50 protein-coding genes and 1 tRNA gene (2 of these 51 only partly in view) are annotated in these 57,671 nt (G+C 57.3%); 17 read left to right on the top strand and 34 right to left on the bottom strand.

Annotated features, from left to right (window positions below; genetic code table 11):
• From ACJ8PL_RS10645 to ACJ8PL_RS10620, 6 genes are all read right to left on the bottom strand, one after another.
• Positions 1 to 759, bottom strand: partial view of a hypothetical protein gene (locus ACJ8PL_RS10645; RefSeq protein ID WP_442531160.1) — the 5' portion only. The gene continues 189 nt to the left of window position 1, outside the view; 759 of the gene's 948 nt are visible here — the first part of the coding sequence; its start codon is at positions 757 to 759; its stop codon lies beyond the left edge, outside the window.
• Between the two features lie 12 nt (positions 760 to 771).
• A complete protein-coding gene (locus tag ACJ8PL_RS10640) occupies positions 772 to 2,967 on the bottom strand; it encodes a DEAD/DEAH box helicase (RefSeq protein WP_080528201.1) in 2,196 nt (731 codons plus the stop codon).
• Positions 2,964 to 4,409 carry a HamA C-terminal domain-containing protein gene (locus ACJ8PL_RS10635; protein ID WP_442531159.1) on the bottom strand — a complete coding sequence of 482 codons (1,446 nt, stop codon included), beginning with the start codon at positions 4,407 to 4,409 and terminating at the stop codon, positions 2,964 to 2,966. The genes ACJ8PL_RS10640 and ACJ8PL_RS10635 overlap by 4 nt, the downstream gene beginning before the upstream one ends.
• On the bottom strand, positions 4,406 to 5,542 hold the full coding sequence (locus ACJ8PL_RS10630; RefSeq protein ID WP_349402415.1) for an MBL fold metallo-hydrolase: 1,137 nt from the start codon (positions 5,540 to 5,542) through the stop codon (positions 4,406 to 4,408). The genes ACJ8PL_RS10635 and ACJ8PL_RS10630 overlap by 4 nt, the downstream gene beginning before the upstream one ends.
• Positions 5,543 to 5,982: 440 nt before the next feature.
• Positions 5,983 to 6,423 carry a DMT family transporter gene (locus ACJ8PL_RS10625; RefSeq protein ID WP_274872057.1) on the bottom strand — a complete coding sequence of 147 codons (441 nt, stop codon included), beginning with the start codon at positions 6,421 to 6,423 and terminating at the stop codon, positions 5,983 to 5,985.
• Between the two features lie 17 nt (positions 6,424 to 6,440).
• The gene (locus ACJ8PL_RS10620) at positions 6,441 to 6,959 is read right to left on the bottom strand and encodes a GNAT family N-acetyltransferase (RefSeq protein WP_151254650.1); all 519 of its coding nucleotides are present in this window, start codon (positions 6,957 to 6,959) and stop codon (positions 6,441 to 6,443) included.
• 38 nt (positions 6,960 to 6,997) lie between these two features.
• Between ACJ8PL_RS10620 and ACJ8PL_RS10615 the strand changes: the two genes are divergently transcribed.
• Complete coding sequence (locus ACJ8PL_RS10615; protein WP_115436245.1) at positions 6,998 to 7,567, top strand: helix-turn-helix domain-containing protein; 570 nt, start codon at positions 6,998 to 7,000, stop codon at positions 7,565 to 7,567.
• Between the two features lie 13 nt (positions 7,568 to 7,580).
• Here the strand turns inward: ACJ8PL_RS10615 and ACJ8PL_RS10610 are convergent, their stop codons facing one another.
• The 3 genes from ACJ8PL_RS10610 to ACJ8PL_RS10600 all read right to left on the bottom strand — a co-directional run bounded on the left by ACJ8PL_RS10610 (position 7,581) and on the right by ACJ8PL_RS10600 (position 9,558).
• The gene (locus ACJ8PL_RS10610; protein ID WP_016927116.1) at positions 7,581 to 7,874 is read right to left on the bottom strand and encodes a DUF2623 family protein; all 294 of its coding nucleotides are present in this window, start codon (positions 7,872 to 7,874) and stop codon (positions 7,581 to 7,583) included.
• 130 nt (positions 7,875 to 8,004) lie between these two features.
• Positions 8,005 to 8,592, bottom strand: coding sequence for a nitroreductase family protein (locus tag ACJ8PL_RS10605; protein WP_015378412.1), 588 nt, complete (start codon positions 8,590 to 8,592; stop codon positions 8,005 to 8,007).
• A gap of 69 nt (positions 8,593 to 8,661) precedes the next feature.
• On the bottom strand, positions 8,662 to 9,558 hold the full coding sequence (locus ACJ8PL_RS10600; protein ID WP_110147157.1) for a LysR substrate-binding domain-containing protein: 897 nt from the start codon (positions 9,556 to 9,558) through the stop codon (positions 8,662 to 8,664).
• Between the two features lie 115 nt (positions 9,559 to 9,673).
• On the opposite strand from ACJ8PL_RS10600, the gene ACJ8PL_RS10595 reads away from it, so the two are divergent.
• Positions 9,674 to 10,309 carry a flavodoxin family protein gene (locus tag ACJ8PL_RS10595; protein WP_033639921.1) on the top strand — a complete coding sequence of 212 codons (636 nt, stop codon included), beginning with the start codon at positions 9,674 to 9,676 and terminating at the stop codon, positions 10,307 to 10,309.
• A 14-nt stretch (positions 10,310 to 10,323) separates the two neighbouring features.
• On the opposite strand, the gene ACJ8PL_RS10590 is transcribed toward ACJ8PL_RS10595, so the two are convergent.
• From ACJ8PL_RS10590 to ssuD, 8 genes are all read right to left on the bottom strand, one after another.
• Positions 10,324 to 11,541, bottom strand: a complete 1,218-nt coding sequence (locus tag ACJ8PL_RS10590) for an acyl-CoA dehydrogenase family protein (RefSeq protein WP_033639920.1) — start codon at positions 11,539 to 11,541, stop codon at positions 10,324 to 10,326.
• A 17-nt stretch (positions 11,542 to 11,558) separates the two neighbouring features.
• The gene (locus ACJ8PL_RS10585; RefSeq protein ID WP_016927112.1) at positions 11,559 to 12,992 is read right to left on the bottom strand and encodes an MFS transporter; all 1,434 of its coding nucleotides are present in this window, start codon (positions 12,990 to 12,992) and stop codon (positions 11,559 to 11,561) included.
• Between the two features lie 183 nt (positions 12,993 to 13,175).
• Positions 13,176 to 14,051, bottom strand: coding sequence for a MetQ/NlpA family ABC transporter substrate-binding protein (locus tag ACJ8PL_RS10580; RefSeq protein WP_016927111.1), 876 nt, complete (start codon positions 14,049 to 14,051; stop codon positions 13,176 to 13,178).
• 2 nt (positions 14,052 to 14,053) lie between these two features.
• The gene (locus tag ACJ8PL_RS10575; RefSeq protein ID WP_016927110.1) at positions 14,054 to 14,758 is read right to left on the bottom strand and encodes a methionine ABC transporter permease; all 705 of its coding nucleotides are present in this window, start codon (positions 14,756 to 14,758) and stop codon (positions 14,054 to 14,056) included.
• On the bottom strand, positions 14,755 to 15,774 hold the full coding sequence (locus ACJ8PL_RS10570; RefSeq protein ID WP_110147160.1) for a methionine ABC transporter ATP-binding protein: 1,020 nt from the start codon (positions 15,772 to 15,774) through the stop codon (positions 14,755 to 14,757). The genes ACJ8PL_RS10575 and ACJ8PL_RS10570 overlap by 4 nt, the downstream gene beginning before the upstream one ends.
• Positions 15,775 to 15,781: 7 nt before the next feature.
• Entirely contained in the window at positions 15,782 to 17,188 is a 1,407-nt protein-coding gene (locus ACJ8PL_RS10565) for an LLM class flavin-dependent oxidoreductase (protein WP_049300268.1), read from the bottom strand.
• A gap of 84 nt (positions 17,189 to 17,272) precedes the next feature.
• Positions 17,273 to 18,652, bottom strand: a complete 1,380-nt coding sequence (locus tag ACJ8PL_RS10560) for an FAD/NAD(P)-binding protein (protein WP_305178204.1) — start codon at positions 18,650 to 18,652, stop codon at positions 17,273 to 17,275.
• A complete protein-coding gene (gene ssuD / locus ACJ8PL_RS10555; RefSeq protein WP_197829818.1) occupies positions 18,652 to 19,824 on the bottom strand; it encodes an FMNH2-dependent alkanesulfonate monooxygenase in 1,173 nt (390 codons plus the stop codon). Before ssuD ends, ACJ8PL_RS10560 begins: the two co-directional genes overlap by 1 nt.
• A gap of 277 nt (positions 19,825 to 20,101) precedes the next feature.
• Between ssuD and ACJ8PL_RS10550 the strand changes: the two genes are divergently transcribed.
• Positions 20,102 to 22,018, top strand: coding sequence for a sigma-54-dependent Fis family transcriptional regulator (locus ACJ8PL_RS10550; protein WP_305178199.1), 1,917 nt, complete (start codon positions 20,102 to 20,104; stop codon positions 22,016 to 22,018).
• A 718-nt stretch (positions 22,019 to 22,736) separates the two neighbouring features.
• On the opposite strand, the gene ACJ8PL_RS10545 is transcribed toward ACJ8PL_RS10550, so the two are convergent.
• Positions 22,737 to 23,477, bottom strand: a complete 741-nt coding sequence (locus ACJ8PL_RS10545; RefSeq protein WP_233504947.1) for a helix-turn-helix domain-containing protein — start codon at positions 23,475 to 23,477, stop codon at positions 22,737 to 22,739.
• Positions 23,478 to 24,250: 773 nt separating this feature from the next.
• Here ACJ8PL_RS10545 and ACJ8PL_RS10540 point away from each other — a divergent pair.
• The 4 genes from ACJ8PL_RS10540 (at position 24,251) to ACJ8PL_RS10525 (ending at position 30,436) form a co-directional block, all read left to right on the top strand.
• On the top strand, positions 24,251 to 25,138 hold the full coding sequence (locus tag ACJ8PL_RS10540; protein ID WP_079449911.1) for a helix-turn-helix domain-containing protein: 888 nt from the start codon (positions 24,251 to 24,253) through the stop codon (positions 25,136 to 25,138).
• A gap of 495 nt (positions 25,139 to 25,633) precedes the next feature.
• Positions 25,634 to 25,807, top strand: coding sequence for a hypothetical protein (locus ACJ8PL_RS10535; RefSeq protein ID WP_153297017.1), 174 nt, complete (start codon positions 25,634 to 25,636; stop codon positions 25,805 to 25,807).
• 430 nt (positions 25,808 to 26,237) lie between these two features.
• Entirely contained in the window at positions 26,238 to 28,604 is a 2,367-nt protein-coding gene (locus tag ACJ8PL_RS10530) for a membrane-bound PQQ-dependent dehydrogenase, glucose/quinate/shikimate family (RefSeq protein ID WP_442531155.1), read from the top strand.
• A gap of 191 nt (positions 28,605 to 28,795) precedes the next feature.
• On the top strand, positions 28,796 to 30,436 hold the full coding sequence (locus ACJ8PL_RS10525) for a Na+/H+ antiporter (protein WP_016927100.1): 1,641 nt from the start codon (positions 28,796 to 28,798) through the stop codon (positions 30,434 to 30,436).
• Positions 30,437 to 30,472: 36 nt separating this feature from the next.
• On the opposite strand, the gene ACJ8PL_RS10520 is transcribed toward ACJ8PL_RS10525, so the two are convergent.
• Positions 30,473 to 31,228: a glycosyltransferase family 2 protein gene (locus tag ACJ8PL_RS10520; protein WP_016927099.1), complete on the bottom strand. Its 756-nt coding sequence runs from the start codon at positions 31,226 to 31,228 to the stop codon at positions 30,473 to 30,475.
• Between the two features lie 320 nt (positions 31,229 to 31,548).
• Here ACJ8PL_RS10520 and ACJ8PL_RS10515 point away from each other — a divergent pair, with 320 nt between their 5' ends.
• Positions 31,549 to 31,791, top strand: coding sequence for a hypothetical protein (locus tag ACJ8PL_RS10515; RefSeq protein WP_016927098.1), 243 nt, complete (start codon positions 31,549 to 31,551; stop codon positions 31,789 to 31,791).
• Between the two features lie 10 nt (positions 31,792 to 31,801).
• On the opposite strand, the gene ACJ8PL_RS10510 is transcribed toward ACJ8PL_RS10515, so the two are convergent.
• The gene (locus ACJ8PL_RS10510; protein ID WP_306376866.1) at positions 31,802 to 32,434 is read right to left on the bottom strand and encodes an alanyl-tRNA editing protein; all 633 of its coding nucleotides are present in this window, start codon (positions 32,432 to 32,434) and stop codon (positions 31,802 to 31,804) included.
• An 85-nt stretch (positions 32,435 to 32,519) separates the two neighbouring features.
• Here ACJ8PL_RS10510 and ACJ8PL_RS10505 point away from each other — a divergent pair, with 85 nt between their 5' ends.
• Positions 32,520 to 33,455, top strand: a complete 936-nt coding sequence (locus ACJ8PL_RS10505) for a LysR family transcriptional regulator (RefSeq protein ID WP_305178185.1) — start codon at positions 32,520 to 32,522, stop codon at positions 33,453 to 33,455.
• Here ACJ8PL_RS10505 and alkB read toward each other — a convergent pair.
• Positions 33,438 to 34,085 (bottom strand): DNA oxidative demethylase AlkB, encoded by a 648-nt coding sequence (gene alkB / locus ACJ8PL_RS10500; protein WP_016927095.1) that lies wholly within the window; start codon positions 34,083 to 34,085, stop codon positions 33,438 to 33,440. The two genes, ACJ8PL_RS10505 and alkB, sit on opposite strands and share 18 nt — an antisense overlap.
• A 139-nt stretch (positions 34,086 to 34,224) precedes the next feature.
• Here alkB and rarD point away from each other — a divergent pair, with 139 nt between their 5' ends.
• A complete protein-coding gene (rarD, locus tag ACJ8PL_RS10495) occupies positions 34,225 to 35,103 on the top strand; it encodes an EamA family transporter RarD (protein WP_305178179.1) in 879 nt (292 codons plus the stop codon).
• Between the two features lies 1 nt (position 35,104).
• On the opposite strand, the gene dhbA is transcribed toward rarD, so the two are convergent.
• From dhbA to citC, 11 genes are all read right to left on the bottom strand, one after another.
• On the bottom strand, positions 35,105 to 35,863 hold the full coding sequence (gene dhbA / locus ACJ8PL_RS10490; protein WP_025303452.1) for a 2,3-dihydro-2,3-dihydroxybenzoate dehydrogenase: 759 nt from the start codon (positions 35,861 to 35,863) through the stop codon (positions 35,105 to 35,107).
• A 102-nt stretch (positions 35,864 to 35,965) separates the two neighbouring features.
• Positions 35,966 to 37,156, bottom strand: coding sequence for an isochorismate synthase (locus tag ACJ8PL_RS10485; protein WP_442531154.1), 1,191 nt, complete (start codon positions 37,154 to 37,156; stop codon positions 35,966 to 35,968).
• A gap of 188 nt (positions 37,157 to 37,344) precedes the next feature.
• The gene (locus ACJ8PL_RS10480; protein WP_016927091.1) at positions 37,345 to 38,037 is read right to left on the bottom strand and encodes a 4'-phosphopantetheinyl transferase family protein; all 693 of its coding nucleotides are present in this window, start codon (positions 38,035 to 38,037) and stop codon (positions 37,345 to 37,347) included.
• 161 nt (positions 38,038 to 38,198) lie between these two features.
• Positions 38,199 to 39,428: a bifunctional glucose-1-phosphatase/inositol phosphatase gene (gene agp / locus ACJ8PL_RS10475; RefSeq protein ID WP_016927090.1), complete on the bottom strand. Its 1,230-nt coding sequence runs from the start codon at positions 39,426 to 39,428 to the stop codon at positions 38,199 to 38,201.
• A 146-nt stretch (positions 39,429 to 39,574) separates the two neighbouring features.
• Complete coding sequence (locus ACJ8PL_RS10470; protein ID WP_015378437.1) at positions 39,575 to 41,038, bottom strand: anion permease; 1,464 nt, start codon at positions 41,036 to 41,038, stop codon at positions 39,575 to 39,577.
• 25 nt (positions 41,039 to 41,063) lie between these two features.
• Positions 41,064 to 41,948: a triphosphoribosyl-dephospho-CoA synthase CitG gene (citG, locus tag ACJ8PL_RS10465; RefSeq protein ID WP_016927088.1), complete on the bottom strand. Its 885-nt coding sequence runs from the start codon at positions 41,946 to 41,948 to the stop codon at positions 41,064 to 41,066.
• Positions 41,929 to 42,477, bottom strand: a complete 549-nt coding sequence (gene citX, locus ACJ8PL_RS10460) for a citrate lyase holo-[acyl-carrier protein] synthase (protein WP_033639902.1) — start codon at positions 42,475 to 42,477, stop codon at positions 41,929 to 41,931. Before citX ends, citG begins: the two co-directional genes overlap by 20 nt.
• Positions 42,478 to 42,480: 3 nt before the next feature.
• A complete protein-coding gene (citF, locus tag ACJ8PL_RS10455) occupies positions 42,481 to 43,986 on the bottom strand; it encodes a citrate lyase subunit alpha (RefSeq protein ID WP_028130661.1) in 1,506 nt (501 codons plus the stop codon).
• Entirely contained in the window at positions 43,986 to 44,906 is a 921-nt protein-coding gene (gene citE, locus ACJ8PL_RS10450; RefSeq protein WP_016927085.1) for a citrate (pro-3S)-lyase subunit beta, read from the bottom strand. Before citE ends, citF begins: the two co-directional genes overlap by 1 nt.
• Entirely contained in the window at positions 44,890 to 45,198 is a 309-nt protein-coding gene (citD, locus tag ACJ8PL_RS10445; RefSeq protein ID WP_046687418.1) for a citrate lyase acyl carrier protein, read from the bottom strand. Before citD ends, citE begins: the two co-directional genes overlap by 17 nt.
• Positions 45,198 to 46,268 (bottom strand): [citrate (pro-3S)-lyase] ligase, encoded by a 1,071-nt coding sequence (gene citC / locus ACJ8PL_RS10440; RefSeq protein WP_028127715.1) that lies wholly within the window; start codon positions 46,266 to 46,268, stop codon positions 45,198 to 45,200. Before citC ends, citD begins: the two co-directional genes overlap by 1 nt.
• Before the next feature lie 313 nt (positions 46,269 to 46,581).
• Between citC and dpiA the strand changes: the two genes are divergently transcribed.
• The 4 genes from dpiA to ACJ8PL_RS10420 all read left to right on the top strand — a co-directional run bounded on the left by dpiA (position 46,582) and on the right by ACJ8PL_RS10420 (position 52,080).
• Positions 46,582 to 47,268, top strand: coding sequence for a two-component response regulator DpiA (gene dpiA / locus ACJ8PL_RS10435; RefSeq protein WP_004940807.1), 687 nt, complete (start codon positions 46,582 to 46,584; stop codon positions 47,266 to 47,268).
• 102 nt (positions 47,269 to 47,370) lie between these two features.
• Positions 47,371 to 50,460, top strand: a complete 3,090-nt coding sequence (locus ACJ8PL_RS10430) for a beta-galactosidase (RefSeq protein ID WP_079451571.1) — start codon at positions 47,371 to 47,373, stop codon at positions 50,458 to 50,460.
• Between the two features lie 114 nt (positions 50,461 to 50,574).
• Positions 50,575 to 50,650 (top strand) — tRNA-Asn (locus ACJ8PL_RS10425).
• Between the two features lie 161 nt (positions 50,651 to 50,811).
• Positions 50,812 to 52,080: a tyrosine-type recombinase/integrase gene (locus ACJ8PL_RS10420; protein ID WP_047739401.1), complete on the top strand. Its 1,269-nt coding sequence runs from the start codon at positions 50,812 to 50,814 to the stop codon at positions 52,078 to 52,080.
• 149 nt (positions 52,081 to 52,229) lie between these two features.
• Here the strand turns inward: ACJ8PL_RS10420 and ACJ8PL_RS10415 are convergent, their stop codons facing one another.
• Positions 52,230 to 52,976, bottom strand: a complete 747-nt coding sequence (locus ACJ8PL_RS10415; RefSeq protein ID WP_197769051.1) for a sulfite exporter TauE/SafE family protein — start codon at positions 52,974 to 52,976, stop codon at positions 52,230 to 52,232.
• Positions 52,963 to 53,859, bottom strand: a complete 897-nt coding sequence (locus ACJ8PL_RS10410) for an oxidoreductase (RefSeq protein WP_047739400.1) — start codon at positions 53,857 to 53,859, stop codon at positions 52,963 to 52,965. Before ACJ8PL_RS10410 ends, ACJ8PL_RS10415 begins: the two co-directional genes overlap by 14 nt.
• A 75-nt stretch (positions 53,860 to 53,934) precedes the next feature.
• On the opposite strand from ACJ8PL_RS10410, the gene ACJ8PL_RS10405 reads away from it, so the two are divergent.
• From ACJ8PL_RS10405 to ACJ8PL_RS10395, 3 genes are all read left to right on the top strand, one after another.
• Entirely contained in the window at positions 53,935 to 54,819 is an 885-nt protein-coding gene (locus tag ACJ8PL_RS10405; RefSeq protein WP_047740691.1) for a MurR/RpiR family transcriptional regulator, read from the top strand.
• On the top strand, positions 54,819 to 55,676 hold the full coding sequence (locus tag ACJ8PL_RS10400) for a DMT family transporter (RefSeq protein ID WP_047740689.1): 858 nt from the start codon (positions 54,819 to 54,821) through the stop codon (positions 55,674 to 55,676). Before ACJ8PL_RS10405 ends, ACJ8PL_RS10400 begins: the two co-directional genes overlap by 1 nt.
• A gap of 467 nt (positions 55,677 to 56,143) precedes the next feature.
• On the top strand, positions 56,144 to 57,671 hold the 5' portion of the coding sequence (locus tag ACJ8PL_RS10395; protein WP_047740687.1) for a winged helix-turn-helix domain-containing protein. The gene runs 1,247 nt beyond the window's last position; the window shows 1,528 of its 2,775 coding nt (coding positions 1–1,528); its start codon is at positions 56,144 to 56,146; its stop codon lies off the right edge, out of view.

Here is a 57,671-nt window from a genome sequence, read left to right as displayed (position 1 = left end):
GTCACGCTCAAGCACCTTCCCTTTAAATCTGGTCAGGCATGACAAGAAACTGATTGTTAAATTACTCAAATGGGTATCCCTATACTCCTTGGCCTTATTAGTTCTAAAATTTAAAATATTTTTGGACATAAACAATTCACTTTCTAAAAGTTTATTTTTTTCACAATCAACATAATACTTAATAGTCCCACTTAAATATGAAACCAATCCACCAAACGCTTGTTCATTATTACTAGCAAAACTATTCAACGTAAAAGAGTTTCCATTACGCAGAGATTCAATTTCATTTTTAACATTATGTTCAGTAAGATCTTTGATCTGTAGCCTGAAAGGCACCGGAATGAAATCAAATTCTTCGACTAATTCGAACCACAATTTTTCAAGTTGAATTTCATTTTGTGGGATGATTCCGGTGTTAGATATTACCATAGCTCTTATTGAATTTAGAATGCAATCATACCAAGCATATACACATAATTTGCACACGTCACTGGGGAAAGTAATATTTTCAACTATTGTGTTTAATCCTACTAAGGAATGCTGTGCCATGAATAAGTATTCAAAAACTCTATTTTCATTAGAAATAGATAAAGACTTAGATTTTTCCTGTAACTCAGGAATAAACTTACTCTCAAAAGGATAATAAACATTGCAATTTTGAGCAAGACAGTTTATCCAGTTAACTGTCCCTAAAAATGCAAAGTCCGGATTAAATGCATAATCCTCATCTATTAGTCGAGTTTGAAGCCATTTTTTCATTAATATATCCTCTTATAAAAAAACAATATTTCTTTCTAAAATTTTCAATTCTAATTCACTTAATTTAAAATCATCAGATAAACTGCAGGATTTTATTTTGTCAATCGCCTCATCGAAACTATCAGAATCTTTAACTTTCCAAATTTTATTAGCTTTAAGAGATATAGATATTGGTATACCATACTCTTCCAACGTCATAAGTGAAGGCGTGACATTTAAGCTTTCAACACGTAGTATAAAGGCTTTATAATTTCCTGCTTTATATCCAAACTTAGTAAAAACATATTCTTGAATATTATTAATAGCATTAATGATCACAGGATAGTAATGTCCAAGTATTTTACGTCTAAAATCAAAGTTTCTTAACACTGCATCATCTATTGTGAAACTATCATCATCTTCACTAAAGTATTCGTAATCCTGATCAATAATATCTTTTAACGTTTCATTTTTTAATATGGATACAATTTTTCTAGATAACTGGACATCACTTTTTACAGCGCCAGAAGCAAAGCTTTTTATATTAAAGTATTTCTCAGCAATTTTGTTTATATGATTCAATTGACCACTGTTCGGCATGTTATTCCAACACATTAACTTATGCCATGACTGAAAATTCTCCATTAAATCATTTGCGAATTCTAATTGTGCCTCTGGAGGTACCCCTGAATTTTTAGTAATTACATCAATACTCAAAATATCCTGATCAAAATATTTATTAAGCCGCCCCTTTATTTTTTCAGAGTAAGGTTCATCATAGTGAAGAAGCAACGAGTCGGGTACATTATCAGAATGTGAAATAATTGGTATATCAATTTGATTCAAACCATCTGTTGGTTTTTCACCGAAGAAAAATACATTTCCTACAAAATGTTCGAACATCCGGCCGCTTCTTCCAGCTATGTTATTATAAGTAAAAGAGTCAAGCTGAACTCGTTTAGTTATGCAATCGTCATAAATTATGATATTTTTAGCATTAGTATTTACACCTTCAATTAAAGTTGAAGTGCAAACTAGTACATTAATACGTTTTTCATTAAAAAGATCAACAAAAAGACTCGCAATGGAACGAGGTAGTTTAGCATGATGAGCACAAATGCCATGTTGTATTATCTTAGACTGAGACCAATCTGGATGAAAAGTCTCTTTAAGCCAGTTGGATAGAGAATTGAGATCATGCTCTTTTTTTAGGGGAATAATTTCACTCAAAAAATTAGCCAAAACACTGGCTCTTTTAGGAGATTTACAATAAATAATCGTTTGCTCTCCTGAAATATTATTCATTACCTTCTTTAAATATTCATTTCTCGTAATATCTCGCTCAGTATCATTTCCTGGAGGTATAGTAAAGGTATACTCATTCGTTGCTACAGTAATAAAATCAGACTCATCAATGTATCTACATCCTAACTTAGATAATGTCAATGGATTAATGTTTTTAATATTAGGACCAAGCATATAAAAGAAACTACACAATGATAGTAATTTTTTAAATGCAATATTTAGGCGTTCACTTCTGTAATCGTCCATACCTTGCGGCATCAATTTGTAAAACTCATCTACTACAAAAAAATCTATTACAGGAAACCCTTCCTTTTCAATTACCCGTTCTTGAGTATAGAGAAAAATATTATTCTTTCCATGAGCTTGATTAACTTGGGTTATAATTTTATATTTCACTACAAACTCATCGCTATCGACTGTGTACTTATGAAATTTCTTTTTAAGTTCATCAATAAGTGAAAGAGTGGGTACTACAATAACTATATTTGAAAGCGTTCTAGTTGCAATTAATGCCTCAACTAAAAGGGTTTTCCCAAAGCTTGTTGGTGCACTTAATATAACACTTTTTCGTTTCATCAATAACTGATATACATCAAACTGCTTGATATGGAATAATTTACTTCCCCCTCCCGCATTAGTTAAAGGCGATGTTACTATGCTTTCCGTTATTTTATCTTTGAAGTTGTCATCGAATTTTTTATATGGGAAAAGCCCTCTAGCCTCAAGCAAATAATCTAAAACATGGCCATATCCGTTAAACTCTTCCCGATTTTCAAGACACCTTATAATTAAATCTTGAACACTCCTTTCACTACTATGAGTGTTATGTAGCTCAACTAAATTTAGAAGAAAACTCTGTGGTTCAATAGAACCAGAATTTAATTGCCCCCTTAAAAAAACTTCTAATCCTTTTTCACTAGTCATGATAATTCCTTAATAAAACTTTCTAATATCTGTTGAAATGAATCCAAAGGGAATGAGAAGAGCCTTATATCGACTTTATCAATAAATGAATGCTTATATTTTTCAGTAAAACCACTTTGAAGCTCTAAAATTTCCTTTTTAAAAGCATCAGTGAAACTTTCTTCATCTTTATAGTCTTTGACGATACTAGCCTCATAGCAAATAAAAACAGGCACTATAATTTTATCGACACGTTTGTCTAATGATAATGAGTTGTCACCAAGTTTTTTTAATTTCTCAAATAACGGCCATTCTTTACTGACATCATTAATTATTAATTTAAACCTCTCTGAAATATTGTCAGCGGTTATTAGTTTTGATATCGTGTCATTAACATTAGATATGGCGTCCGCTATGTTTTTCTCATACCCAGAAACACCAAGCCATAACTCTAACCTACCACTATTTATCACTGCATGAGAGCAGCTAGGTATAAGTTCATTACCAACTGTAAATATCTTATTTATTACAGGTATGGTCTTGAAACTTTTTCGTATAGCTATATGTAATAAAAGATCCAAAAACTCCTTTTCACTAACTTTAACAAAATGTTTTTCAGCAACTTTAACCGCGGCTCGCGTTCTATTCTCGTAATCTATTAATTTACTTGGTGATATAACATAATCAACAAGCCATTCAGATAATTCTTTCGAGAACTCACTCAAATTCCATCGATTAAAGGAAAACTGCACACTTAATCCTTTTGTAATTGGCGAGTTTGTGTTTATCTCACAGACAAGGTTAAACGGCTCTTTAGGACATTTAGGTGCTAAATAATCAACTTCTTCTTCCGAGATAAGAAAATAATTCTTACCTATATCCAATGATATTATCGGTATTATTTTCTCAAGTGATACACAATAAAGTGTGTTATTTTTTTGCTGAAATAAAACAATACCTATTATGGTGCCTTTATATAAAAGTGGTGCACCAGATACACCAGAATAATTTGTGATGGTATTTTTTTTACATTGCGTAATTTCATAGCAGTAGATTGAAGTATCAATAGCCCTTAGATCAGTAACAATATCAGAGAAAAACAGAGAGGGGATATTTCCTTTCTCAGCAGCATAGCCGTTAACATAAACTTCAGCACCAATTGGAATTGTATAACCACCGAGACTTGGAGTTAACGATAAGCAATTCCATGGGCATGTAAAAATTGCAATATCTAGTTCAGGTCTATTTTTTTTTAGCTCAACCACTTTTCCATTTGATTTTCCATAGTCATCAGGCGTCAAAAATATTCTAAAAACACACCCTGGAGATTCTTTTATAAAATGACTAGCAGTTATGATATTTTCATTATCTAAATTAAATGACGTAGCTCGAGAAATAAGAAACCCTTCAGAATCAAACTGAGCGATTATATAGTAACTAGCATTTTTATTTTGAAAACTCATATTTGTATAACTCCGGAAAAATTAAATGAAACCGTTTTTCCCGGCATAGAACATAACAAGTCATAATCCAGATAATCATGCCGATGATTGAAGTGAAAGAAAACCTCCTGCTCTGTCGAATAATACACAATTCTTGCTAAAGCTTCCATGTCAGGATGCTTATGTAACTTTCCATCAGTGCATATTATATAATTCTTTGTTTTTACTCTTTTTATCAATTCTTTATTTATGTTTTTTTTACTACCATGATGAGAAATTTTTATTGCATCAACAGACAAGCAAGAAATAGCTTTATTATTCAACCAGTCGATCACTGTTTCACAGTTAGTATCACCAAGCATCATAATTTTTTTTCCTGAAAAATCAGCAAGCAGACAGATACTTGATCGATTTGCCAGCGAGTCATCAGTATGATAAGGAGAGTTTGCTAGTGCATCCAGATTTTTTCTGACACTATATGAAATATCCCCCGCGAAATCCTCATCACTATATATATTTGACACATACTTTTCAAAAGAATGAGCGTGTATTTTATTTAATATGCGATTAGAAATGCGTTGTCTTTGTAATTCATTATCCCAATCGTTCTTCATTTTATCAAGAACGGAAATACTAGGACCTATTACATCAATTTCCATCCCAGATAATGATAAGCCTGGTGTGGTTTCTCGACAAAACTTGCCATTAGTGCAACCACGGTTTAATGGGTAACCGAATTCTTTGAGAAGATAGGACAACCCTGTACCTTCACTATAGCCAATATTTTTTCCCTGAACACTAGTATCAAAGTAAGCGTTTAACCGCAAAAATTCATTCTGATTTGAAACGTCATTGATAATTTTATCTTTTAAGATTTGTTCCACACCGTTATAGAATACATCTCCTATTTCAATAAGATTAGGTGCTGCATGATTCTCATTTTCTTGTATAAGTTTGATTATACCGCTAATATGATCGTTATCTATATGCGTAATAAATAAACCATCAATTTTTGGTAAGGTTAAAATTTCATTCTTCCATTCTTTGTAAGAAGAAGCTGTTCCACCATCGAAAAGAAAAAAACTCGTTTCTGATGAGATCAATATACAGTCACCATTACCAGATGGTAATAACCGGATCTTAAGAGGATGCATTAGAGTCCCTTCAAAATTTTTACATACTAAAAATTTAATCCAAAGTCACCTTCAAGTCATCCTAAAATTTCATTTTCAATCTCAAGCCAAAATGAATAAAAAAGCATATAAATTCAACACGTTAGGGATTAAGTCATTAAAATAAATCAAAAAAAGGCTATTTAGTAGACTGCAAAAGTTGATTGACATCACATTTCTTACTCACATCCACTAAGATAAGACATCGTTCGTCGCTTAGTTCTGGCTTAAACCTAGCTACTCTCTTGCACTGACGTTATCACAACAATTGGTGGTCATTCTGGTGGTCTTGACAGACCTTGGATTAAGGTTTAGCTTACATATTAGCCACTTATTGGCTTAGGCGATCCCAGTCAGAGGAGCCATATTTAGAGAAGCCCGCTCAGGGAGACCCGAGCGGGCTTTTTGCCTTTCAGTTGCCGTCAAAAGCTGCGTTTCGCCACCAGATAGGCGCCCGCCACCAGCAGCAGAGCGCCGAACAGCGCCGGCAGATTCTCGCGCAGCGCCGCCGGGCCGGCGCGGTAGACGTCCGCCAACAGCCCCATGCACAGCTGGCTGGCGACCAGGATCGAGATGGTCGCCGCCGCCCCCAACTTCTGGTAACCCAGAATGCCGGCGAACACGAACAGCGATCCCAGCAGCCCCGGCAACAGCATCCACCACCTGGCGGCGCCGGTCACTTCCGCCACCGCGCCGAGGCCGTTTTTGGCCAGCAGCAACCCCACCAGCAACAACAAACCGACGCTGGAGTTGATCACCAGCGTAATGAGGATGGTCGAAACGCTTTCGGTAATGCGCACCATCAGCAGATTCTGCACCACCAGCCCCACCCCGGCCGCGATCAGCAGTAACAGCATATTCATCGCCCTGTCTCCCGGGATCAGCGCGCGGGCGGCGTCGCCCGTTCGTCGAGCGTCAGCTGCAGGAACGTCAGATCCAGCCATTGGCCGAATTTGGCGCCCACCTGTTCCATGCGCCCCACCTCGCGGAACCCCAGCGCCAGATGCAGCTCAATCGAGGCCTGATTGCCGGATTCGATGCCGGCCACCATCACGTGCTTGCCGATTTCCCGCGCCCGTGCGATCAGCGCCAGCAGCAACGTCTTGCCAATCCCTGCGCCGCGATGCGCCTGATGAACATACACCGAATGTTCCACGGTATGGCGATAGCCATCCCAGGCGCGCCAGTCGCCGAACGACGCATAGCCGATCGCCTCGTCCGCGGCGTTCACCGCCACCAGCACCGGGTAGCCCGCCGCCTGGCGTTCGCCGATCCACGCCGCACGGTTGGCCGTATCCACGGTTTGTTCATTCCAGATGGCGGTGCTGTTCAACACCGCGTCGTTATAGATAGCGGCAATCGCCGCGCTATCGTTGAGCGTCGCATTTCGTATAATCATGGTTTACCCCGGCCAATTGTCCACTATAATACTACGATATGAATATTAAATTAGACAATCTAAATCAGCTGATCGGCGCGCGCATTCGCATTGAACGCGAGGCGCGCCACTGGTCGCTGTCCGATCTGGCCGAACGGGCGGGCGTCTCACGGGCGATGGTGCATAAGATCGAGCGCGGCGAGAGCAGCCCGACGGCGATGCTGTTGGGCAGACTGGCGGGGGCGTTCGGCCTCAGCATGTCCAAACTGATCGCCCGGGCGGAAACGCAAGAAGGCCGGCTGCTGCGCCGGGAAGATCAACCGGTGTGGGTCGATCCTGAGAGCGGCTACGTGCGGCGCCACGTGTCGCCGCGCACCGATCTGCCGCTCGATCTGGTGCGCATCGAACTGCCGGCCGGCGCGGCGATCCCGATGCCGGCGTCGGTGTACGCCTTCAAGCGTCAGCTGATCTGGGTTTTATCCGGCGAGCTGGTCTTTCTTGAGGGCGACGCGCGCCATGAAATGGCCGAGGGCGACTGCCTGGAGCTCGGCCCACCGGCGGACTGCCGCTTTGAAAACCAAAGCGATGAGGCATGCGTGTATTTGGTGGCGGTGCTGAGCGCCGCCTGACGGCTCGCCGGCGCTACCCCTGCGTCGGCTGGTTATAGCCGGCGTGGAAAAACTTCTCCGCCAACCGGCTGTCGCCGCCGGAGAAGAACTCGCTCATCGGCTCGCTGCCGAGGCCATAGGCGCGGCTGAGCTGCCCGGCCTCGAACGCCGCCCGGTTCTCGTCGCCGCAGCGCTGCGCCAAATGGTGGGCATAGCCGAGCACGAAACCGCGCTTGTAGTCGGAGCAAAAACGCGACAGCTCCGCCTCCGGCTTCAGGTTCTCCGCCTTTAACCCCGCCAACAGCCCTTTGCCAAAATGATCTCCCACGGGTTCCTCCTCACCACGCAATCGCTATATAACAAAATATATATCGAATGAGCGAACGAGAACATACTCCCTAAGTTTTACTCGCCGCATAAAAAAGGCCCGCCAAGCGGGCCTGCGAGAAAGCGGGCAATCACAGCGTGAAATTCAGCCCTTCGCTAACGGTCTTGCCGAGCGGCAGACGGCCCGACGGCGCTTCTTTCTCCTGCAGGAAATCCGGCAGGCGGGCTTTGTCGCCCGGTTTGCCGATCGCCACCATAGCGTGCACCGCATAGTCGTCCGGCAGCTGCAACGCCGCTTTGATCTTGTCGTGGTGAATGCCGCTCATGCAGTGGGTCAGCCAGCCTTTCAGATGCGCCTGATGCGCCAGGTTGGCCCAGGCCGCGCCGGTGTCGAACGCATGGGTCGGGTTGTCCACCAGCCGCTCGCCGTTCAGGCTGGTGGTTTTGGAGACGATCACCACCAGCGCCGAGGCGTGTTGCGCCCAGCCGCGGTTGAAGTCGATCAGGAACTCCAGGTAGTTCTCCCAGCTGTCGGAGCCGTGCTTGCTGTAGGCAAAGCGCCACGGCTGAATGTTGTAGGCCGAAGGCGACCAGCGCGCTGCTTCAAAGAAGCTCAGCAGCGTTTGATCGTCGATGGCGTCGTTGGTCATCGCGCGCGGCGACCAGCGCTCGATAAATTGCGCGTCAATCGGGTAATCGGAGATTCTTGGCTGGCTCATGATAGGTTCTCGCAGTGAAGTAAAAACAAAAGTTCGCTGATATTCCCACAGCTTAGGACGGTAAAACTTTTATTTCGTGCCATTGTCCTGCGGCAATTCCTGCCGCAGCCAGGCCAGAAACGCCCTGACCGGCGGGTGCCGCTCGCGCCCCGGCGCGCACAGCACGCTGTATGCGGCGCCCGGTACGCGCACCTCCGGCCGGTACGCCACCAGCAGACCGTTGTCCACCATCTCGGACACCATCACCGAGCTGGCGAGCACCCATCCCTGCCCGGCCACCGCCGCCTGCAGGGCGTAATGCTCCTCGTGATAGCTGCGCATCGCCGCATGGCGCTGCCACCAGTCCACGCCGGCGGCCCGGCACCAGTCATGCCAGCCGCTGTCGTACAGCGCCGAATCCCCCCACTTGACGGTGATCAGCACCGGGTTTTCCGGTTCGGCGGCGGCCAGCCCCGGCGCGGCGTAGACGCCAAAGCTTTCCTCCAGCCGCGCCGCCTGATGCAGCGCGGGATAATGCGCGCGGCTGTAGCGCACCGCCACATCCACGCTGGCGTCCTGCTGCAGGTCGATCACCTCGGCGCAGGCCTCCAGGCGCACCAGATAGTGCGGATGCGCCTGGTAGAAACGTCCCAGGCGCGGCACCAGCCACAGCGCCGCGAACGAGTGCGTGACCGAGACGCACAGCGAGCCGCTGCTGGGCTGCGGCCGCAGGCCCTCAAGCGTGGCGGCGACGTCCAGCAGCGCGCCATGCACTCCGGTAAACAGCGTTTCGCCCTTCGCCGTCAGCCGCACGCCGCGCGGCACCCGCTCGAACAGCGCAAAACCCAGCTGCTGTTCCAGCGCCTTGATCTGGTGCGAAATCGCCGTCGGCGTCACCGCCAGCTCGGCCGCCGCCAGCTTGAAGCTGCGCAGGCGAGCGGCGGATTCAAAGGTGCGTAACGCGTTGACGGGCAGCGTGGCGAACATGGCGAAGCCTCTTGAGATGAGTTGAGTTCATCCTGGCAGAAAAACCGTCATTTGTCGCCTGCGGACGCTTGCCTCTAAATTAAGGCTGAGTTCACTTCACACCAAGGAACATGACATGAATACAACTCATCAATCCAAACGCCTGGTGGTGCTGGTCGGCAGCCCGCGCCGCGACGGCAACAGCGCCACGCTGGCGCAGGCGATCATGGCGGGCGCCGCCGAAGCCGGCACTTCCGCCAGCCTGCATTTTCTCGACGATTACCTGAGCGGTTTCCTGAGCGATGAACGCCATACGCCGCCGCCGACCGATCGCTACGCCGAGCTGTTCCTGGAGCACTTCCTGCCGGCCGACGGCGCGGTATTTTGCACGCCGATTTACTGGTACGGCATGTCGGCACAAACCAAGGCCTTTTTCGATCGCTCGTTCAGCTTTTATTCCAACGCCTACCCTCAGGCGGAACAGGTGCACCAACGCATGAGCGGCAAACGCATCGGGCTGGCGGTGGCGTCGGAAGAAACTTATCCCGGCGCGGCGCTGGGCATCGTGCATCAGATCCAGGAGTTCAGCCGCTACACCCATTCCGCCTTCGTCGGGCTGGTGCACGGCGCCGGCAACCAGCGCGGCGAGATCGCCCGCGATCCGCGCAACCCGCTGCGGGCCGCCCGCGAGTTGGGGCGCGAGTTCTTCACCCGCCCCTACTCGGATTATCAGATGGACAGCCCGCGCAGCACGCAGGTTTGGACGGAATAGCCTCGGCCTCGGCCTCAACCGCCACTGCCGATTTGCCAGATAAAGGTCGGCGTATGGCGGTTAATTTCCCAGTCACCGATATTGCGCGCCTTGTAGATCACCGGATTATGTGAAGAGAGCGTGCGCGCATTGCGCCAGTGGCGATCCAACGCCTTGCCGGTACGGGTATCTGAAGCGCCGAGCGCATTGAACAATTCACCGGCGGCGCGCTGCACCCACTCCCCGGCGATGACCTGCGCCCTGGCGGCGTCCAGCTCCGCCGTCACGTTAAGCGCCTGCAGCAGCGCTTCATCGCCGGATCGATGCGCCTCGTAAGCCTGCTGCAGCGAGGAAGTCGCTTTTAGCACCGTCGCCTCAACCGCATAGGCCCAGGCGCTGATTTGCCCCACCACCTGCTGGATCTGCACGTCGTCCTTCACCCAACCGGCGTTGCCGTGGCTATAGATCCTTTTACGTTGCCTCACGCCCTCGCCGACGTCTCGCAGCACCGCGCGGCCGATCCCCGCCAGCGTCGCCAGCAACACATGCTGATAGAACGCAGTTTGGTAGCGGAAGCGCTCGGCAAAGTCATAGACGTGCGCCTGCTCGACCCGCGCATCAATAAAACGCGTGGTGCCGCTGCCGGTAGTGCGTTGGCCAAATCCGTCCCAGTCGTCGTCGCGCTCTACGCCCGGCTGGGCGACGTTCACCAAAGCGATCACCGGGCCGCCGCTGTCGCTGCGCTCGGCATACACGTCGATCCAATCGGCAAACAGACTGCCGGTGCTGTAAAATTTCTCGCCGTTGAGCGACCAGCCGTCGGCCTGCGGTGTTACCCGGGTATTGACCTGCCCCAGCTTCACGCCGCCGATCTCGGTCCAACCGCTGCCGACCAGCTCGCCGTCGAGAAAGCGTTCGAACCAGCGATCGCGCTCCGGGCCGTCCGGCGCGTTCAGCCGATCTTCCACGAAGGCGAAATGCGCCCGCAGCGCCTGCGGCAGGTTAGAGTCCGCCTCCGCCAGTTCGGCCAGCAGTTCGAACAGCTGCGGCAACGAAGCGCCGTCGCCGCCCTTTTCACGCGGGAGGCGCACCCTGCCGAACCCCGCCTCTTTCAGCCAACGGATCGGTTCATGCGGCAGCGTGCGCGACAGCTCGCGCTCCACCGCCCCGGCGGCGATTTCGGCGAAGATCGGCCGAAAACGCGCGGCCAGCTGTGCGTAGTCTGCTCCGGTGGATAACAGGTGTTGCGTCATGTCAGTGTCCTCTGTGGTTAAGCGCGATCGGCCAGATCGTCGATATCGCGCGCCGTCGGTTCAAAGCGAATGATCAGCAGGAAGACGATGGGGATCGCCGCCGCCAGTGAAACAATCCAAAACATGTCGGTGCCGAAGCGCGCCTGCAAAATCGGCAGAATAAACAGCGCCAGCGCGCTGCCGATACCGGACAGCGAACGGCCGAAACCGACGCCGGTGGCGCGGATCGCCGTCGGGTAAGAGAGCGCCGGGTAAATCATCATCTGCGCGCCGGGGCCGAATCCTTCGGCGAACAGCCATAGGCCCAACATCAGGATCGCCAGCCCAACGCCGAACGCCGCCTGCGGATGTCCGATCAACGCCAGGGCAATCAGCGCGATAAACTGCAGCGCGAATCCGGCGATCGCCACGTGGCGCGACGGATACTTCCATGCCAGACGCATGCCGAGCAGGCCACCGGTAAAAGCGAACAGCACGTTCAGCCCGAGCGAAGCGGAGATAGTTTCAAACACCCCGGCGCCGAGAAACTGCGCCAGAATCGACGGCAGAAAGAAGGCGATGGCGGTGTATTCAAAGGAAATGCAAACGTTCATCACGCTGGCGACCAGAGTGCGCTCGCGGTACGGCTTGCGGAACAGCACGCGGAAGCTGACCTTCGGCGGCGCCGCCGGTTGGGCGGCGTCAGGTTCCGCCTCATGGGCGGCAATGCCGTATGACTCGCGCAGGATGCGCGCCGCCTCTTTCAGATCGCCCTGGTTAGCGGCCCACAGCGGCGACTCGTTCATAAACTTGCTGCGCACCATGATGATCAGCAACGCCGGCACGGCGCCGAAAATCAACGAGGCGCGCCACAGCCAGTTCGCATATTCGGCCGGCAATAGAAAATAGAGCGCAAAGATGATCAGAAAACACACCGACGAAGCGGCGTACCACATCGGGCACCAGGCCGCCAGGCGCGACGCCTTGTTGGCCTTGCCGGTGAATTTGGAGAATTCGGCCAGATAGGCCATCGCCACCGGCAAATCAATGCCGACGCCGATACCCATCAAAAAGCGCGCGCCGATCAGCACCCAGACGTTGGGCGCCAGCCCGGCGGCGATGGCGGAAACCACAAAAAACAGCATATCGGCCATAAACACCTGATAGCGGCCGTACTTATCGGTCAACCAGCCGCCGACCAGGTTGCCGAGAATGGTCCCGACCATGATCGAAGAAGTTACCACCCCGGTCAGCAGCGGGCTGAGGCTGAATTCACGCACCACGTCATCGATGCCGTAAGACAGCGTGGTCAGGTCATAGGCATCGAGAAAAACACCGCCCAGCGCCAACAGCACGATCATGCGCGCATGGGTATTTTTCTCGCTGCGCTGGTTAATCAAACGCGCCACATCGCTGGCCGAGCCGATGGGCGCAGATAACGGCGGCGCGGTATCGATATTTAAGGTACTCATAGCTTCCTCGTTGTAATTGGCAGGTGACACCTCGTTTATAGGGTGAAAAAATTACGCCGACAAACAACAATTTCTTCTATAAATATCATTAATATCAATAAATTAAACACCGTTACGGCGTAACAAAAACGCCGGATTAACGCGCGTTAATCCGGTCTTTATCACGGTCATTTCGGGCGGGGATTATTCTGCCGAGACCGGCACCAGCACGCCTTTCACCCGCGGGTCGTCGGTGCTTTTCAGCCACGCCTGCAACCTGGGATCGGCAAACGCCCGCTGCAGCTTGCGAATATTTTCGTCCTGCAGATAGGGCGTGCCAATCACCAGCTGCGAAGCGAAGGTTTTCGGCGCCGGTGGGAACAAGATGCCCTTCTCACGCGGCACCTTGCCGGCGTCGAACTGCGACACATAGCCAATGGCCGCATCTACCGAATTCAGCGCGCGCGGCATGGTCAGCAAATCCAACTCCGTGAAGTTAAAATGGCGCTTGTTCTCGCGAATGTCTTTCAGCCTGGCGGTGCGCGCCTCGATCGCCGGATCCAGCCCGATCAGTCCAATGCGCTGCAGCAGCCACAACGCCTGCCCCTGATTGGCGCCGTCGTTGGGCACCACGATCTCCGCGCCGTCCGGCAACTCGGCGATCGACGTATAGCGGTCGGAATAAATGCCAAACGCCCACTGAAACACCGGCAGCGTCGGGGTCAGCTTAAAACCGTTGGCATCCACCACCTGCTTTAGCCACCACTGGTGCTGGTAGATCGTGGCGGCGTACTGCCCCTGCGCCACCGCACGATCGGCCTGCACCGGATCCTGCAGGCCAACCGCCTCCAGCCTGAGGCCGTAATCCGGCGCGATATGTTCGCCGACGTACTCGATCACCCGCTGCTCTCCGGCCATCGCCGGCTCAAAGTGCACTTTCAGCGTGCTGCCGAACTGCACCGTCTGCTGCTGGCGGGCGCTGAAGTGCCAAACCGCGGCGGCGATAATCGCCACCGCCGCGATACCCACCGGCCACGGCCAGCGTTTCTTCTTCACTATCTCAAAATCGTGATTAGGCATGATTAAAAGGTTTCCTGATGATGACGCAACGCGGCGACCAAGCGGTCACCAATAAACTGAATCAGTTGAATCGTGGCGATCAGCACCACAATGGTGGCGATCATGATGTGATTGTCGAAACGCTGGTAGCCGTACACCACCGCCAGATAGCCGATGCCGCCCGCGCCAATGGTGCCGGCGATGGCCGAATACTCGATCATCGAGATGACGTTCAGCGTGATGGCGGCGACGATCGCCGGCAGCGCTTCGCTGAGCTGCGCGCGGGTGACTATCTGCCAGATCGAACCGCCGGACACCAGCCCCACCGCCGTCACCTCCGGCGGCAGTTCGCGCAGCGCGTTCTCCACCAGCCGGCCGAAGAACGGAATGCCGGCGACGATCATCGGGATCACCGCCGCCGGAATGCCGATGGTGGTGCCGGTCAACCAGAAGGTGAACGGAATAATCGCCGCCATCAGCACCAGAAACGGCAGCGAACGGCCCATATTCACCAACCAGCTCAGCGCGCGATTCAGCGCCGGGCGCGGAAACAAGCCGCGCGATGAGGTGTTGAACAACACCACGCCGACGGCGCCGCCGATCGCCACCACAAACAGCATCACGATGCCGACCATCAGCCAGGTTTCGCCGTAGGCCGGCAGCATCAACCGATGGATCTCGCGCCAGGGTGTGTCCTGGCTCATCACGCTGTCAGACAGATTTTTCATACCGCCTCCCGCAAGGCCGCCGGCTGTTCCAGCACCTCGGCGAGAATGCCCAACCGCCGCAGCTCGCCCTGCAGTTCAGCCGCCGAACGCGAAATGCCGCCAAAACGCACCGCAATCTCCAACCGCCCGGCCAGGCTGCCGCCCACCACTTCAACGTGGCCGCCCAGCAGATCGATCTGCAGGTCGAGTTGGCGGCTGATGCGGCTGATCCAGTCGGAGGCCGCCGGCTGACGGGCGGAATAGGTTACCTGCAGCCGCAGCGCGGCGTCGGACGCCAGCGTCTTCAGCGGGAACAACCGGCGGCCCAGCGAGGAATCGGGCGCCGCCAACAGCTCGCGCACCGGCCCTTGCTGCACAATCACGCCGTCGCGGATCTCGGCCACCGCGTCGGCGGCGTCGCGCACCGCATCCATCTCGTGGGTGATCAGGATGATCGACAGGCCATACCGATCGCGCAGCTGTTTAAGCAGGCTGAGAATGGCCCCGGTGGCGTCCGGATCCAGCCCGGAGGTGGCCTCATCCGCCAGCAGCACCGACGGATTCAGCGCCAGCGCGCGGGCGATGCCGACCCTTTGGCGCTGGCCGCCGGACAGCTGCGCCGGGTAAAACGCCGCCTTGTCCGCCAACCCCACCGCCGCCAGCAGGCTCTTTACCCGCTTGTCGATATCGCGCGGCACCACGCCCAGATAGGTCAACGGCAGCGCCACATTCTGCCAGGCGGTTTTGCGCTGCAGCAGCGCGGAAGACTGGAACACCGTGCCTATCGCCCGCCGCTCCCTGCGCAGCGCCTCGCCCGCAAGCCGCGACAAGTCCTGGCCGTTCACCCGGATACTGCCGCTGCTCGGCCGTTCCAGCAGGCTGATGCATTTCGCCAGCGTCGATTTGCCCGCCCCGCTGGGGCCGACCACGGCGGTAATCGATCCGGCCGGCACCTGCAGCGAAACGCCCTTCAGCACCTCAATCCGTCGCCCGTCCGGCGCGCGGTAAGCCTTGTGCAATCCTTCAATCTCTATCATCGCATCCTCACTTGACGCTCAGTGCATCGGCCAAGGGCGCGCCGGCCGGCCAGCGGTAGCCCACCGCCGGGTGCGGCTCCGCCAGGCGCGGCCCCTGATTGAACAATTTTTCTCGCAGAGTGCCCGCCGTGTAGTCGCGCTTGTACGCTCCGCGTTTTTGCAGCTCGGGGACAAGCAGTTCCACCACGTCGGTGAAGGTTTCATGGGTAACGGCGTAGGCCAAATTGAAACCGTCAACATCCGTTTCCTCCACCCACGCCTGCAGTTCGTCGGCCACGGTTTGCGGGCCGCCCACCAACAGCGGGCCGAAACCGCCGATGCCGACCCATTCGGCGATGCCCTGTACGGTCCATTCACGGCTGGGATCGGCGCTGGAGAAAGTTTCCACCGCCGACTGAATGGCATTGGTGTGCAGATGCTTCAGCACCTGATCCGGCTGATACTGACCGAAATCGATGCCGGTCCAGCCAGACACCAGCGCCAGCGCGCCTTCGTAGCTGGTATAGGATTTGTATTCCCGCCATTTTTCCTGCGCCTGTCGGTCAGTTTCACCGACGATCACCGTCTGCAGGTTGAAGATCAGAATGCTGCGCGGGTCGCGCCCGGCCTCGGCGGCGCGGCGGCGGATATCGGCCACGGTTTTTTTCAGCAATGTTTTCGAAGGAGAAGCGACAAACACGCATTCGGCGTGCTCCGCGGCAAACTGCTTGCCGCGGCTGGAAGCGCCGGCCTGATACAGCACCGGCGTGCGCTGCGGCGAAGGCTCGCTCAGGTGAATGCCCGGCACCTGGAAGAACTCGCCTTTGTGGTTGATCGGATGAATTTTCGCCGGATCGCTGAAGATGCGCCGCTGACGATCGCGCAAAATCGCGCCGTCTTCCCAACTGCCCTCCAGCAGCTTGTAAACCACCTGCAGGTATTCATCGGCGTAGTCGTAGCGCGCATCGTGATCGGTCTGCGCCCGGTGGCCAATATTGCGCGCGCCGCTCTCCAGGTAAGAGGTGACGATATTCCAACCGATGCGCCCCTTGGTCAGGTGATCAAGCGTCGACAATCTGCGGGCGAAAGGATAAGGGTGCTCGAATGACAGCGAGGCGGTCAGCCCGAAGCCGAGATGTTCGGTAACCAGCGCCATCGGCGTCACCAGCGCCAGCGGATCGTTAACCGGCACCTGCGTCGCCTGGCGGATCGCCGCGTCGCCGCTGCCGTTAAGCACGTCGTAAATCCCCAGCACGTCGGCGATAAACAATCCATCGAACTTGCCGCGTTCCAGCAGGCGCGCCAGATCGGTCCAATATTCGAGATCCTTATACTGCCAGGAACGGTCGCGCGGGTGCGCCCACAGCCCCGGCGACTGATGGCCGACGCAGTTCATATCAAAAGCGTTAAGACGAATTTCACGTTGCGATGACATAGCGAGCTCCACAATTATCTGCCGGCCGCGGGCGAAGCCGGGCCGGATGGGGGGTCTTAGGGTGTTAAAAACGGGAATGGACGATCAGTTTGCAGCCGGACATCGCGCCAACAGGTATTGCGCGACGCTTTGGGCGTGTTCCGCCACCTGCGGCAGCCCCATCAGTTCGCCGAAGCGGCCGCGCGCCGCCGGGCCGGCCACCAGCAGGCGCGGGTTGGCAAGGCCGTCGCCGCCGATCGCCTGGCTGTCGGCATTGACCCACAGCCCCAATCCCAGCGGATCGGCGCGCAGCGCCCCCTGCTCAGCCAGCGAGCTGAGCAACGGGCTGGCGGCGATCAGGCCGGCATGAGCCGGACCCGTAGCGATCAGCAGCCGCTGCGCCTGCAGCGCCCGCTCTGCGCCCTGGCGCGGCAGAATCGTCAAGCGCACGCCCTGCGGCGAGGGTTCCGCCCGCCGCAGACGAGCGGCCAATACCTGCAGCGTGCCCGCCGCCTGTTGCTCCGCCAGCAGCGTGCTCACCTGCGGCGCAATGCGATAGCGGTGCACGTCCCAATAGGCGCGCAGATGCCGCAGAAAGCGCTGCTGTTCGGTCAGCGTCAATGCTTGCCACAGACGCTGGCCCTGGGCGCGCACCGCGTCCAACACCGCCTGCCACGGCACCCGTTGCCCAGCGGCGCGCACCACCTCAAGGCGCACCTGCCGCACCCCGTCACGCAGTCCGGATGGCGGGGTAAACGACCACGTCGGGTACTCCCCTTCGGCATTGGCACGCGGCAACAGGCCGTGACGAGAGAACGCGGTAATCGGCCCGCGATGCCCGCGGCGGTGCAACGCCGCCACCGCATCGGCCATCGTCAGCCCGCTGCCGACGATCGCCAACGATTCATCGGGCTCAATCTCATCCAGCGCCCCCTCCGCCCAGGGATTGGCGATCAACCGCGCGTCGCGCGCCAGTTCCGGGGCGATTTGCCGCGGCAGCGCAGGCGGCGGATGGCTGGTCGCCAACACCACATAATCACCCCACAGCCGTTCGCCGCCGGCGGTGATGACGGACGCGCCCTGCGCCTGCGGCTGCAGGTGCTGCGCCCGATCGCGCAGGTGCCGCACGCGGGCCAGGCCCGTCTGCGCCGCCTGATGAAAACGTTCCTCGACATAGCGGCCGAAGGCGCCGCGCTGCGGATAGGCCTTACCGTCGCGCCATAACGCCTGCGGATCGGCCGCCAGCCAGCCGCCCTGACGGAACCAGCGGTCAAAATCCCCCGCCGGTTCATCCGCCAGCTGCATCCTATCGGCCGGGACGTTGATGCGGTGGGTCGGATCGGTGGTCGAATACGCCACGCCATAGCCCGGCGCGGCGCGCGGTTCGATCACCGTGACATCCACCGCTCCGCGCGCCAGCTGGATCGCCAGCGCCGCGCCGGTGAAACCGCCGCCGATAACGATAATATGGGCACGCTTCGCCATCAGCCCTCCCGCTGCGCCGGGGCGGGACGACGATCGCCGCCGATGGTTTCGCCAAACGGGCCGGTATTGATCGTGCGAGCCGTCTGATGAGCCGACTGCGCCAGCGGCAGCAGCGGCATCACCAGCTCGGCGAAGCGGTGAGCCTCTTCCAGATGCGGATAGCCGGAAAGGATGAAATTGTCGATGCCCAGCGCCTGATACTCGCGTATGCGCGCCGCCACCTGCTGCGGGTTGCCCACCAATGCGGTGCCGGCGCCGCCGCGCACCAGGCCGACGCCGGCCCACAGGTTGGGGCCGATGCGCAGACTCTCGCGCGAGCCGCCGTGCAGCTCGCTCATGCGGCGCTGGCCGGTGGAGTCCATGCGAGCAAAGATCTGCTGCGCCGCCGCGATGGTGTCGTCATCCAGATGCGCGATCAGTCGCTCGGCCGCCGCCCAGGCTTCGTCTTCAGTTTCGCGCACGATAACGTGCAGGCGAATGCCATAGCTGAGTTTACGCCCCTGCCGCTCGGCGCGCTGGCGCACCGCCGCCAGCTTTTCCGCCACCTGAGCCAGCGGCTCGCCCCAGGTCAGGTAGGTGTCGATCTGCCCGGCGGCGATATCGATCGCTTCCGGCGATGAGCCGCCGAAATAGAGCGGCGGGCCGTTTTCCTGCACCGGCGGGAACAGCAATTCGGCGCCTTCGACGCGAATATGCTTACCGCTGAAGTCCACCTTCTCTCCTTTCAACAGCCGTTGATACACCGTGAGAAATTCCTGTGTCACCTCGTAGCGTTCGGCATGGCTGAGGAAGATGCCATCCCCTTTGTTTTCCACCGGATCGCCGCCGGTTACCACATTGATCAGCAGGCGTCCGTCCGACAGCCGATCCAGCGTCGCCGCCATGCGCGCCGCCAGGCTCGGCGGCTGCAGACCGGGGCGCACCGCCACCAGGTAGCGCAACCGGCGGGTGATCGGCGCCAGCGCCGCCGCCACCAGCCAGGAATCCTCGCAGCTTTTACCGGTTGGGATCAGCACGCCGTAATAGCCGAGGTTGTCGGCGGCCAGCGCTACCTGCTGCAAATAAGGCAGGTCCACCGGGCGCCCGCCCTGCGCCGTGCCCAGATAGCGGCCGTCGCCGTGGGTCGGCAGAAACCAGAAAACGTTGATGCGATCTTTCACTGACTCAGTCATTTATGCCTTTCCTATATAACTATTTTCAGTATTTATCGATAGAAAAACTTTGCTTGGTTATAAAAAGAAAAGCAGGATGCATGCCACATTGCAGATTTTAAAAAACCAATATATATCAATAGATTGATGAGATATCGACGTAAAAACACTGCTGCATTGGCAGCAGGCGGCGGCGGAAGGCTGTTGCCAATGCAGCACCGTGCGCCTTTTATCCTCTCGCGGCTGCCCATTGGCTGGGATAAGATTTTTTTCCCATCGTCGTAGACAGGAGACGCCCATGTACGATCCCCAACCGTTCGCCGCCGACAAGCCGGTGCTGATCGATCCGGCGTCGCTCGCTCTGCAAAGCGTGCTCGATCGGCTGGCTCCCACCGATGCCACCGTGCTGATCGTCGGTGAAACCGGCACCGGCAAAGAAGTGGTGGCGCGCTATCTGCACCACCACAGCGCGCGCCGCCATCAACCTTTCCTGGCGGTCAACTGCGGCGCGCTGACGGAAAGCCTGGCGGAAGCCGAACTGTTCGGCCATGAGAAAGGCGCCTTCACCGGCGCCGTCGGCACTCATCAGGGCTGGTTCGAAGCGGCGGAAGGCGGCACCCTGCTGCTGGACGAGATCGGCGAGCTGAACCTGTCGCTGCAGGTCAAGCTGCTGCGCGTGCTGCAAGAGCGGGAGATCACCCGCGTCGGTTCGCGCAAACCGCTGAAGATCGATGTGCGGGTCATCGCCGCCACCCACGTCGATCTGGCCGGCGCGATTCGCCAACGGCGGTTCCGTGAAGATCTCTATTACCGCCTGAACGTGGCGGCGGTGACGTTACCGCCCTTGCGCCAGCGGCCGGACGATATTCCGGTGCTGGCCAGACATTTTCTTGCGCTGTACGCCCGCCGTTTGGAACGGCCACTGCCGCGGTTGACGGCGGAAGCGCAGCAGGCGCTGCTGGACTACCCTTGGCCTGGCAACGTGCGCGAGCTGGAGAACACGCTGCATAATGCGGTCTTGCTGAGCCAGGAGGGGGCGATCGCACCGCAGCAACTGCAGCTTACCCATCGCCTGACGGATAACGACGGCGGCGACGACGCCATCGACCGCTTTGTGCAGCGGCAGTTGCAAGGCGACAGCGCACAGCTTTACCAACGGGTGCTGGATGCGCTGGTGCGCAACGCCTTCGAACGCAGCGGCGGCAACCAGCTGCAAGCGGCGTCGTTGCTCGGCGTCAGCCGCAATACCCTGCGCACCCATTTGGCACATCTTGGTCTGATCAAACCGCGCCGTCGCAGCGCCGGCGCACCCGCACATTCACCGGCCATCGCCGCAGCGTCTCTGCCCGAACGCGAACTGCGCATCGGCTATCAAAAGTTCGGCAACCTCGGGGTGCTCAAGGCGCGGCAAAGCCTGGAACAGCTCTTCGCCACACAGCGCATCAGCGTGTTGTGGAGCGAGTTTCCCGCCGGGCCGCAGCTGCTGCACGCGCTCGACGGCGATGAGATAGACTTCGGCACCACCGGCGAAGTGCCGCCGATCTTCGCCCAGGCACAGGGCAATGCGCTGGTGTACGTCGGTTTTGAGCCGCCGGCGCCGCAGAGCGTGGCGATGGTGGTGCCGCAAGACAGCCCGATACGCAGCGCCGCCGATCTGCGCGGCAAACGCATCGCGCTTAACAAAGGCTCTAACGTGCACTATTTATTGCTGCAGATGCTGGACGAACAGGGATTGACGTTGAACGACGTGCGTATCGTCTACGCGCCGCCGAAGTATCCGCTGTCGGCGACCGACCTGCAGGCGGTGGACGCCTGGATGATGTGGGATCCGCTGCTCAGCGACGCGCAGCGCAACGGGGAACTGCGCGTGATCGCCGACGGCACCCAGCGGGTGCTCAATCAGCAATTCTACCTGGCGCGCCGCGGCTTCGCCGAGCGTTCGGACGATCTGTTGCGGCCGCTGATGCAGGCGCTGCAGCACACCGGCCGTTACATCGCCGCGCAGCCAAGAGAAGCCGCTCGTCACCTTTCCAATGAACTGGGGCTGGCGAGCGCCTCACTGGAACTCGCGCTGTCGCGCCGCAGCCATGAGGTTCGCGCCATGGATTTACAGGTGATCCGTCAGCAGCAAAGCATCGCCGACCGCTTCTACGCCCTCGGGCTGCTGCCCAGAGCGATCGCCGTGCGCGAGGCGGTCTGGCCGCGGGGATCTTAGCCTGGCTTCGAGGGGGAGCAGCATCGGCCGCCCTTTCGCCTCTCCACGCAACCCCATACCGCCGCCGGAACCGAGCGGTAAGGCCAATGCCGCAAAGACATTTTTAGGTAAAATATACCGCCGATGTCAGTGCTAGGATTAATTCGCTATCATTTTATGTGCACTTTCAATTAACGTTACCCTGTTATTTTCGCATTCGCCGGTCGTCATGACCGGCTTTTTTATTTCTCCGTCTCACCGGCCAAAAATATCGCTTTTTGGTAAAAAAAAACGCACCAGGTAGGGTTACATAGGAACTGCATGACCTTATTTCCCGTATAGGGGGCGTGCATCTCAGAGAGATTGTCGATGTTTCATTGGCCGGCGTTAATCGCCGGCTTTTTTTATCTTCATTTTATGACGCCTGCGTTGCGCAGGCCCCCCGTCTTATTGCCAGAGAGGATGCGCGCACGCCGGGTCTATTGTTCCGTGAGATAACACTTTTCGGTAAATAAAAATCCCCAACGCGCGCTATTATTTAATTGTAGTGTTGTCATACCTATTGAATACCCCATGCTTACCGATCCTCGCGGTCGGTTTTTTTTCTCCCTCGCCAACCTTCGTTGGTTGAAGCAGGCTTATGGGGCGTTGACAGGTGGACGCCATCAAAATATCGATGGCATAACCAAAGCTTTCCGTTGTAATCAGGCAACCCTCTGCCATGTGCGATAAACAAAGATCATTTTATCGGGATGAAATACCACATGCTGACGTTTTCCTTTTCACCTGGACAGTGATCGTGGATTTTAAAGATTACGCTTTGCGTGATGAAGATATCCAGAGAAGCCAACACCCCCTCATAGAGCGATAGGATGAACTCGTTTTCACTCATCTTTTTTTCTTTGCGCCTGATCGCAATGTACTTTGCCGATGCGTTGTACAGGCTACAGGTTATTGGATTCTTTACGTTTACCTTCATCTGCCCCCGGCTGATTACCGGCGAAAGCAGTTGCACGATCCTTTTTTTCTCGTAATACTCATGCAAATTCAAGTACACGATGCTGCTGGGGAAAGGCTCTTTATCGAAGCCAATAATCGGTTGGTAATTGAGAAAAGGCCAATCGCGCAGGGTTCTGAATGTTCTCGGCGGGCAACCGAACTGATTTGAAAACGCACGGCTAAATGATTGCTGAGAACTAAATCCAGAGAGCAACGCGATTTCATAGATCTTCATATCGGTACATTTCAGCAATAACGTCGAGCGGCTTAGTCTGCGCTTTCTGATATAGGTCCCTATCTTCATCCCTTCATACAAATAGAACATCCGTTGTAAATGCCCGATGGAATACCCTGACTTAATGGATAACGCCCTTATTGATACATGGCTTTGTGTATCAATGGCTTTTTCAATGATAGCGATTATCTCATCTAAAATATTGCGTCTGAACTTGTTAGAACAATCCATAGTAAAGCCTGTCATCTTGCTATTTTTATTATTGAATGCATCCCTCTTCTTGCAGAATCAAAAGCTGTCCGACTTGCTTTCTTTCGAAGAATGGCATTCCCATACCCGTTCAAATATATCCACGTATCACGTTGCACAAAAATCATTTCCAGGATGAAAGATGCCGATTCACCTCTCGCACAAGATGAGATTCGCAAAGAAGTCGTGTGGAAAAACGCTGATAAACCACGAGCGCCAAGACAGAAAAACGCAGGCCACAGCCAGAAGATAAATAGCAATCGCTATTTTTCGAGAAAATACCCCCCCATATTCCTCCCTGAATGTCATTAGCCTTGATGCCCCCTTGAATTAACCATTATTTAATTTCACAATCCCCTGCCGGGCCTATTTTCCGCTTCCCCCTACTCTTAAACATAGAATAGTTAATTATTTCGATTCGAAAAGATGTTACTGTCAATAAATTGGCAGCCATATAGTGTTTTTATCTATCAATGAGCAAAAATTGTGCTCCCACCAGCTTGGTTCATTCATATAAGTGAATAAAAATCAACAAATTAATATACTTAAAATGTATCCATACACTTTCTACTTCTTCGCCATACGCTGCTATTTGGTAAATGACACTTTTAAGTACATTTTTTTTAATTTACCGCGTTAATATTGCACGCGTTCTATACTCAGGATATTGCCTAAAAGATCGGATGAATTGGGGCTTATCGCTGAATACCGATATCGCGTTATTTTACCCAACGCAACCATTAGGCAGATAACTAAAAGGGAGCTCCTGCATGTTTATAACCAAAGTCATTGAGGAGCTGCTCGCCTGGGTGGAAGAAAGTGGGTTCAATGAGAAGCTTACCGTTGAGATGCTGTCAGAAAAAAGCGGATATTCACGCGGGCATATCCAAAAAGCGTTTAAAGATGAAACAGGGATGACTTTCGGAAGCTATGTGAGGGGCAGAAAACTCATTCGCGCCGCATTTATGTTGAAAGCGACGAACCTCTCTATTTCCGATATCGTTAAAGCGCTGAACTTTCAGTCATATCAATCCTTTGAACGGGCCTTTCGCAAGCAATTCAGAACCTCGCCGATGCAGTATCGCAAAAGTAAATCGTGGGACGTGTCCTCCGCCATCCCATTGCTGTTTCTCGACGGCATTCCCGAGCATCGCTATGTGCACCTGCCAAAATTTTTCGACGATTCAGGGGATGGCGTTGATGCAGAGATATATCACTTCCATCCTGCGGTTTCCGCGCTGCGATTGGCGGCAATTGATAACATGAAAAAAACGGATAGCGGCGTGATTAATTTTTTCAATTTTGGCGCGAGCATCAGGAAAGAGAATTACGTCAGCATCTATTTGAAGACCCTCTATATTTCTGAAGAAGACTGTCTTGGCAACGTGCTTGCCTCCCTGGCCGACGCCCAGGGAAAAAAAGACATGCAACTTTTTGCAGAGTTCAGTTTTGATGGCGCAAGCGATGAGGCGCAAAAATTCACGCAAAGCATCTACACCAAATCATTCCCGATAAATAAAGTTGGCATGATCGATCGCTTTCTCATTGAAATTATCACCCCCAAAGGCGGCGATAGAATAGAGATGAAGACCTATATCCCCATTGTCTTCCCGATCAAACACAGAGAGAAAGAGGTAGCGCCAGGGCCAGAGCGGTAACCCTGTCACGATCGGTGTTGCTATTTATTAAAAATGGTAATAATTTATATTTATCAATAAAGAATTATGATGAGTTTAGGCTCAAAACCACGCATTATCCACTCGCCAAAAAGCACCAACTTTAAGACTTATCTAATTGGAAAACACATTAACATCTCCCTGAAAATCGCGCCAAGATGGGATCTTCTCGCCCTCACAAGGAATAACCGCTTATCCGTTAAGCGTTCTCTCCGATATGACTTACGTACCAAAACCTTAAATATCAATACGTTACCCATATTTACTTTTTGTGCGGTTGATTGGATAACTTATTGTTTTTATTTCATTTTTTATAAATCCCTCGCCTGAGCGCAGCCGACATTTTTCGCTTTATCCCGCCCGCCCGCTTGTAGACATCCCCAGATAGTGACGATATTTTATTTCCACGAGACTTATTTTTACGGGTGCTATCAATATGCCTTAAACAAGAATAAAGCGCGTCAGGAAAATAGAGTTATGAGTATTCAATTATGGTCTAAAAACCTAAAAAAACACTATCCTAATGTTAATGTTGAAAAAGTCACCGTCGGCGAACGCGGGAAAGGTTATATTGTCTATGTCGATGGAGAAAGAATGGCATTGAATCATTTTTTTCGCCGCTTCTACCGACACCGGCTTGATAAAGAATGACGTTTCACTCTGAACTCAACGCAGGGTAAACCTCTACGCAACCTCGTGATTAAAAGCGATTCCGCATTCATCATCACTCTAAATAATTAGTCCAGAGAGGCTCTTTCATTCAATGCGTTTATCACTGCAATAGAATATCGGATTGCCCAGCACACCCAAAACCGTATCTCTGCGAAACGGTTACAACCCGGTATTAAATAAAAACATTGATGGTTATTTTTATCGCGCGCGTTCTGTCATCGCCCAATAAAATCCCCTTATCTTGGTCCGGCGACTGATCCAAACCGCAATGGCCACTGTTGAAATGGATATCAAAACGACAACTCAATGCCCCTAAAGCGTTAAAGAATAAAAAGTCTCAAGGCGGGAAATGCCTTGCCTTTCGCGCCGGCATTTTCACGCGTTGGCAGCGATGGGATGGTGATCCAATGTGGATTTTAAAGTCAAAGGAAAACATATGATTAGAACATCGTTTGGTAAGAGAGCCGCAATAATCACGTTCTTTTGCTTGCTGGTTTTTTCTGGCGTCGCGTTAACCGTGGGGGGAGTTTGGCTTATCGCCCTCGGCGGATCGTTCTACTATGCCATTACCGGGATAGGCTACATCGCCGCCGCAGTGCTGGTCCTCAAACGCAGCAAATCAGCTTGTTACTTAACCGGCCTGCTGTTTTTGATGACGGTGCCGTGGGCGCTTTGGGAGTCGGGGCTTAACTACTGGGCATTGTTCCCTCGCCTGCTGGTGCCCGCCGGCCTCTCTATTATCGCCGCGTTTTTACTTCCCTCGTACCTGCACAGCGCCAAGAGTCAAAAGCAGGCTTACATCGCCGGTTCGGTATTATCCGTGGCATTTGTCGCTTTCTTTATCGGCGCCTTCTTTCCCCATGGCGAAATTACCCCTTCTGGCGACGTGACGTTTATCGAGAGCAAAAGCGACAATGCGCCAGCCGATTGGAGCGCCTATGGCCGCACGACGGAAGGAACGCGCTACGCGCCGTTCAATCAGGTGAACCGTTCAACCGTCAAAGACCTGAAACTCGCCTGGGTTTATCGCACCGGCGATTTCCGGCCGGGCGTGGACCAAAATACCCCGCTCGCGATCGATGATTTGGTGTATAGCTGTACGCCCAACGGTCTTATCACCGCTATCGATGCCGATACGGGTAAAGCGCGCTGGAAATTTGACTCGCATTCCACCTCCCCCGTTTGGCAACGCTGCCGCGGGCTTGGCTACTACAAAAATGAGGATGTTGCGCCAGGCGCTCTGTGCGAGAAAGCGATCGTTCACACCACGATCGATGCCCGCCTCATTGCGCTGGATGCCAAAACGGGCCAGAAATGTCCCGCCTTCGGTCAAAACGGTGAGGTGAATCTCGGTCAGCATATGGGGGAAGTGAAACCGGGCTATTACTTCCAAACCTCGGCGCCGACCATCGCCAGAGGGAAGATTATCGTCGGTGGCTGGGTTATCGATAACGTGATGAAAGGCGAGCCTTCCGGCGTCATCAGGGCGTTCGACGCCAAAACCGGCGAGTTGGACTGGGCGTGGGACTTAGGCAACCCGGGCATCACCAAGGCTCCGCCGGCCGGAAGCACCTATACGCGCGGTACGCCGAATATGTGGAGCACCGCCGCCTATGACGACAAATTAGGCTTGTTGTATGCGCCGCTTGGCAATGCAACGCCCGACTATTACGGCATGAATCGCCCGGAAAATTCGGATGAGTACAACTCTGCCCTGGTCGCCATTGATATTGAAACAGGCCGTGAGCGCTGGAAGTTCCAAACCACGCATCACGACATTTGGGATTATGACCTCGCATCCCAACCCGCGCTGGTGGACGGTTTTGATGAGCAACATCGCCCGGTGCCCGCCCTTTTGCTCGGCACCAAACGGGGGCAGATTTTCTACCTGAACCGGGAGACCGGCAAACCGCTGGCGCAGGTTGAAGAGAAAGCCGTGCCGACCCAAGGCGCCGCAGAGGAAGAGCGCCTCTCGCCAACCCAGCCGTTCTCCGTCGGCATGCCGACCATTGGCGCCGAACGCCTGACCGAAGAAAAAATGTGGGGCACCACCCTGTTTGACCAGATGGCCTGCCGCATCCTGTTCAAACAGATGAATTACCAGGGCGACATGACCCCGATCGGCACCCGCCCAACGCTTGAGCAGCCCGGCAATTTAGGCGGACTCAACTGGGGGAGCATGTCGATTGATCCTGTGAACCATATGGCTTACATGAACGATGTGCGCATTCCGAACGTGTTTTGGTTAGTGGCGCGCGACAGCTATGAACGCGTCGCGAAACAGTACCCGCAAAAAGTGATCGATGGCCACGGGCCTTCCCCCATGATCGGCACGCCATACGGCATGATCACGTTGATGTGGATGTCGCCGCTCGAAGTGCCTTGCAACCAACCCCCTTACGGCACGATCACCGCCGTCGATTACAAAAACAAAAAGATCGCCTGGCAGATACCGGCCGGCACCGCCGAAAAAATGGGGCCGCTGGGCATCAGATCGCACCTGCCGATGCCGGTTGGCATGCCCACCTACGCGGGCACTATGACGACCGCCGGCGGCCTGGTCTTCTTCGCCGGCTTCCAGGACTATTATCTGCGCGCCTACGACAGCAGCACCGGCAAAGAAGTCTGGAAATATGCGCTGCCGGTCGGCGCGAGCGCGACGCCAATGAGCTACGTTTCGCCTAAAACCGGCAAGCAATACATCGTTATTGTGGTCGGCGGCGCCGCGCATTCGACAGAAACCGGCGATTACGTGATGGCGTTTGCGCTGCCTTAACCCGTTGCCCCGTTTGTCTGCGCCATCCCACAGGCAAGCGGGGCGAACCGGCCTTGCTCAACTGCGCTATCTTTATCGACAGCGGCCGCCATGGCCGCTGCTCAGCCTTGGCCGGCGAGCCCGCCTGACGCCGGCATGCAGAAAAACCGTTTGATAACGACGAGAAAAATTAAATCCACAAAAGGTTCACGATGGAAACATTCTTCACCATATTGATCTTATTGCTCACCGTCTCGTTGTCCGGCGTCGTGACGCGCATCTTGCCCTTCCAGATCCCGCTTCCGCTGATGCAAATCATCGTTGGCGCCGTGTTGGCCTGGCCGCAGTTTGGGTTGCATATCGACTTCAATCCCGAGCTTTTCTTGATGCTGTTTATTCCCCCGCTGCTGTTCGCCGACGGTTGGAAAACGCCGGCGCAAGAGTTCATCCATTACGGCAGAGAAATCCTTTGTCTGGCCCTGGTGCTGGTGATCATCACGGTCGTCGGGGTGGGTTATCTGATTCACTTCCTGCTCCCGTCAATCCCCCTCGCCGCCGCGTTCGCCCTGGCCGCCGTTCTGTCGCCAACGGACGCCGTGGCGCTGTCCGGCATCGTCGGTAAAGGACGCATGCCCAAACCCGTGATGAGCGTGATCGAAGGGGAGGCGTTGATGAACGACGCCTCCGGGTTGGTTTCCCTCAACTTCTCCATCGCTGTCGCGCTCGGCGCGATGGCGTTTACCCTGGAGAGTGCCTTTCTGACCTTTCTGCAGGTATCGATTGGTGGGGTGCTGTGCGGCATCATTATTGTTTTTCTCTATAATCAAATGGTTAAGTTCATCCATAAATGGATGTATAACGATTCCGCCACTCAGATTATTTTCTCGCTGTTACTGCCCTTTTCCTGCTACCTGATTGCGGAAAGAATCGGCGTATCCGGCATCCTGGCCGCCGTCAGCGCCGGCATGATGATTGGCCAATCCAAAGTGAATCGCAGCATGCCGCTGGTGCGTTTACGCACCAATAATATTTGGGAAATGCTCGAGTTCGTGTTTAACGGCATGGTGTTTATTCTGCTTGGGCTGCAGCTGCCGGGCATCTTGAACTTCACCGTGGCGCAAACCGGTATCGATCATTCCATCAGCCTGGAGACGCTGCTGGCTTACGTGGTGATCATCTATTTTAGTTTGATCGCCGTGCGTTTGATTTGGCTGTGGCTGATGAAGGTCGGCAGCGCGACCCTGATGCGCAAAGATCCGTTGTTATTTTCGAAATTCAGCACGCGCGATCTGTTCGTCGCCGCCTTTGCCGGGGTGCGAGGGGCGGTGACCCTGGCGGGCGTGCTGTCAATTCCGCTGTTTTTATTGGATGGTTCGCCATTCCCGGGCCGGTATCAACTGGTGTTTATCGCCTCGGGGGTCATCCTGCTGTCGATCGTCGTCGGCATCGTCACGCTGCCCTTCCTGTTGCGCGGCAATCTGCCGCCGGAAGAAGATCAGGAAGAGGCTTTCTCCGTTTCAGAAGCCTTGGCGAGCGCGGCGACCAAGGCCGTCAACGAAACCAAGGAAAAGCTGCTCGTCGCCCCGCCGGACGACGCCACGCCGGAGCTGATTGAAGAAACGACGCGGCGGATGCTGGACGTGCTGCAACGTAAAATTCTGACCAAAGAAGACGTTAAGAATATCGTGGCGCTGAAGCGGCTGGAAAAGCAGCTGTACTTAGCCTCGTTGCACGCGGAAAGAGAAGAGCTGTACCGGCTGCGCCGCATGAAGAAAATCAGCCATGAGAAACAGAGAAAGCTGCTGCATCGCATTGATATCACTGAGGTGCTGATCGCTGAAGACAGCGTTTAAACGAGGAGATGAAGGCGGTTCGCCCCCCGCCTTCGGCTATCTGTGGTACCACGCCTTGAAATACTTCAAAAAGCTGTAGGACACCGCGTAAACGCCGGTCACGGCCCCGACCCGGCCCGCTTTCCAGGCGCCGCTGAAAATGTACCACTTGAAAAATGCGCCGATGGCGCTAATCACCCCTCGGAGAATCGATGGCCTTATCGCCTTGTATTTCACCACGCGCGCCGTATAGCTGTTCAGCTTGGCAAACACTTCCTCGATTGAGAAAAAAGTGTCGTGTTTAACGTGCCCGGCCAGTATCAAGGTGGATGCGCCCCCTTCCGCCGCATCATCTACCGGCGCATCATTGAACTTCACCACCTGGCGATGAAAAAAGCGAATGGGGTAATCCGGTGACGAGACGGGATAAAGCGTTCTGACCGCCTGTCCCAACACAAACCAATCGCGACGAATGCGATAGGCGTTGTTTTTGTCAGGGCCTGGGGTGCGCTTGAAAAGCCGCATCGCGTCGACCGCTTCATCATCCATGATCTCATCGCTGTCCAGGCACAAAACCCAGTCATGCCGCGCGCAGGATATGGCGTAATTCATTTGCCGGCCATGGGTTTCAAACGGGTGATAAAGAGGCTTGATATTGAAGTCGTCGCAAATGGCCAACGTGCCGTCAGTACTGCCCGAATCCACCACGATGATTTCATCGGCGAACGCCGCCACAGGTTGCAACACGTCACGCAGCAAGCGCGATGAATTAAACGTCAATAAACACACGGAAATCCGGTTACAAAAATCCATTTTACATTCCACGACACTGAAAAAATGCAGTCCATGCCAAAACGGCGGGCGCGCCGTGCAAAAGCGCGATCCCAAAGCGCTTCTCCTGCCCAGAGCGCCTCTTCGATTAAGTATTTAGAATATTGGCTGCCCTGTCATGCCCTGGATGATGGCATCTGACTATTTCATCAATTTCAATGAAATCAAATAGAAAGGCGAATTAAACACGGGCGTTCACCGCACCGGCTCACGCGCTGGCGGGCGCCGAGCGCGAGCGCGGCGCTTGGCGGCGTCTTGGTTTTGTTATAACGTATCAAAAAACAAGTAAAGGGAAGACGACGATGAAAATCCAGCTGTCGCTGTTGTTTCTCAGCCTGCTGGCCGGCAAGGCCGCAGCGTTTCAGTCGAAAGTGCCCGAACCGCGCCCGGAGCAGGCGCGGGCGGCGGAACAAAACATCGAGAATCTGTTTTACGGCTTTCACGCCATGGACGCCCAGCCGGTGAGCATCGGCAGTTGCGCGGCGGTGCCGGTAGCGGGATGCCAATGCGCGTTCTGCACCCAGCTGCGGCAGGCCGGGCGCTGAGCCGCCCCCCTCATTCAACCAGCTCATATTGCACGTTCAACTGCCCTTTCTTCATCTTTAGGCCGGTAATCGCGATCGCGCCCACCTCGCCCAGCGCGGCGACATGGGTGCCGCCACAGCCGTAGGCGGGCAACTCGCCGAAACCGACCTGGCGCAAACCGTCCACCGCCTGCTGGCGGCGCGGCAGATCGGCGGCGATCAAGCGCGCCAGCTCCGCCTGCAAAAAATCCGCTTCTATCGTCTGCGCATCCGGCCCCGGCGCGAAAGTGATGCGCCCTTCACCCGGCCAATGATGCGCCTTGACCGGCCGCCAGCCCCGGGTTTCGCCCAACCAACCGATCAGATGCCCAGCGGAGTGCCAGCGGGCGTGCAGCCGGCGCTGCGCTTCATCGATTTGCATCGTAACCGGCCCGTTCGGCAGCGGCGCGGCGGTAAAGTGCACCACGGTATCCCCCTGCTGCTGCACCCGCAGCACGGTGACGCCGCCTAACGACCCCACATCGGACGGCTGGCCGCCGCCCTGCGGGTGGAACAGCGTGGCGTCCAGCTCCACGGCGTAAGCGCCCGCCTCGGCCGGCGCACAGCTCAACACCTGCGCCTGGCCCTGTAAATCGTCGCTGTAGTAATAACGTCGTTCGGTCATCATTTTTCTCCTCGGTTCGAAGAGCCATTATATTCATGTCATAATCGGAGCATAATCCGCCGCCATCACAATGGACCTTTGCGTCATGAGCACAAATCTTTCTTACGCGCTGTTGACCGAAATGGCCGTTTTCGTTCAGGTGGTAGAGAGCGGCAGTTTTTCCGCCGCCGCCCGCAAGCTGGGCGCTTCGCCTTCCGCCGTCAGCCGCAGCGTGGCGAAGCTCGAGCAGGCGCTGGCGCTGCAGCTGCTGCACCGCACCACCCGCAAACTGCGGCTGAGCGAAAGCGGCGAAGAGGCGTTTGCGCACTGCCGCACCCTGCTGGCGGCGGCCGACGCGGTCATGGCGATCGGCGGGCGCGGCGCCGCGGAGCCCGAAGGGCTGATCAGCGTCAGCGTACCCAAAGCGGTGGGCCGCTTCGTGCTGCATCCGCACATGCCGGAGTTCCTGCGCCGCTACCCGAAGGTGGACGTGAGGCTGCGGCTGGAAGATCGTTACATGGATTTGATCGACGATCGGGTCGATCTGGCGCTGCGCATTACCGATCGCCCGTCGCCCGGGTTGATCGGCCGCCAGTTGATGAGAATAGACCATCTGCTGTGCGCCACGCCGCACTACCTGGCGCAACACGGCACGCCGCTGCACCCGCACGATCTGGCGGCGCACAGCTGCATCTATCTGGGAGAAACGCCGAGCGACGCGCAATGGAAATTCCGCCGCAGCGGCAAAACGGTGACGGTCAGCGTGCGCGGCCGCTACGCCGCCAACCACACCGGCGTGCGGCTGGACGCGGTGAAACGGCATATCGGCATCGGCAGCCTGCCGTACTTTACCGCCCGCCAGGCGCTCGACGAGGGCGAGATCGTGCAGGTGTTGCCAGAATGGGATTTCCTCAGCAGCTATCACGGCGGCCTGTGGCTGCTCTATGCGCCCAACCAGTATCTGCCGCCCAAACTGCGGGTGTTTATCGACTATCTCGTCGCCTGCCTGGCGCAGGAGCCGCAGTTAAAGCGCCTTGCGTAGCGTGATGTTGATGCGGTGCGGCCCCACCAGCGAGTGATAGCCTTCCTTGACCGGCAGGATGCCGTGAAAACAGAGCCGCGATGGGCCGCCCCACACCACCACATCGCCGTGCGCCAGCGGAATGCGCCGCGCCCGGTCGCTGCGTTGCAGGCCGCCGAACTGAAACACCGCCGGCAGCCCGAGCGACACCGAGACGATCGGCGCGCCGAAGTCGTGTTCGTCTTTATCCTGATGCAGCGACAGCTTGCTGCCCGGATCGTAACGGTTCATCAGACAGGAATCCGGCACGAAGGGGCCGAAGCCCGCCTGCTGCGCAGCTTCGTCCGCCAGCGCCATCAGGATCGGCGGAATGGCCGGCCAGCGTTTGCCGCTGCGCGCGTCGCGTTCCGAATAGCGGTAGCCCCGGCTGTCGCTGGTCCAGCCGTTGCCGCACCAGCTCATCGCCACCGACATCACGTGCCCGCCGGGGGTGGTCAAATGCCGCCACGGCACCTGGGCCACCACGCCCTGCACCGCCGCCAGCAGTGCCGGCCCGTGATCGCGCACAAAGCCGTGCATCACCACCGCGCCGGGGGCGATCTCTTCGCGCCACGGCGGCGGCAGCGCGTCTTCAAAAAGATCGATTGTCATCGCCAAAGCCTGTATGAATACACAGTATCCATTGTAACCCGCCGCCGCCGATTGTCCAGCGCCCGGCGGCGCCATTGTCGTTGGCGGCAAATTTCTCTACAGTAGCCGCCATAAAATCAATCACTCACCAGGAATGCGTGTGATTAAGGGCATCACTCTTTCGGTCGTCGCCTCCATCTTGTTCGGCGCGATGTATTACTTCACCTCTACCCTCACCCCGCTGAACGGCGAACAGGTCTACGGCTGGCGCACGCTGCTGACGCTGCCGTTCCTGACGCTGTTCATGGCGCTGTCCGGCGATTGGCGCAAGGCGGGCGACACGCTGGTCGGGATCGGCCAACGGCCGCGGCGCCTGCTGGGTCTGCTGCTCACCTCGGCGCTGCTGGGGGTGCAGCTGTGGCTGTTCCTGTGGGCGCCGCTGCACGGCAAGGCGCTCGACGTATCGCTCGGTTATTTTCTGCTGCCGCTGACCATGGTGCTGGCGGGCCGTTTGATCTACCGCGATCGGCTGTCGCTGCTGCAAAAACTGGCGGTGGCGTGCGCCGTGGCGGGGGTGGGCAATGAGCTGTATCAGGCGGGCGGCGTATCGTGGCCGACGCTGGTGGTAGCGCTGGGGTATCCGCTCTACTTTATTTTGCGGCGGCGTTTCGGCACCGACAATCTCGGCGGGCTGTGGTGCGAGCTGGCGCTGATGCTGCCGGCGGCGGCCTGGTTCGCCTTCGGCGACGGCGGCGCGGCGGCGCTGCCGATCAATGCCGAGCTGTATTGGCGCATTCCGCTGCTCGGCGTCATCAGCGCCGTGGCATTGGTGTGTTACATCCTCGCCAGCCGCCTGCTGCCGTTCAGCCTGTTCGGCCTGCTGAGCTATGTGGAACCGGTGCTGCTGGTGATCGTCGCGCTGCTGCTCGGCGAAAGCATCGGCCAAAGCGAATGGCCGACCTATCTGGCGATCTGGCTGGCGGTGCTGCTGCTGGCGGCGGAAGGCGCGCGGCACCTGCTGCGCCGCCAGCGGGTCTGACTCAGGCGGCCAGCGTCGCGCCGCCGTCGATCACGATGTCCTGCATGGTGATGTGGCTGGCCAAGTCGGAGGCCAGGAACAACACCGCGTTGGCGATCTCGTCCGGGCGAGCGATTTTGCCCAGCGGGATCCCCAACTTGAACATCTCGGGGAAGCCGGCGATGGTGCGTTGCTGCGCATCATCGGTCTGCCACATGCCGCGCTGCATCGGCGTGTCGGTCGAGCCCGGCGACACCAGATTGCACCGCACGCCGAACGGCGCCATCTCCAGCCCCACGCAGTGGTTCAGGCTGGTCAACGCCGCCTTGGAGGCGCAGTAAGCCGCCATCTGCGCGCGCGGCACGTGCGCGGCGTTGGAGCCAATGCTGACGATCGCCCCGCTGCGCTGCGCCTTGAAGTGCGGCAGAACGGCGCGGAACAGGTAAAACGCCCCCGAGGCGTTGACGTTGATGCACTGGTGCCAGTCATCCACGCTCAGATCTTCGGTATTGCCCATGCGCAGAATGCCGGCGGCGTTGACCAACACGTCCAGTTGCGGGTTTTCCGCCAGCTGTTGGCGGCACACCGCCTCCACCTGCTCCGGCCGGCTGATGTCCAGCGTCACGCAAGGGTAAGGCAAATCCGGGTTGGCGAACTCGCGGTCAAACCCCACCACCTCGGCGCCCTGCGTCAAAAAATGCCGGGCGATCTGCTCGCCGATGCCGCGCGCCGCGCCGGTCACCCACACGCGTTTGCCGGTGAAATCCATCTGAATGCTCATGCGCGCACCGCCATCCGGGCGCACAGCCGGGTCATGTTGTTGTTCATCGTTGTCTCCTGCGAAAAGGATAGGATGCGGCGCGCGCTGCGCCGCAAAGTGGCCCTACAGCGCACCGCTGTTCAGGCCGAAAGCGTTGAGCATGGTGCCCAGTTTGGCGGCGGTTTCCAGCCACTCGGGCTGCGGCGTCGAGGCGGCGACAATCCCCGCGCCGGCGAACAGGCGCACCCGGTTGCCGCGCAGCAGGCCGCTGCGGATGACGATCGCCCACTCGCCGTCGCCGTTGGCGTCGCACCAGCCGACGATGCCGCTGAACAGGCCGCGATCGTGCGGCTCCAGATCGGCGATCAGCTGGCGGGCGCTCTCGGTCGGGAAACCGCACAGCGCCGGCGTCGGATGCAGCAGGCAGGCCAGCTGCATCACGTTGAGATTCGGGTTCAGCAGCTCGCCGCGAATGCGGGTGGACAAGTGCCACATGGTGCCGGTACTGAGCAGCGACGGGCCGCTGGGCACGCTCAGGCTGGCGCACAGCGGCGCCAGGTGCCGACGGATGTCGTCGATCACCAGCTTGTGTTCGTATTTGTCTTTGGTCGAGCGCATCAGGCGCTCGCTGCCGAGGCGATCCTGCTGCGGATCGTCCTGACGGCGCGCCGAGCCCGCCAGCGGGTTGGTGTGGATCTCGCCGCCCTGCTTGCGGATCAGCAGTTCCGGGCTGGCGCCGATCAACACGCCGCCATCGGCCAGCGGCAGGGAAAAGTGGTAACCGGTCGGGTTCTGCACCATCAGGTTATTGAGGATCTGGTGGCCCGCCACCGGCTGCTCCAGCTCGATGTCGAGGATGCGCGACAGCACCGCCTTGTCCAGCTTGCCTTGTTTAAAGCGGCTGACCGCTTCGGCCACCGCGTGCTTGAAGCGCGGCTCGTCCGGAATGCTGGTGCAGGCGGCCAGGCGATGCGGCTGTTGCAGCATCGGGCGCGCGGCGCGGGTAAAGCTATCGTTGGCGACAAACTCATAACTTTCAGGCACATATAGGCAGGAAGGCCGGCGCGTGTCGAACGGAATGGCGCCCACCACCACCGGCGTCTCCTGGCCGGCGGCGTTGGCTCGCGCCAGCGCCTGGCGAATATGCTGCGCCAGCGCGCTGCCTTCCTGCTCGCCGCCGAACGCCGGCGTCTCAATCCGTTCGGACACGCCGCTGGCGGAGAGGGAACGGAATTCGGACCGGTACAAAAAGGTCGATTGTTCGGCGTACGCAAACCCGGGGAAGGTTTGGTTTTCTGTCGTCAGTGTCGCCACAGACCACTCCTTTGTTGCGCCTCACCAATGATAATGTTTATGCGAATAATTATCATTAGCTGTAAAAGGAGGATAAATTACACCGATTCCCCACCGAGGGTCAATCTCCGATGAATGAATCTTTCCGCCCGCTGCGGCAAATCCACGTTACGGCGCAGCAAGAAATAACACACTGTTATTATTGTATTTTAGCAAAAAATAAAGGTCGTGACGTCGTCACCTTCACGCCAAAAATGCCCGCTGAACCGGCGGCCGGCGGGGCAATTTGGCGTCAAGGTCTTAAGCAACGCTAATACGAACGTCTGCCGCTGCGTATCCACGGCGACCATGCGCGCATCGAGAAAATCGAAGTAACAACGCACCTGCGGATAAAGCGCTTTGAACAGGCTCTCTTTGGCGGAAAACGTCAGCGTCAGCAGCTCGTTGAACGGCAGCGTTTCGCGCAGCAACGCCTCGCGCTCCCCCGCCGAAACGATCGCCCCCCACAGCTCCTCCGCTCGCACGTCGGAGAGCAGCGTCTCCACATCCAACCCAACGCCGCCCAGCCCGCTCTCGCGGTGTACGGCGCACAGCGCGGTATCCGAATTATGGCTCAGCGCCCCGGCGATGCCCGGCGGCCACTGCGGCGCGCGATCTTCGCCGCGCGCTAGGGTGAAGTCGGCGAAACCGAGCGGCGCCAGCAGCTGTCGCGCCAGCACACGCCCGGCCAGATACTCCGCACGGCGTTTCGGTACCGCGCGCGCCAGATGGTCCGGCAGCGCAAAGCCCGCCTCGGGAAAACTCTCGTCGCGATACTCCGCCAGCGCAAACTGGCAGCGCGCCACCTGGCCCGGATAGCCGTCCGGCGTGAAAAATTCGATATTGCGGATAAAAGTGGGCAACGGCGGTATCCATGATAAGCAGGCAGGCTGATGATGTTAGCCCCCGAAACCGCCTGCAACAATGACCCTGGGCAAAATAAATGACGTTAAGGCTCGTACGGCGGCACGTTAGCCGGGATGGGGAGAGGCCTCTCCCCCGCGGTCGGGAGAGAGGCTGGGCATTACAAGATGCCTTTCATGGTCTTTTCGAAATCGCTCCAGGCGCAGAAACCGTCTTTGTCGATCGGGCAGCCTTTCAGCGCCAGCGTCACGCGCTGCGGCGGGGTTTGCAGCGTCAGCGGCGTCGCCTTGCGCAGCTGTTCGGTGGACTGATAGACGTACTCAATCTTCAGCAATTCACGGCTGTTCTGCGCGTCGCGCCAGCGCTGGAACACCAGTTTGCCGCCTATCGGCGTTTTCTCGTACTGCTGCGGCAGCTGATACGGCTGGAACTGCATGGCCGACAGCAGCGAGGCGATATTGGAGTCGTGGCCGACCAGCACCGTCAGCTTCGGCGCGTCCGGTTTGCGCTCGCCGAGCAGCGCGTTGTTGATGTAGGTCAGCAGCGGTTTGGCGACGTTCTGCGCCACCACCGGCGAGGTGAACAGCGAATCCTGATAGCCGTCTTTCAACTGCGCCAGCTGCTTCCACTGCTGCGGGGTGACGATTTTGCCCCAGGCCACCTCTTTCATCGGGAAACCTTCGTAATACTGCAGCATAAAGGCGTCCACCAGTGAGTTGCCCACCCGCAGCGGGCCGGAGACGCCCGGCTCTTTGCCCGGCACTGCGCTCATCACGCTGGCTTCTTTGGTCAGGTCGCAGTGTTTGTCGGTCTTGCAGGCGGCGGAATCCTTGTAGTCGATGATCTTCGCCAGCTGTTGGTAAGAGGCGTCCAGCTTCAGCGAGCCCAGCGCGGCGTTCATCGCCGCCAGCGCCTGCTGGTTGAAGGCTTCGCTGGTATCGGTGATGATCGGGTTGAAGGTCGGATCCATCTCGCCCATCTTGTCCTGATGGTGCACGCTGACGTCGCAGCCGGGGAACGCGCCGTTGCTGAAGAACTGCGCGGTGGCCACCGTGCGCTGCAGGCTGTTGGCGTAGACGTACACGCTGCCGGCGGTCGGGCAGCCCTCTTGCGGCAACAGGCCGGTCTGCTTCAGCCAGGCGTTGAAATAGTGCCCCATATACACTTCCAGCACCCCGCCCTTGGTGGTCAACTGGCCGCCCGGCGTTTCCCAGGCCGGCCAGGCCTTCGGCGTGGACTGCGCCAGCACGCTGCCGTTGTTGGCCAGCGGCGCGCGCAGGTTATGGCGGCTCATCACCAGCACCTGTTCCAGTTGATAACCGCCGGCGTCCGCCAGCGCGTTCCCGGTGAATAACAAGGGCAGGCACAGCAATAACGTTTTTTTTCTCATCCGCAGAGGCTCCCGGAAAATGATTATTTTTAAGGTGTTAGCGTTTGCCTGCGTATGATGGCGGGGTTAGTGTGACAAGTGTGTGACAGGGTTCACGGGAAAAGATCGTACCAGCGGCCACCGGGCGGCGGCCGCTGTGCGTCAACTCAGTACCACAGGCTCATGATCGGCCAGCCGATCAGCAGCAGCGCGGCGATGTACACCACGCCGAGAATGCCGCCCAGGCGCCAGTAGTCTTTCGATTTCACATAGCCGCAGCCGTAGATGATCACCCCCGGCCCGGTGGCGTACGGCGTCAGCACGCCCATGATGCCGATCGACAGCACCAGCAGCATCGACAGCTGTTCCATCGGCACGCCCGGCAACCCCTTGCCGACCGCCAGGATCACCGGCAGCATGGTGGCGGTGTGCGCCGACAGGCTGGCGAACAGGTAGTGGGCGAAGTAGAACACCAGCACCAGCGCCACCACCGTCATGTTCGGCGAGAAGCCGTCCAGGTGGGTGCTCATGGTCTGGGCGAACCAGTCGATAAAGCCGGAGCGCGTCAGGCCGTTGGCCATCACCACCAGCGTCGCCAGGTTAACCAGCGTATTCCAGGCGCTGGAGTATTTGGTGATCTCTTTCCACGACACCACGTGCAGCGCCAGCATCAGCGACACCGCCAACAGGCACACCGCGGTGGCGTCCAGCACCTTGCCGCCGAATACCCACAGGCACAGGCTGAGCAGCACCAGGCCGATCAGGGTGTACTCCTTGCGCGTCAGCTTGCCCATTTCCCCCAGCGCGGTATCCGCCCAGGCGGCCACTTCGCTGCTGTGGGTCACGCCCGGTTTGTACAGGTAGTAGGAGATCAGCGGCGCGATGATCAGCAGCAGCAGGCCGACCGGCAGGAACGCCAGGAACCACTGCATCCAGCTGATGTGCACCCCGGCTATCTTGCCGACGAACTCGATGCCCAGCACGTTCGGCGCGGCGCCGGTGACGAACATCGAGGAGCTGATGCTGGTGCCGACCACCATCATCCACATCAGGTAGCCGCCGATGCGGCGCGAAGAGGGATCGTTAGGGAAGGAATCGAACAGCGGCGGCAGGTTTTTCACCACCGGGAACACCGTGCCGCCGGTGCGCGCGGTGTTGGACGGCGTGAATGGTGCCAGCAGAATATCGATGATCACCACCGCATAGCCCAGCGTCAGCGTGCGCTTGCCCATGAACTTCACCAGGAACAGCGCGATGCGCCGCCCCAGCCCGGTGGCCTCGTAGCCCAACGCGAAGATAAAGGCGCCGAACACCAGCCAGACGGTGGTGCTGGAGAAGCCCGCCAGCCCCCATTTCAGCGCCTCTTTACCGGCCTTGAAGCCCGGCTCCGCCAGTTCCTGCGCGCCGAACAGCACCCAGTTGGCGCTGAGCACGCTGACGGTCACCGCGATAAAGCTGATGGCGGTGGCCGGGATCGGCTCCAGAATCATGCCGACGATCATCGCCACGAAGATGGCGAAATAGTGCCACGCCTGCGGCGGCATGCCGTCGGGCACCGGTATCAATAACAGGATCGCGAGCACCGCCAGCGGCGCTATCGCTTTCCAGATCTTTTCCTGGGTTTGTGACATAGGGACTCTCCTGAAGGCTTGGTTATTATTCTTGGGCACCCAGCTGCGCCAGCAGCCAGGTCACTATCAACAAGTCGGCGCTGCCGCCGGGGCTGAGGTTGCGGGCAATGCAGTCGGCATCGAAGCGCCGCAGGCGCGCCAGGCCCGCTTCCCCCGCCGAGCCGCCCTGCGCCAGCAGCCAGGCCGCCCGGCACCGCAGCCAGCGCAGCCCGCGCAGGCCGCCGCGCGAGGCGACGTTGGTGTCATCGTTGTGGGCCATCAGCCACAGCAGGCTGTCCAGCAGCGCCCGCTGTTCGTCGCCGCCGGCGGCCAGCCGTTGCCGATACAGCGGCAGCGCGCCGTCAAGCACCAACCGAAAACCGGACTCCGCCTCGCCGCGCGCGCCGCTGAGGCCATACGCAGCGAACAAGCGCTGGCCGGCGGTCTGCCCGGCGTTGTTGCGCCGCAGCTCACGGTCCACCAGCCCCCGACACATCGCCGCTACCTCGCCGCACAGCGCCTCCGCGCCGATGTCACGGCTCTGCTGCTGCAGGCGGCCGAAGGCGGTGCACAGCAACCCGAGTGAGAACACGCTGCCCTTGTGGGTGTTAATGCCGCCGGTGGCGCGAAACATCTGGTTTTCGCAGGCCATGCCGAGCGGCCGCAGCCGCGCCAGCTGCTGCTCTGCCGGCAAAGCCGCGTCTTCCCGTCCGCGTTGGATAAAGCGCGGCAGCCACACGCCGATGGCGCGGGCGCTGCGGTAGAAGTGCCCGAGATCCATGTCGCGGTGGGCGCCGGTGTTATGACGATCCACCAGCCCCGGTTTGGGCGTGAGGTTGACCTCCACCAGCAGCGCGCGGAAAGCGGCGCGGGCGAAGTCGCAGGCCGGCTCGGTGCGACGGGCGGGTGGATTAATCGGCAGAGATCGCATCGTTGAACATCCTTTCCATTTCTTGCAGCAGCTGCTCGCTGCCATGCCGCCGCTGGCGGGCGCAGATCTTGGCCGGTTGGCCGCACAGCAGGCAGCGCCGTTCCGGCAGGCCGATGTCGCGGCGCGACAAAATGCGCCCCTGCGCATCCAGCACGTCGATATCCCACAGCCGGCCGATCGGGCGACTCACCTCTAGCTGCATGGCGCAATCTTTCACCCGCTGGGCGTCGGCGCGCAGCGCCACAAACCCTTCGCAGCCGGTGGAAAGCGCCAGCGCCTCGGCCTGCGGGCTGGGCCAGCCCTGCTCGGCGCACAGCCGCAGCAGCGCCGCCCACCCGAGGTTGAAGATGCCGCGCGTCAGCGCGCTGTCCTTCACCGGGCCGGGGACGACCAGCGTCAGCACCAGCAGCGTGCACTCGTGCTGCGCCAGCCACGCCTGCTGGCGCGCCTGGCGGCATTCGCGGCTGGTGAGCAGCTCCGGCAGGCTGACCGCGCGTTCGGCGGCCAGTTGGGGATCGACGGCGGCCATCGGTTACTCCGCCACCTGATGCACCACGTCGATCACCGAGCCGTCGCGGTAGCGCACCACCGCCACCACCTTGTCGGTAAAGGCGATCGGCTGCGGTTCGCCGGTCAGCTGCAGCGCGCGGGCGCGCAGCCAGTCGATGCTCACCACCTCGAGCCCGGCCTCCCGCAGGCGCTGCGCCAGCTCCGGCCGCGCCGGGTTGACGGCGATGCCGTGGTCGGTCACCAGAATGTCGATGCTGGAACCCGGCGTGACGCAGGTGGTCACCTGCTCCACCAGCGTCGGGATGCGCCCGCGCACCAGCGGCGCGACGATGATCGCCAGCCGCGCGGCGGCGGCGGTGTCGCAGTGGCCGCCGGACGCGCCGCGCAGCACGCCGTCGGAGCCGGTCAGCACGTTAACGTTGAAGCCGGTGTCGATTTCCAGCGCGCTCAGCACCACCACGTCGAGCCGATCGACCGACGCGCCCTTGGAGCTGAAGTTGGCGTACTGGTTGGCGCTGATTTCGATATGGCGCGGGTTGCGCGCCAGCGAGGTCGCCGCCGCCCGATCGAAGCTCTGCACGTCCAGCAGCTTGCCGATCAACCCTTTCTCGTGCAGATCCACCATGGTCGAGGTGATGCCGCCGAGGGCGAACGCGGCGCGAATGCCGCGGGCGCGCATCTTGTCCTCCAGGAAACGGGTCACCGCCAGCGAGGCGCCGCCGGTGCCGGTTTGCAGCGAAAACCCTTCGGTGAAGTAACCTGAACCGGCGATCACCTCGGCGGCGCGGCGGGCGATCAGCAGCTCGCGCGGGTTCGAGGTCATGCGCGTGGCGTCGGCGCCGATCTTGTCGGCGTCGCCCACCCGCTCCAGCTGCACGATCAGATCCACCCGATCCTGCGCCAGGCTGGCGGGATGATGCGGATACGGCACCAGCTGCTCGGTCAGCAGCACCACGGTGCCCGCCGCCTCGGCGTCCACCCGCGCATAGCCGAGCGAGCCGCAGCAGGCTTCACCGCTGTAGCCGTTGGCGTTGCCGAACTCATCGCAGGCCGGCACGCCGAGGAAGGCCACGTCTATCTTCAGCTCGCCGGATTCAATCAGGTTGACCCGGCCGCCGTGCGAGTGAATTTGCACCGGCTCCGCCAGCAGGCCGCGCGAAACGGCGTCCGCCAGCGGGCCGCGCAGCCCGGAGGTGTAAATGCGGCTCACCACGCCGTGGCGGATATGCTCAACCAACGGCGCATGGCAGTCGGTCAGCGAGCTGGAGGCCAGCGTCAGGTTGCGGAACCCCATCGCCGCCAGCGTCTCCATCACCTGATTGAGCGCCAGATCGCCGCCGCGAAACGCATGGTGGAAGGAGATGGTCATGCCGTCCTGCAGCCCGCTGCGGCGCACCGCTTCCTGCAAGGAGTCGCACAGCTTGAGATCGCGCGGTTTGCGCGCCTGCAGGTTGGCTTTGGACACGTCCTGATAGCCCGGCAGATCCGCCGGGTTGGCGAAGGTCATCAATCGTTGTTGGCGGTTCATCATGCTTCCTCCCCGTGCTGCGCCGGTTCTTCCCGTAAGCCGGACAGCGCGGCGCGCTCCAGCACCAGCCGGGCGCGTTCAATCACCGGGCTGTCGACCATTTTTCCGTTGAGCGACACCACGCCGCGCCCTTCCCGCTCCGCCGCCTCGGCGGCGTCCACCACCCGCTGCGCGTGCGCCACCTCTTTGGCGGTCGGCGCGTACAGGTTGTGCAGCAGCTCAATCTGGCGCGGGTTAATCAGCGATTTGCCGTCGAAGCCGAGCTGTTTGATCAGCGCCGCTTCCTGCAGGAAGCCGGCTTCGTTGTTGGCGTCGGAGTAGACGGTGTCGAACGCCTGAATGCCGGCGGCGCGCGCCGCCTGCAGCAGCGAGCAGCGGGCGAACAACAGCTCGATGCCCTCCGGCGAGCGTTCGGTGCGCAGGTTGCGCACATAGTCTTCCGCCCCCAGCGCGATGCCGATAAGACGCGGCGAAGCGTGCGCGATCGCCACCGCGTTGGTGATGCCCTGCGCCGATTCGATCGCCGCCAGCAGCCCGGTGCTGCCGACCGGCCGGCCGCAGGCCGCCTCGATGGCGGCAATCTCGCGCTCCATGTCGACAACGTCCTGCGCGCTGTCGGTCTTCGGCAGGCGCACGATGTCCGCGCCGCCGCGTACCACCGCCTGCAGGTCCGCCAGGCCGTAGGCGGAGTCGAGCGCATTGACGCGCACGATGGTTTCCACCTCCTGGTACAGCGGGTGCTGCAGCGCGTGGTACACCAGCCGGCGCGCCGCGTCTTTTTCACGCAGGATCACCGAGTCTTCCAGATCGAACATCAGCGCATCGGCCTGATAGATAAAGGCGTTGCTGACCATCGCCGCGTTGGCGCCGGGAACGAACAGCATGCTGCGGCGCAGCCGGGTTTTATTCAGCGTTTTCATCTTTCGCCTCCCACGGCAGTTGGCCGCTCTCGCAGGCGCGCATCAGCGCGGTTTCCAGCCGGGCGCGCAGCACGCAGTCCAGCGCCCCTTTGTCGTCGACGATCACCTGCACCGGCTCCACCTCATAACGCTGCAGCACCTCCAGCAGGGTGCGGCGGATCGCCGCGCCGAACTGTTTTTCCACGCTGCTGGCGATCAACAGATCGTGCTGCGGCCCCTCGGCGGGCGCGATGCGCACCATGACATCGCTGGATTCCAGCGTGCCGGCCATTGCTTCTCGGATAATTTTCATCATTCACCTGATTGTGCGGACTCAAAAGGATGCGGGGCCGCCTTGGCCCGGCGCTGCGTTTGCAGATCCTGCAGGTAGTACAGGGTGTCCGGCGGCACCAGCGGCGCGGCGGCGTGGAAGTCCCCCGCCGCCAGCAGCTTGCGCACCCAGGAGGCGGAGATCGCCGTGCCCTGATATTGCAAACGCTCGATTTCCACCAGCGCGATCGGCGGGCTGGGCAGCGCCGGCGTTTCCAGCCAGTAGCGCATGTCGCGGTTGTATTTCGCGGTCACCGCGCAGAACGGCTCGTTGCCGACGAAACGGTGGGTAATGCCCAGCGCGGGCGCCAGATACTGGCGGAAGATCTTCAGATCGATTTCGGTGTAACAGTCGTCGGCCACGCCCTGATCCTTGATGAAGTAACAGGGGAAGGTGGCGCGCGAGATCACGTACTGCGAGCCTTCGTGTACCGTGAGGTTGGGGATATCGGCAGTGCCGGCCAGCACCAGCCGGCGGCGGTCTTCATAGCTGAAGCGCGAGGTGTTTTCCTTCACCAGAAACAGGTGCAGCCAGTCGCAGCGTTTGGCCGCCTGACGCACCAAATACTGATGCCCGCGTGTGAAGGGGTTGGCGTTCATCACGATGCTGCCGATGGTCTCGCCCGGCCGGCGCTGGCTCGCCAGCTGGGCGGCGTAGCGCTTCAGGCGGCACGGGCTGTTTTCCATCAGCACCACGATGCCCGGCACGGTGGCGATCGGGTAGAAACCGCACTGGCGGAACAGCGGCTCGTTCTGCACCTTGGTGTAGATAAACAGCTGGGTGTGGTGGCGCTCGTAGGCCAGGTTCACCAGCTCGGTCGCCAGCGCCAGCGCCAACCCTTCGCCGCGCATCAGCGGACTGATGGCGACGCATTTGATAATATTGTCGGCGATGCCGCCGCAGGCGACCAATTTGTCGTGCTGGGTAACAGTAATAAATATTTCAACCGTGGTGTCGATATTCAGATCGTTACTGCGCAAGAAGGCACTTATTTCCGAAATCGCTTTATGATCCGATCGCTTTACCCGATTAAATACGGCATCGCCTAACATAACACGCTCTCTGGGTTAACTGGCACACAACAAATTAAATACAAAAAGGCATTTTAATTAACATCAATGACGGCAATTAAAACCTTAAAAACCATGAAGATAAACGCCGTTTCGCGTTCGATAAATCAATGGTAAACAGAAAAAAAACGCCAATTATTGACCTATTTCACAAACCGTTCCCGGTTAATAAGTTATTTAATGTTCTTTATTTGCTTAATTAATCTTATGGTGTTTATTATTGAGATAATCTTTATTTAGCGCCGCAATTTACTTACATTCATTTAGCATCTTGATTGCAATAGTAGGTTTCATTATGGAATGGCTGAACATCCTGATCGTTGAAGACGAAACGCCGCTGGCGGAGATGCACGCGGAGTTTATCCGCCAGAACGGCGGCTGCCGCCAGATTTGGCTGGCCGGCACCCTGGCGCAGGCGCGCGCCATGACCGAGCGCTTCAAGCCGGACCTGATCCTGCTGGACAACTTTCTGCCCGACGGCCAGGGCATCACCCTGCTGCGCGAACTGACGCTGAGCGGGTATCGCGGCGGCATCGTGTTCATCACCGCCGCCAGCGACATGGCCACCGTGGCCGAGGCGTTGCGCTACGGCGTGTTCGACTACCTGATCAAACCGCTGGCCTATGACCGGCTGAGCCAGACATTGCAGCGCTTCAGCCAGCGCCGCGAAGCGTTGAAGGACAAAGCGCGCCTCAACCAGCGCCGCATCGACGAGATGTTCAACACCTATGCCCGCGGCGAGCAGCAGGCGGCGCTGCCCGCCGGCATCGACGAGCTGACGCTGGGCAAGATCCGCGCGCTTTTCGCCGAACCCGCCGCGCGCCACACCGCTGAAAGCGTTGCGCAAAAAATGGGGCTCAGCCGCACCACCGCGCGCCGTTATCTGGAGTTTTGCACCGCCGCACAGCAGCTGCGCGCCGAGATCATTTACGGCAAGGTCGGCCGCCCACAGCGGATCTACCGCGCCGGCGAACCGCATTAACGGTTATTTGATCGCCCTTGCAAGGTTGCGTGTAACCGCTTTACTTTTTATGCGACGGTCAGCATCTTGGTGAGCATCACCTAGACGACTGGACGATCGCCGATGCCTGCTGCGCCCCATGCTTCCCTGACCGAAATCCTCGCCCGCCGTGACTGGCAAAACCCGGCCTGCACCCACTACCGCCGACTGGACGCTCACCCGCCGTTCGCCAGCTGGCGCACGGTGGAAGACGCGCGCGATGACGCCCCCAGCGCCAGCCGCCGGTCGCTGAACGGCGAGTGGCGCTTCAGCTATTTCCCGCGCCCAGAGGCGGCGCCGGAGAGCTGGCTGCAGCAGGATCTGCCGGACGCCGCCCCGCTGGCGGTGCCGAGCAACTGGCAGCTCGCCGGCTACGACGCGCCGATTTACACCAACGTGCGCTACCCGTTCCCGGTCGATCCGCCGCGCGTGCCGGAAGACAATCCGACCGGCTGCTATTCACGCACCTTCAACGTCGATCCGGCCTGGCTGGCCGCCGGCCAGACGCGCGTCATCTTCGACGGCGTCAACTCGGCGTTCTATTTATGGTGCAACGGCCACTGGGTCGGCTATTCGCAGGACAGCCGCCTGCCGGCGGAGTTCGATCTCGGCCCGTGGCTGCAGCCGGGTGAAAATCGGCTGGCGGTGATGGTGCTGCGCTGGTGCGACGGCAGCTATCTGGAAGATCAGGACATGTGGCGCATGAGCGGCATCTTCCGCGACGTCAGCCTGCTGCACAAACCCGCCGCGCACCTGAGCGATGTGCGCATCACCACCCCGATGCATGACGGCTTTACCCGCGGCGAACTGGTGGTGACGGCGCGCGCCAGCCGGCCCGGCCCGCTGCTGGTGCAGGTTCAGCTGTGGCGCGATGGCGCGCGGGTGGCCGAACGCACCCAGCCGCTCGGCAGCGAGATCGTGGACGAACGCGGCGCCTATGACGATCGCGTCACGCTGCGCCTGCCGGTGGAACGCCCGGCGCTGTGGAGCGCCGAAACGCCCGCGCTGTATCGCGCCACCGTCGCCCTGCTCTCGCCCGAAGGGGTGATTATCGAGGTGGAAGCCTATGACGTCGGCTTTCGCCAGGTGGAAATCAGCGGCGGGCTGTTGAAGCTCAACGGGCAGCCGCTGCTGATCCGCGGCGTTAACCGCCACGAGCATCACCCGCGCCACGGCCAGGTGATGGACGAGGCGACGATGCGCCACGATATCCTGCTGATGAAGCAGAACAACTTCAACGCGGTGCGCTGCTCGCACTATCCCAACCACCCGCTGTGGTATCGGTTGTGCGACCGCTACGGGCTGTACGTGGTGGACGAAGCCAATATCGAGACCCACGGCATGCAGCCGATGAACCGCCTGGCTGACGATCCGCTGTGGCTGCCGGCGATGAGCGAGCGCGTCACCCGCATGGTGCAGCGCGATCGCAACCACCCTTGCATCATTATCTGGTCGCTGGGCAACGAGTCCGGCCACGGCGTAAACCACGACGCGCTGTACCGCTGGGTGAAAAGCCAGGATCCGACCCGCCCGGTGCAATATGAAGGCGGCGGCGCCGACACTGCCGCCACCGACATTATCTGCCCGATGTATGCGCGAGTGGATCAGGATCAGCCGTTCCCGGCGGTGCCCAAATGGGCGATCGGCAAGTGGATCGGCCTGCCGGAGGAACAGCGCCCGCTGATCCTGTGCGAATACGCCCATGCGATGGGCAACAGCTTCGGCGGCTTTGAGCGCTACTGGCGCGCGTTCCACGCACATCCGCGCCTGCAGGGCGGCTTTGTCTGGGACTGGGTCGATCAGGCGCTGATCCGGTGCGACGAACGCGGCGAAGAATTCTGGGCCTACGGCGGCGACTTCGGCGACACCCCCAACGATCGCCAGTTCTGCCTGAACGGGCTGGTGTTCGCGGATCGCACCCCGCACCCGGCGCTGTTCGAAGCGCAGCGGGCGCAGCAGCTGTTCCGCTTCGCCTTCGACGCCGCCTCGCTGACGCTGACCGTCACCAGCGACTACCTGTTCCGCCACACCGACAACGAGCAGCTCAACTGGCGGCTGGAGCTGGACGGCGTGGAGCGCGCCAGCGGCAGTCTCGATCTGGCGCTGCCGCCGCAGGGCAGCGCTAGCTTCACCCTGCTCGACCGGCTGCCGATGCTGCATCAGCCCGGCGAACTGTGGCTGAACGTGGAGGTGGTGCAACCGCAGGCCACCGACTGGTCTGAAGCGCACCACCGCTGCGCCTGGGATCAGTGGCGGGTGCCGCGCGCGCTGCATCCCGCGCCGCCGCCGGCGCAGGGCGTGCCGCCAACGCTGATTGAAAATGATGAAGGGCTGACGCTTACCCACGGCGACCAGCGCTGGCGCTTCGAGCGCAGCAGCGGCCATCTGACGCAGTGGTGGCAGAATGAGCAGCCGCAGCTGCTGACGCCGCTGCGCGACGGCTTTGCGCGCGCGCCGATCGATAACGACATCGGCGTCAGCGAGGCGAACCATATCGATCCCAACGCCTGGGTCGAACGCTGGAAGCTGGCGGGCCTGTACCGGCTGGAAGAGCGCTGCACGCGGCTGCAGGCGGATGCGCTGCAAAACGGCGTGCGGGTGGTGAGCGAACACCAGTTCGGCGTGGAAGGGGAGATTTTGCTGATCAGCCGCAAACAGTGGCTGTTCGACGCGCTGGGCGCGGTGAGCGTGAACGTGGAGGTCGAGGTGGCCGACGCCCTGCCGCCGCCGGCGCGCATCGGCCTGCACTGCCAACTGGCGACGGTGCAGCCGCAGGCGGAATGGCTGGGCCTGGGCCCACACGAGAACTACCCGGATCGCCGCCTGGCCGCGCAGCACGGGCGCTGGCGCCTGCCGCTGGCGGATCTGCATACGCCGTATATTTTCCCCGGCGAGAACGGCCTGCGCTGTGACACCCGCAGCCTGCGCTACGGCGGCTGGCGCATCGACGGCCGCTTCCACTTCTCGCTCAGCCGCTACGGCCTGCAACAGCTGATGGCCTGCAGCCACCAGCATCTGCTGCAGCCGGAAGCAGGCACCTGGCTGCACTTGGACGGCTTCCACATGGGAGTGGGCGGCGACGACTCCTGGAGCCCGAGCGTGCACCGGGATTACCTGCTCACCGCCGGCGTTTACCGCTATCAGCTGCGCCTGCAGCGAGCGCCAGAGGGCTAAATCTGCCAAAAAACTCAACGGGTTGCGCATTCTGTAAGCAAACAGTCACAGAATGTGTAATCCGCCTTTGACATGCCGACGGCGCCTCGCTATTATTCGCCCCGTTCACACGATTCCTCTGTAGTTCAGTCGGTAGAACGGCGGACTGTTAATCCGTATGTCACTGGTTCGAGTCCAGTCAGAGGAGCCAATTTCCTGTTTGCATGCATCTTTGCGAATCCTTATCTGATATTGATTCAAGAGGTTAGCGTGAAAACTCTTCCCGGTGCATTTTGATTTTACCCTTCGCATCGGGAAAAATTGGTGGTCAAATCTGGGGTCAGGTTAGTTCGATAATGGAGTGACCCCCATATGTCCCTTACCGACGCGAAGATTCGCACTCTCAAAGCCACCGATAAACCCTATAAAGTCTCCGATTCCCACGGTCTGTATCTGCTGGTCAAACCTAGCGGTTCCCGTCACTGGTATCTCAAGTACCGTATTAACGGTAAAGAATCCCGCATTGCACTGGGTGCCTATCCTGCCGTCTCACTGTCTGATGCCCGCCAGCAGCGCGAAGGTATCCGTAAGATGCTGGCGCTGAACATCAACCCGGTAATGCAGCGGGCCGCAGAACGCGGTGCCTGCCCAACTGAGAAGGTGTTTAAAACCGTGGCGCTGGCCTGGCATAAAAGCAATAAAAAATGGTCGCAGAATACCGCTGACCGCCTGCTCGCAAGCCTGAACAATCATGTCTTTCCGGTTATCGGATATCTGTCAGTTACCGAACTTAAACCCCGGCATTTCATTAATTTGCTGAAAGGAATTGAAGAAAAAGGCCTGCTGGAAGTCGCGTCCCGCACGCGGCAGCACGTCAGTAACATCATGCGCCATGCGCTCCACCAGGGATTAATCGATAACAATCCGGCTGCAAACCTTGAAGGCGTGACAACACCTCCTGCCAGACGGCATTACCCCGCCCTACCGCTGGAGCGGCTGCCTGAACTGCTCGAACGCATTGAGGCATATCATCAGGGCCGTGAACTGACGCGGCTGGCCGTCCTGCTGACGCTGCATGTGTTCATCCGCTCCAGTGAACTGCGCTTTGCCCGCTGGTCAGAGATTGATTTCAGAAACCGGGTCTGGACAATACCCGCGACGCGAGAACCCATTCCAGATGTGCGTTATTCCGGGCGTGGTGCCAAAATGCGCACTGCTCATATCGTGCCCCTCTCACAGCAGGCTATAGCTATTCTGAAACGGATTAAGGAAATATCCGGGGTTTATGAACTGGTATTCCCCGGCGACCACAACCCGTACAAGCCGATGTGTGAAAACACGGTCAATAAAGCACTGCGCCTGATGGGATTCGACACGAAAAAAGACATCTGTGGTCATGGCTTTCGGGCGATGGCATGCAGTGCCCTGATGGAGTCTGGTCTATGGTCGCAAGATGCAGTGGAACGCCAGATGAGTCACCAGGAGCGCAACACCGTGCGTCTGGCTTACATTCATAAGGCTGAGCATCTGGAAGCCCGCAAGGCGATGATGCAGTGGTGGTCGGATTATCTTGATATATGCCGGGTCGCATACGTACCTCCTTTTAACACAGGACGGGATAAAAACAACGAAGCGGCATGACCCATAACAAAAAGCTGTATCAGCATACCCTGGTACGGCTTTGTTCATTTCTAATAGCTTGTCAGACCCATCATCCCACCCCGTCGCTGCCTGTAGAAAGCTGTTATACGATAACAACACGCTTGCCCCGTCAGCCCTGGCGTGCCATTTCATTTAAGAGCAAGGATCATCCCTACTGCCCCAGCTACGAGAACGGCATCAATGAGAAGCTCGAACGTGTGCGTCTGGAGTTTCTGGACGAGACGTTTCGCAATCATCGAACCGACGAACAATGCGATGCCGATGGCAAGTCCATGTGTGAGGACAGGCTGTGCGAGTGCGCCCGATATACCGAACGTAGCTAACTTGCCAGCGTAGAGCAGGATTGCGCTTGCCGCCTCTGATCCCAGAAATACGCCGCCACTCATTCCGTAGCCGGTGAATACTGGCACACTGAGCGGCCCTGTAGAGAGCACGAATCCTGTCAGAAACCCGACAATCGCCCCGGCAAAACTCATGTGCCAGAGATTCAAGTGGAGGTTCGATCGTCTGATGAGACGGCGCAGCGGGATCATCGCAAGGAAGAAAGCTGCCAGGAATACCTCCACTGTGCCAGGAGAAATCGTAAGTAACGTGTGCGCCCCGAGAACAGCCGCAGGAACTCCCGCGAACGAATAGGCAAACACCGGTCGCCAACGAATCTCATGCCACCAGACAATCACCCGTCCGATGTTGCCGAAAAGGGAGGCGATCGCCATAACAGGCACTGCAATCCTTGGCCCGTATATGGTGACGAGGACGGGGAGCATGATTAGCGACGAACCAGTGCCGACGACACCGCTGAGCACACCGGCACCGAGGGCCAGGCAGAAGAGAAGTAATAGCGCGATCATCTGCCTGGGATCAACCTGGGCCATCGCTAGCAGCCGCAAGAAGCGGCACCAGGATGTCGCTGACAGGCGTTGGAATGCTGTGAACCCGGCCGCGACGCGCAATGACACCGTTGCGGATATCCCATTCGAGCGGTCGGCCTGCTTCTCGATCCGTAAGGATGGAAGTGCTCATGTCTGCGGGAGCCGCCCGGAACTTGTCGAGGATCTCCTGCGGCACTTCGTCGCCGAGTTCTGCTCCTTCTGCCCGTGCCACGGACAGACATTCCTGTAAATAAGCCAGCGTAAGCCTGGCGATGTCAGCGCGGGCGAACATGCCCGAGCGGCGGTGCGTGAGCGCCATGAGTCCAGCCACCGCGTTCTGCATCAGTTTGCGCCAGGCCAGGGAGCTGAAGTTTGCGGCCAAATCTACGGAGCACCGCGTGCCTTGTAGCGCTTTTGCCACTAAGAAGGAAGCTGACGTGTCTGGAAGGCTCAGGCGCGCGTCGCCACGCAAGCGTACTGAGCCATCTGACTGCGCCTGTGCGGGAAACCACACGACTGCGGGGACAATCTGTCCGGGCAGAGAGTACGTCGCGAGCCTGTCCAGCTGTTCGACCCCGTTCTGAAGCACGCATACAACCGTCTCCGGGCCGGTCAACGCCCTGAGCCATTCTGCTGCCGCGTCGATTTGTGTGGACTTGACTGCCAGAAAGACAAGATCGGCTGTGCGAGTAATTTGCGCCGGATTCGTCTGTACCGGACCGGGTACGGTGATAAAGCGGTCGCCGTCTTGCAGGGTCAGGTGATCGCGGGGAGTACGTCCACACAGCAATGGTGTGCGGCCGACTTCGTGTAACGCCGCCGCGACTGTGGTGCCGATGGCACCCGGACCAACAACAGCGACAACCGTCTTGATTTCAGTGTTCATGATGCGGACTCCTTTTAACAGAATCTACTTACGTGATGGTTGTGCCCTTCGCAAAGGGAATGTAATATATTACACATGAAAAATGAAAATGGTAACAGAGTTTCAGAAAGCGAGCAGCGGTTACAGCAATGGCTTGGCAGCATTCACGCCCGAAGCGGCGACCTCGCTGCAAGTGAGGCTAAAGTTGTCGATCTCCTGCTTGTCGATCCTTTGTTTGTCGGTACAAGCACGACAGCACAGGTTGCCACCCGCGCAGGTGTATCACCGCCGACAGTAATACGCGCTGCACGAGCGATTGGGTTCACCGGGTTCACTGAACTTAAGATAGAGATTGCCCGGGCTCGTGGTACTGCCCGGTTCTTTGCACCGCCTGAAGTTCTCACAGCGGATGCGACGTTGGCATCGGTGCTGGAAACATCAGTTCGTGCTGGTGCAGACGCGCTGACTGCGCTCAGTGGTGCTATTGAAATCTCCGCCCTTGATGAGGCGGTCGATTTAATCCAGAGCGCACGCCAGGTATTTGCATTTGGTGCCGGCCCCTCTGCGACGGTTGCCGCTGATGCTGTATTTCGTCTGCGGACGGCTGGTGTGATAACCATCAGTATCCAGGATTATTTATCAGCGATGATTGCTGCCCGCCTACTCGGTTCAGGCGACGTGATGATCGTCGTCAGCTCGACAGGTCGCACATCATCCACACTCGCCGTTGCTGATGCCGCATCCTCGGCCGGAGCATCGCTTATCGCAATAACTAACCAGTACGATACACCACTGGCGACACTCGCCAACGTTTCGCTCGTGGTTGGCGGAGCGCCATTACCGGCACAGATGGCCGCTGCCGGCAGTAGACTGGCCCAGCTAGTCGTTATTGATACGCTGGTCGCTGCCCTCACTCTGCGGGATAAAGAACAAAGTCGCCGGGCTGAACGAGCGGGTATTGATTTGCCGGATATGTCCTGATGCAGTTCAGCACGGTTGCGATGATTCTTACTGCTTCAGTAGCTCATGCAGTATGGAATATAGCCTCAAAATACAAGAAGGAAGACACACTTTTGTTCGTCTGGGCCTACAGCTGTGCCTCAGCATTGTTGTGGGTTCCGATCAGCCTCATTCTGACAGTTGAGGGACAACAGGAGCTCGACTGGCGACTCGCAGTCGGGGCAGTTATCTCATCTGCGCTTCATATCGCTTATTCTCTAATCTTGCAGGCTGGCTACGAGCGCGCCGAACTTGGTGTTGTTTATCCGATTGCCCGGGGGAGCGGACCGGTTCTGACGATACTGTTTGCAACCCTTCTGATGGGGGAACGGCTTTCAGCAAGCGCTTTACTCGGCGCGCTTCTCGTTATCGCTGGTATTTTCGTTGTCACCGGCAATCCATTCAGGAGCGGAAGCCGGCCACTTAAAGGAATGATATGGGGGGCAGCGACAGGCACCGCCATCGCTGGCTATACCCTCTGGGATGGTTATTCGGTAATCTCTCTGCACCTGGATCCAGTTAGTTACTACGCCAGCACACTCCTGCTACAGAGTCTTATTCTGACCCCTGGTGCGATGCGACGACGGTATCGAATCCCAACGGCTGTACGTGTAGATAGAGTTCCGATCCTTATCATCGCTGTATGTTCTCCACTTGCCTACATCCTTGTGCTGACAGCCATGCAGAGCATGCCACTGGCACTCGTCGCTCCTCTCAGGGAAACATCTATTATTGTCGGCTCTCTTCTCTCGTACTGGTTGTTTCGTGAAAATCATCTGGCACGCCGGATTGCCGGTGCAGTGGTGGTGCTGACCGGCATCGCAATAATTAGCCTTTGATCGCTTCGTTGGATGCCAATTGTCGTCTCATTGTCAGCGTGGATCGTTCGTCGATATACTCTGTTTATGGTACAGGTATCAAGTCCGCTTCCTCTGTCTGTGGCTGTTAGCGCCATTGAGATAAGACTGTATATACCGCCATCAGTCCTAGTATTGGCATCCCGTACCACCATTATTTAAATGTTCTATGGACACACGCTATTATTTGAAGGTTAATCCCTGGTCGAATGATTATCCATGTGAGTGCTTTTCCAGCCAGGCCTGATGGGATATGGCTGGCATAGATAGTTCAGTTTTCATCACCAGTTTGATCGCAAAGCTATGCCACATAGCACTATTGGCTTTATAATCATTAACGGTAAAAGTGGTATTGAATAGTGATACTCCTATGCAACACATTCAACATGTAGCCTGATTCTGATAACCGCTTTCGTTAGAAATGGCTTACTCCATAGCGAGAGTTCGTGATGCTCAAAACAGAAGATCTCAACACTATGATATCAATTGATGAGATTCACTTTGCTGACTGGCAAATCTGGCCACAGCTAAGGATTCTGTTACATCGGGGTAAGCCAGTAAGAATTTCTGCCAGAGCTTTTGATGTTCTAGTTGCTCTGGTGAGTGCCAGAGGTAAAGCGGTAAGTAAAGAATCTTTACTTACGCAAGTGTGGGGAAATGAAATCGTCGAAGAAAATAATCTTCAGGCACAAATTTCAGCTATACGCCGCATACTGGGACATGACCGCCATCTACTGGTTACTGAATTTGGTTGTGGTTATCGCTTTAATATCAACAAATCGCCAACTGAACCGCTCTCTAAATCAAAAATACCTGAGCCCGCTATTACCCCTTTTCTAGCGTCGATTCTGGGGCGTGATAAAGCTGTGCAGGAATTATGCGCCTTATTGGATCAATACCGTCTGGTGACGATTACAGGCTCAGGGGGCGTGGGTAAGACTCGTCTGGCATGGGAAGTCGTCAGTCTTACACACACGCATTTTCCTGATGGAATATGTGTGGCTGAACTGGCTCATATCACCGAAGCATCCAGCTTGCTATCCGTTATTTCACAAGCGCTCCATCTTCCATTAGCTGCCATTCATAATGATGCCGATTTACGGCAACAGCTTGCACGGCGTCGATGTTTACTGCTGATTGATAACTGTGAACATGTAATTAATGAACTTGAACCAGTGATTACGTTGCTCCTGCACCTAGCTCCCCATATCAAACTGTTGTTGACCAGCCAGGTAGCGTTGCAGGTTGCCGGCGAGCAACAATATCTACTACCACCATTACAAGTTCCTGAGAGCGAAGAGGCTGATACCCACGAGTTACTGACTTTTTCCAGTGTCCGCCTCTTTATCGAACGCGGGCAGGCCAATCGACATGATTACCATCCATCAGCCAGCGAACTGTCTTTGATTGGCGAGTTATGCCGTCATCTTGACGGTCTGCCGTTGGCGATTGAACTTGCGGCCTCCCGTCTGCCAGTCATGAGTGTCAAAGAGATCTATAGCCGACTGGAAGACCGTTTCCAGCTATTGAGCAATACGCACAGATCTCTGGAGCCCAGACATCAGAAAATACTGACCGCGCTGGAGTGGACTTATCAGTTGCTCAACACACGTGAACAACGATTATTTTGCTCTCTGGGGATCTATACCGATATGTTCAGTGTGAAATCAGTAAGCGACCTTCTGCTGATTAAAGACAAGCATCGCTGGCAGGTTGTTGACGATCTGCAAAGATTGCTGTCTTTATCCCTGATTCAGGTCAGTACTCAGGTACCAGAGACCCGTTTCCGCCTGCTGGAAACCATGCGCCAGTTCGCATGCGATAAACTCAGGCAACAGGGTGAATATACTGTTCTTGAGGCCCGTTTTGCCGACTATTATAAAGTTATGGTAAAAGAGGCCCAAGATGATTGGTTTATGCTGCCAACAGGACAATGGCGTGAACGTTATAGCCATATACTTAATGATTTGCGGAGTG

Origin of the sequence: Serratia sp. CY83965, from assembly GCF_052166375.1 — a bacterium.
Lineage (GTDB): Bacteria > Pseudomonadota > Gammaproteobacteria > Enterobacterales > Enterobacteriaceae > Serratia > Serratia marcescens.
The sequence above is the reverse complement of the archived record's forward strand: the minus strand, read 5'-3'. Positions and strand labels throughout refer to the sequence as shown.

Coding starts and splice junctions, on each gene's coding strand:
- ACJ8PL_RS10640 (WP_080528201.1), bottom strand. CDS start 2,967: ATGACTAGTGAAAAAGGATTAGAAGTTTTTTTAAGGGGGCAATTAAAT.
- ACJ8PL_RS10635 (WP_442531159.1), bottom strand. CDS start 4,409: ATGAGTTTTCAAAATAAAAATGCTAGTTACTATATAATCGCTCAGTTT.
- ACJ8PL_RS10630 (WP_349402415.1), bottom strand. CDS start 5,542: ATGCATCCTCTTAAGATCCGGTTATTACCATCTGGTAATGGTGACTGT.
- ACJ8PL_RS10625 (WP_274872057.1), bottom strand. CDS start 6,423: ATGAATATGCTGTTACTGCTGATCGCGGCCGGGGTGGGGCTGGTGGTG.
- ACJ8PL_RS10620 (WP_151254650.1), bottom strand. CDS start 6,959: ATGATTATACGAAATGCGACGCTCAACGATAGCGCGGCGATTGCCGCT.
- ACJ8PL_RS10615 (WP_115436245.1), top strand. CDS start 6,998: ATGAATATTAAATTAGACAATCTAAATCAGCTGATCGGCGCGCGCATT.
- ACJ8PL_RS10605 (WP_015378412.1), bottom strand. CDS start 8,592: ATGAGCCAGCCAAGAATCTCCGATTACCCGATTGACGCGCAATTTATC.
- ACJ8PL_RS10600 (WP_110147157.1), bottom strand. CDS start 9,558: ATGTTCGCCACGCTGCCCGTCAACGCGTTACGCACCTTTGAATCCGCC.
- ACJ8PL_RS10595 (WP_033639921.1), top strand. CDS start 9,674: ATGAATACAACTCATCAATCCAAACGCCTGGTGGTGCTGGTCGGCAGC.
- ACJ8PL_RS10590 (WP_033639920.1), bottom strand. CDS start 11,541: ATGACGCAACACCTGTTATCCACCGGAGCAGACTACGCACAGCTGGCC.
- ACJ8PL_RS10585 (WP_016927112.1), bottom strand. CDS start 12,992: ATGAGTACCTTAAATATCGATACCGCGCCGCCGTTATCTGCGCCCATC.
- ACJ8PL_RS10580 (WP_016927111.1), bottom strand. CDS start 14,051: ATGCCTAATCACGATTTTGAGATAGTGAAGAAGAAACGCTGGCCGTGG.
- ACJ8PL_RS10575 (WP_016927110.1), bottom strand. CDS start 14,758: ATGAAAAATCTGTCTGACAGCGTGATGAGCCAGGACACACCCTGGCGC.
- ACJ8PL_RS10570 (WP_110147160.1), bottom strand. CDS start 15,774: ATGATAGAGATTGAAGGATTGCACAAGGCTTACCGCGCGCCGGACGGG.
- ACJ8PL_RS10565 (WP_049300268.1), bottom strand. CDS start 17,188: ATGTCATCGCAACGTGAAATTCGTCTTAACGCTTTTGATATGAACTGC.
- ACJ8PL_RS10560 (WP_305178204.1), bottom strand. CDS start 18,652: ATGGCGAAGCGTGCCCATATTATCGTTATCGGCGGCGGTTTCACCGGC.
- ssuD (WP_197829818.1), bottom strand. CDS start 19,824: ATGACTGAGTCAGTGAAAGATCGCATCAACGTTTTCTGGTTTCTGCCG.
- ACJ8PL_RS10550 (WP_305178199.1), top strand. CDS start 20,102: ATGTACGATCCCCAACCGTTCGCCGCCGACAAGCCGGTGCTGATCGAT.
- ACJ8PL_RS10545 (WP_233504947.1), bottom strand. CDS start 23,477: ATGACAGGCTTTACTATGGATTGTTCTAACAAGTTCAGACGCAATATT.
- ACJ8PL_RS10540 (WP_079449911.1), top strand. CDS start 24,251: ATGTTTATAACCAAAGTCATTGAGGAGCTGCTCGCCTGGGTGGAAGAA.
- ACJ8PL_RS10535 (WP_153297017.1), top strand. CDS start 25,634: ATGAGTATTCAATTATGGTCTAAAAACCTAAAAAAACACTATCCTAAT.
- ACJ8PL_RS10525 (WP_016927100.1), top strand. CDS start 28,796: ATGGAAACATTCTTCACCATATTGATCTTATTGCTCACCGTCTCGTTG.
- ACJ8PL_RS10520 (WP_016927099.1), bottom strand. CDS start 31,228: ATGGATTTTTGTAACCGGATTTCCGTGTGTTTATTGACGTTTAATTCA.
- ACJ8PL_RS10515 (WP_016927098.1), top strand. CDS start 31,549: ATGAAAATCCAGCTGTCGCTGTTGTTTCTCAGCCTGCTGGCCGGCAAG.
- ACJ8PL_RS10510 (WP_306376866.1), bottom strand. CDS start 32,434: ATGACCGAACGACGTTATTACTACAGCGACGATTTACAGGGCCAGGCG.
- ACJ8PL_RS10505 (WP_305178185.1), top strand. CDS start 32,520: ATGAGCACAAATCTTTCTTACGCGCTGTTGACCGAAATGGCCGTTTTC.
- alkB (WP_016927095.1), bottom strand. CDS start 34,085: ATGACAATCGATCTTTTTGAAGACGCGCTGCCGCCGCCGTGGCGCGAA.
- dhbA (WP_025303452.1), bottom strand. CDS start 35,863: ATGAGCATTCAGATGGATTTCACCGGCAAACGCGTGTGGGTGACCGGC.
- agp (WP_016927090.1), bottom strand. CDS start 39,428: ATGAGAAAAAAAACGTTATTGCTGTGCCTGCCCTTGTTATTCACCGGG.
- ACJ8PL_RS10470 (WP_015378437.1), bottom strand. CDS start 41,038: ATGTCACAAACCCAGGAAAAGATCTGGAAAGCGATAGCGCCGCTGGCG.
- citG (WP_016927088.1), bottom strand. CDS start 41,948: ATGCGATCTCTGCCGATTAATCCACCCGCCCGTCGCACCGAGCCGGCC.
- citX (WP_033639902.1), bottom strand. CDS start 42,477: ATGGCCGCCGTCGATCCCCAACTGGCCGCCGAACGCGCGGTCAGCCTG.
- citF (WP_028130661.1), bottom strand. CDS start 43,986: ATGAACCGCCAACAACGATTGATGACCTTCGCCAACCCGGCGGATCTG.
- citE (WP_016927085.1), bottom strand. CDS start 44,906: ATGAAAACGCTGAATAAAACCCGGCTGCGCCGCAGCATGCTGTTCGTT.
- citD (WP_046687418.1), bottom strand. CDS start 45,198: ATGAAAATTATCCGAGAAGCAATGGCCGGCACGCTGGAATCCAGCGAT.
- citC (WP_028127715.1), bottom strand. CDS start 46,268: ATGTTAGGCGATGCCGTATTTAATCGGGTAAAGCGATCGGATCATAAA.
- dpiA (WP_004940807.1), top strand. CDS start 46,582: ATGGAATGGCTGAACATCCTGATCGTTGAAGACGAAACGCCGCTGGCG.
- ACJ8PL_RS10430 (WP_079451571.1), top strand. CDS start 47,371: ATGCCTGCTGCGCCCCATGCTTCCCTGACCGAAATCCTCGCCCGCCGT.
- ACJ8PL_RS10420 (WP_047739401.1), top strand. CDS start 50,812: ATGTCCCTTACCGACGCGAAGATTCGCACTCTCAAAGCCACCGATAAA.
- ACJ8PL_RS10415 (WP_197769051.1), bottom strand. CDS start 52,976: ATGGCCCAGGTTGATCCCAGGCAGATGATCGCGCTATTACTTCTCTTC.
- ACJ8PL_RS10410 (WP_047739400.1), bottom strand. CDS start 53,859: ATGAACACTGAAATCAAGACGGTTGTCGCTGTTGTTGGTCCGGGTGCC.
- ACJ8PL_RS10405 (WP_047740691.1), top strand. CDS start 53,935: ATGAAAAATGAAAATGGTAACAGAGTTTCAGAAAGCGAGCAGCGGTTA.
- ACJ8PL_RS10400 (WP_047740689.1), top strand. CDS start 54,819: ATGCAGTTCAGCACGGTTGCGATGATTCTTACTGCTTCAGTAGCTCAT.